47 protein-coding genes, 1 pseudogene and 1 riboswitch (1 of these 49 running past the window's edge) are annotated in these 57,671 nt (G+C 43.8%); of the genes and pseudogenes, 23 read left to right on the forward strand and 25 right to left on the reverse strand.

What is annotated here, in order from left to right:
* Positions 1-217: 217 nt before the first annotated feature.
* Positions 218-2,104 (reverse strand): ATP-dependent zinc metalloprotease FtsH2, encoded by a 1,887-nt coding sequence (gene ftsH2 / locus PY364_RS14345; RefSeq protein WP_275523454.1) that lies wholly within the window; start codon positions 2,102-2,104, stop codon positions 218-220.
* Between the two features lie 315 nt (positions 2,105-2,419).
* Between ftsH2 and PY364_RS14350 the strand changes: the two genes are divergently transcribed.
* Complete coding sequence (locus PY364_RS14350) at positions 2,420-3,517, forward strand: ParM/StbA family protein (protein WP_275523456.1); 1,098 nt, start codon at positions 2,420-2,422, stop codon at positions 3,515-3,517.
* 24 nt (positions 3,518-3,541) lie between these two features.
* The gene (locus PY364_RS14355; RefSeq protein WP_275523458.1) at positions 3,542-4,048 is read left to right on the forward strand and encodes a hypothetical protein; all 507 of its coding nucleotides are present in this window, start codon (positions 3,542-3,544) and stop codon (positions 4,046-4,048) included.
* 146 nt (positions 4,049-4,194) lie between these two features.
* Here PY364_RS14355 and PY364_RS14360 read toward each other — a convergent pair whose 3' ends face one another.
* Both PY364_RS14360 and PY364_RS14365 read right to left on the reverse strand, forming a co-directional pair.
* On the reverse strand, positions 4,195-4,431 hold the full coding sequence (locus PY364_RS14360; RefSeq protein ID WP_275523460.1) for a hypothetical protein: 237 nt from the start codon (positions 4,429-4,431) through the stop codon (positions 4,195-4,197).
* A 14-nt stretch (positions 4,432-4,445) separates the two neighbouring features.
* A complete protein-coding gene (locus PY364_RS14365) occupies positions 4,446-4,670 on the reverse strand; it encodes a DUF4926 domain-containing protein (RefSeq protein WP_275523461.1) in 225 nt (74 codons plus the stop codon).
* Positions 4,671-4,826: 156 nt separating this feature from the next.
* On the opposite strand from PY364_RS14365, the gene PY364_RS14370 reads away from it, so the two are divergent.
* Together PY364_RS14370 and PY364_RS14375 are read left to right on the forward strand one after the other, a co-directional pair.
* A complete protein-coding gene (locus tag PY364_RS14370; RefSeq protein ID WP_275523463.1) occupies positions 4,827-5,057 on the forward strand; it encodes a DUF433 domain-containing protein in 231 nt (76 codons plus the stop codon).
* Positions 5,054-5,386, forward strand: a complete 333-nt coding sequence (locus tag PY364_RS14375; protein ID WP_275523465.1) for a DUF5615 family PIN-like protein — start codon at positions 5,054-5,056, stop codon at positions 5,384-5,386. The genes PY364_RS14370 and PY364_RS14375 overlap by 4 nt, the downstream gene beginning before the upstream one ends.
* A 29-nt stretch (positions 5,387-5,415) precedes the next feature.
* Here PY364_RS14375 and PY364_RS14380 read toward each other — a convergent pair whose 3' ends face one another.
* Positions 5,416-8,916 (reverse strand): HEAT repeat domain-containing protein, encoded by a 3,501-nt coding sequence (locus PY364_RS14380; protein ID WP_275523467.1) that lies wholly within the window; start codon positions 8,914-8,916, stop codon positions 5,416-5,418.
* Between the two features lie 167 nt (positions 8,917-9,083).
* On the opposite strand from PY364_RS14380, the gene PY364_RS14385 reads away from it, so the two are divergent.
* Both PY364_RS14385 and PY364_RS14390 read left to right on the forward strand, forming a co-directional pair.
* Entirely contained in the window at positions 9,084-9,356 is a 273-nt protein-coding gene (locus PY364_RS14385) for a BrnT family toxin (RefSeq protein WP_275523469.1), read from the forward strand.
* Complete coding sequence (locus PY364_RS14390; RefSeq protein WP_275523471.1) at positions 9,343-9,636, forward strand: hypothetical protein; 294 nt, start codon at positions 9,343-9,345, stop codon at positions 9,634-9,636. The genes PY364_RS14385 and PY364_RS14390 overlap by 14 nt, the downstream gene beginning before the upstream one ends.
* 57 nt (positions 9,637-9,693) lie before the next feature.
* Here PY364_RS14390 and PY364_RS14395 read toward each other — a convergent pair whose 3' ends face one another.
* The 8 genes from PY364_RS14395 to PY364_RS14430 all read right to left on the reverse strand — a co-directional run bounded on the left by PY364_RS14395 (position 9,694) and on the right by PY364_RS14430 (position 19,968).
* A complete protein-coding gene (locus tag PY364_RS14395) occupies positions 9,694-10,362 on the reverse strand; it encodes a hypothetical protein (protein WP_275523473.1) in 669 nt (222 codons plus the stop codon).
* A gap of 153 nt (positions 10,363-10,515) precedes the next feature.
* The gene (mgtE, locus tag PY364_RS14400; RefSeq protein ID WP_275523474.1) at positions 10,516-11,913 is read right to left on the reverse strand and encodes a magnesium transporter; all 1,398 of its coding nucleotides are present in this window, start codon (positions 11,911-11,913) and stop codon (positions 10,516-10,518) included.
* A gap of 245 nt (positions 11,914-12,158) precedes the next feature.
* Complete coding sequence (locus PY364_RS14405) at positions 12,159-13,016, reverse strand: amino acid ABC transporter substrate-binding protein (RefSeq protein ID WP_275523476.1); 858 nt, start codon at positions 13,014-13,016, stop codon at positions 12,159-12,161.
* A 183-nt stretch (positions 13,017-13,199) separates the two neighbouring features.
* Positions 13,200-14,072 (reverse strand): hypothetical protein, encoded by an 873-nt coding sequence (locus tag PY364_RS14410; RefSeq protein WP_275523477.1) that lies wholly within the window; start codon positions 14,070-14,072, stop codon positions 13,200-13,202.
* A gap of 32 nt (positions 14,073-14,104) precedes the next feature.
* Entirely contained in the window at positions 14,105-15,460 is a 1,356-nt protein-coding gene (locus PY364_RS14415; RefSeq protein WP_275523479.1) for a DNA methyltransferase, read from the reverse strand.
* 91 nt (positions 15,461-15,551) lie between these two features.
* Entirely contained in the window at positions 15,552-17,288 is a 1,737-nt protein-coding gene (locus PY364_RS14420) for an ABC transporter permease subunit (protein ID WP_275523481.1), read from the reverse strand.
* 80 nt (positions 17,289-17,368) lie between these two features.
* Positions 17,369-18,718, reverse strand: coding sequence for a nitrate/sulfonate/bicarbonate ABC transporter ATP-binding protein (locus PY364_RS14425; protein WP_275523483.1), 1,350 nt, complete (start codon positions 18,716-18,718; stop codon positions 17,369-17,371).
* Between the two features lie 74 nt (positions 18,719-18,792).
* A complete protein-coding gene (locus PY364_RS14430) occupies positions 18,793-19,968 on the reverse strand; it encodes an MFS transporter (protein WP_275523485.1) in 1,176 nt (391 codons plus the stop codon).
* 26 nt (positions 19,969-19,994) lie between these two features.
* Positions 19,995-20,090, forward strand: a riboswitch (Fluoride riboswitch).
* Positions 20,091-20,187: 97 nt separating this feature from the next.
* Here PY364_RS14430 and PY364_RS14435 point away from each other — a divergent pair.
* The 3 genes from PY364_RS14435 (at position 20,188) to PY364_RS14445 (ending at position 22,108) form a co-directional block, all read left to right on the forward strand.
* On the forward strand, positions 20,188-20,424 hold the full coding sequence (locus PY364_RS14435; RefSeq protein WP_275523487.1) for a hypothetical protein: 237 nt from the start codon (positions 20,188-20,190) through the stop codon (positions 20,422-20,424).
* A gap of 28 nt (positions 20,425-20,452) precedes the next feature.
* Positions 20,453-20,686, forward strand: a complete 234-nt coding sequence (locus PY364_RS14440; RefSeq protein WP_275523556.1) for a universal stress protein — start codon at positions 20,453-20,455, stop codon at positions 20,684-20,686.
* A gap of 102 nt (positions 20,687-20,788) precedes the next feature.
* Positions 20,789-22,108 (forward strand): voltage-gated chloride channel family protein, encoded by a 1,320-nt coding sequence (locus PY364_RS14445; RefSeq protein ID WP_275523489.1) that lies wholly within the window; start codon positions 20,789-20,791, stop codon positions 22,106-22,108.
* A gap of 179 nt (positions 22,109-22,287) precedes the next feature.
* On the opposite strand, the gene PY364_RS14450 is transcribed toward PY364_RS14445, so the two are convergent.
* The 3 genes from PY364_RS14450 to PY364_RS14460 form a co-directional block, all read right to left on the reverse strand.
* Positions 22,288-24,648: a hypothetical protein gene (locus PY364_RS14450; protein WP_275523491.1), complete on the reverse strand. Its 2,361-nt coding sequence runs from the start codon at positions 24,646-24,648 to the stop codon at positions 22,288-22,290.
* A 218-nt stretch (positions 24,649-24,866) separates the two neighbouring features.
* Positions 24,867-26,471 (reverse strand): CAP domain-containing protein, encoded by a 1,605-nt coding sequence (locus tag PY364_RS14455; RefSeq protein WP_275523493.1) that lies wholly within the window; start codon positions 26,469-26,471, stop codon positions 24,867-24,869.
* A 95-nt stretch (positions 26,472-26,566) separates the two neighbouring features.
* A complete protein-coding gene (locus PY364_RS14460) occupies positions 26,567-26,758 on the reverse strand; it encodes a hypothetical protein (RefSeq protein WP_275523495.1) in 192 nt (63 codons plus the stop codon).
* A 301-nt stretch (positions 26,759-27,059) separates the two neighbouring features.
* On the opposite strand from PY364_RS14460, the gene PY364_RS14465 reads away from it, so the two are divergent.
* The gene (locus PY364_RS14465) at positions 27,060-29,531 is read left to right on the forward strand and encodes a tetratricopeptide repeat protein (protein WP_275523497.1); all 2,472 of its coding nucleotides are present in this window, start codon (positions 27,060-27,062) and stop codon (positions 29,529-29,531) included.
* Here the strand turns inward: PY364_RS14465 and PY364_RS14470 are convergent.
* Together PY364_RS14470 and PY364_RS14475 are read right to left on the reverse strand one after the other, a co-directional pair.
* A complete protein-coding gene (locus PY364_RS14470; protein ID WP_275523499.1) occupies positions 29,508-29,747 on the reverse strand; it encodes a hypothetical protein in 240 nt (79 codons plus the stop codon). The genes PY364_RS14465 and PY364_RS14470 overlap by 24 nt on opposite strands.
* Before the next feature lie 303 nt (positions 29,748-30,050).
* Positions 30,051-30,620, reverse strand: a complete 570-nt coding sequence (locus tag PY364_RS14475) for a glycine-rich domain-containing protein-like (RefSeq protein WP_275523501.1) — start codon at positions 30,618-30,620, stop codon at positions 30,051-30,053.
* Between the two features lie 379 nt (positions 30,621-30,999).
* On the opposite strand from PY364_RS14475, the gene PY364_RS14480 reads away from it, so the two are divergent.
* From PY364_RS14480 to aspS, 3 genes are all read left to right on the forward strand, one after another.
* Complete coding sequence (locus PY364_RS14480) at positions 31,000-31,848, forward strand: zinc metalloprotease HtpX (RefSeq protein WP_275523503.1); 849 nt, start codon at positions 31,000-31,002, stop codon at positions 31,846-31,848.
* Positions 31,849-32,055: 207 nt separating this feature from the next.
* On the forward strand, positions 32,056-32,670 hold the full coding sequence (locus PY364_RS14485) for a hypothetical protein (RefSeq protein ID WP_275523505.1): 615 nt from the start codon (positions 32,056-32,058) through the stop codon (positions 32,668-32,670).
* Between the two features lie 274 nt (positions 32,671-32,944).
* The gene (gene aspS, locus PY364_RS14490; protein WP_275523507.1) at positions 32,945-34,732 is read left to right on the forward strand and encodes an aspartate--tRNA ligase; all 1,788 of its coding nucleotides are present in this window, start codon (positions 32,945-32,947) and stop codon (positions 34,730-34,732) included.
* A gap of 240 nt (positions 34,733-34,972) precedes the next feature.
* Here the strand turns inward: aspS and PY364_RS14495 are convergent, their stop codons facing one another.
* A complete protein-coding gene (locus PY364_RS14495; protein WP_275523509.1) occupies positions 34,973-35,791 on the reverse strand; it encodes a cobyrinic acid a,c-diamide synthase in 819 nt (272 codons plus the stop codon).
* A gap of 386 nt (positions 35,792-36,177) precedes the next feature.
* Between PY364_RS14495 and PY364_RS14500 the strand changes: the two genes are divergently transcribed.
* The 4 genes and pseudogenes from PY364_RS14500 (at position 36,178) to PY364_RS14515 (ending at position 42,642) form a co-directional block, all read left to right on the forward strand.
* Positions 36,178-36,492, forward strand: a complete 315-nt coding sequence (locus PY364_RS14500; protein WP_343277576.1) for a Mo-dependent nitrogenase C-terminal domain-containing protein — start codon at positions 36,178-36,180, stop codon at positions 36,490-36,492.
* A gap of 40 nt (positions 36,493-36,532) precedes the next feature.
* Positions 36,533-36,706, forward strand: a pseudogene (locus PY364_RS14505) (metal-dependent phosphohydrolase); the annotation flags it as partial.
* A 306-nt stretch (positions 36,707-37,012) separates the two neighbouring features.
* A complete protein-coding gene (locus PY364_RS14510; protein WP_275523513.1) occupies positions 37,013-38,938 on the forward strand; it encodes an alpha-amylase family glycosyl hydrolase in 1,926 nt (641 codons plus the stop codon).
* A gap of 497 nt (positions 38,939-39,435) precedes the next feature.
* Positions 39,436-42,642, forward strand: coding sequence for a PAS domain S-box protein (locus PY364_RS14515; RefSeq protein ID WP_275523515.1), 3,207 nt, complete (start codon positions 39,436-39,438; stop codon positions 42,640-42,642).
* 30 nt (positions 42,643-42,672) lie between these two features.
* Here the strand turns inward: PY364_RS14515 and PY364_RS14520 are convergent, their stop codons facing one another.
* The 7 genes from PY364_RS14520 to grpE form a co-directional block, all read right to left on the reverse strand.
* Positions 42,673-43,320, reverse strand: a complete 648-nt coding sequence (locus PY364_RS14520) for a biopolymer transporter ExbD (protein ID WP_275523517.1) — start codon at positions 43,318-43,320, stop codon at positions 42,673-42,675.
* Between the two features lie 13 nt (positions 43,321-43,333).
* A complete protein-coding gene (locus tag PY364_RS14525; protein WP_275523519.1) occupies positions 43,334-44,119 on the reverse strand; it encodes a MotA/TolQ/ExbB proton channel family protein in 786 nt (261 codons plus the stop codon).
* A 202-nt stretch (positions 44,120-44,321) separates the two neighbouring features.
* Positions 44,322-45,596: a ribosome small subunit-dependent GTPase A gene (gene rsgA, locus PY364_RS14530; protein WP_275523521.1), complete on the reverse strand. Its 1,275-nt coding sequence runs from the start codon at positions 45,594-45,596 to the stop codon at positions 44,322-44,324.
* Between the two features lie 74 nt (positions 45,597-45,670).
* Positions 45,671-45,946 carry a sulfurtransferase TusA family protein gene (locus PY364_RS14535; protein ID WP_275523523.1) on the reverse strand — a complete coding sequence of 92 codons (276 nt, stop codon included), beginning with the start codon at positions 45,944-45,946 and terminating at the stop codon, positions 45,671-45,673.
* Positions 45,943-47,070, reverse strand: coding sequence for a molecular chaperone DnaJ (gene dnaJ / locus PY364_RS14540; RefSeq protein WP_275523525.1), 1,128 nt, complete (start codon positions 47,068-47,070; stop codon positions 45,943-45,945). The genes PY364_RS14535 and dnaJ overlap by 4 nt, the downstream gene beginning before the upstream one ends.
* Before the next feature lie 272 nt (positions 47,071-47,342).
* Positions 47,343-49,334 carry a molecular chaperone DnaK gene (gene dnaK, locus PY364_RS14545; protein WP_275523527.1) on the reverse strand — a complete coding sequence of 664 codons (1,992 nt, stop codon included), beginning with the start codon at positions 49,332-49,334 and terminating at the stop codon, positions 47,343-47,345.
* Between the two features lie 121 nt (positions 49,335-49,455).
* Positions 49,456-50,232, reverse strand: coding sequence for a nucleotide exchange factor GrpE (grpE, locus tag PY364_RS14550; protein WP_275523529.1), 777 nt, complete (start codon positions 50,230-50,232; stop codon positions 49,456-49,458).
* 536 nt (positions 50,233-50,768) lie between these two features.
* Here grpE and PY364_RS14555 point away from each other — a divergent pair.
* The 6 genes from PY364_RS14555 to PY364_RS14580 all read left to right on the forward strand — a co-directional run.
* A complete protein-coding gene (locus PY364_RS14555; RefSeq protein WP_275523531.1) occupies positions 50,769-52,775 on the forward strand; it encodes a GspE/PulE family protein in 2,007 nt (668 codons plus the stop codon).
* 178 nt (positions 52,776-52,953) lie between these two features.
* Positions 52,954-54,051 carry a type IV pilus twitching motility protein PilT gene (locus PY364_RS14560; protein WP_272031944.1) on the forward strand — a complete coding sequence of 366 codons (1,098 nt, stop codon included), beginning with the start codon at positions 52,954-52,956 and terminating at the stop codon, positions 54,049-54,051.
* A 94-nt stretch (positions 54,052-54,145) separates the two neighbouring features.
* On the forward strand, positions 54,146-55,273 hold the full coding sequence (locus tag PY364_RS14565; RefSeq protein ID WP_275523533.1) for a type II secretion system F family protein: 1,128 nt from the start codon (positions 54,146-54,148) through the stop codon (positions 55,271-55,273).
* A gap of 84 nt (positions 55,274-55,357) precedes the next feature.
* Entirely contained in the window at positions 55,358-55,954 is a 597-nt protein-coding gene (locus PY364_RS14570) for a hypothetical protein (protein WP_275523534.1), read from the forward strand.
* Positions 55,955-56,455: 501 nt separating this feature from the next.
* Positions 56,456-57,133 carry a hypothetical protein gene (locus PY364_RS14575; protein ID WP_275523536.1) on the forward strand — a complete coding sequence of 226 codons (678 nt, stop codon included), beginning with the start codon at positions 56,456-56,458 and terminating at the stop codon, positions 57,131-57,133.
* Positions 57,134-57,514: 381 nt separating this feature from the next.
* On the forward strand, positions 57,515-57,671 hold the 5' portion of the coding sequence (locus tag PY364_RS14580) for a DUF2997 domain-containing protein (protein WP_275523537.1). 53 nt of this gene lie beyond the right edge of the window; only the first 157 of its 210 coding nucleotides appear in the window; the start codon lies at positions 57,515-57,517; its stop codon lies off the right edge, out of view.

The raw sequence follows: 57,671 nt of genomic DNA on the forward strand, positions 1-57,671 counted from the left end.
TTTAGTGAATAATTTTCGTTTTGATTTGATCGTAGATTTAATTCAGGGGAATCAGTAGAAGCTAGAAGGAAGATATAGTAACGCTGCCCTCGCTGCGGCCAATTACCGCCCAGAGGGCGGCGTTACGTTTACTAATTTAGAGCGTAAGGGCTAGTTTTGTACACAACTTATCTGCAAATTATCATCTGCGAAACTCGCCCTTACAACTCAAAACATTCTACAACTGAGGTACATATTGCTCTTTTTCAGGAACAAAAGTGTACTCAGCAACTATTTGGCGGAACTCTTCACCGTCGATCGTTTCTTTCTCGATCAACAGGTCAACTAAACGGTCAATTACTGTGCGATTTTCGCGGATAATTCGGCGGGCTTCGTTATAGCAATGATCGACAATTGACCGGACTTGACCATCAATGCGAGAGGCGATTTCCTCAGAATACTCCGATCGCGCTGTGTAGTCACGACCCAAAAAGATTTCACTCTGTTGTGCTTCCAGAGACATCGGCCCTAAGTCAGACATCCCAAAGCGAGTTACCATTTGGCGGGCCATTCCCGTTACCTGCTGCAAATCGTTACCTGCACCAGTAGTAACTTCAGCATCCCCGAAAACGACTTCTTCGGCGGCGCGGCCACCTAAAGCGCCCATAATCCGGGCGAGAATTTGCGATCGCGAAATCAATCCTTGGTCTTCACTTGGCATAAACCAAGTCAAACCCCGTGCTTGTCCGCGAGGAACTAAAGTCACCTTCTGTACCGGATCATGAGCTTTAATAATCGTACCCACGATCGCATGGCCAATTTCGTGATAAGCGATCAATCGCTTACTCTTACTATCAACCAGAGGAGTACCTTCCATACCCGCCACAACGCGGTCTACAGCGTCGTCAACCTCCAACATCGTAATCGCTTCTTTGCGACGACGAGCGGTTAAAATCGCCGCTTCATTGAGCAAATTTGCCAAATCAGCACCAGTAAAACCAGGAGTACGACGGGCGATCGCATCCAGAGAAATATCCACACCCAATTTCTTATTACGAGCGTGAACCTCTAAGATTTCTAAGCGACCCTTAATATCCGGCGTATCCACCGAAACCTGGCGATCGAACCGACCCGGACGCAGCAAAGCGGAGTCAAGCACATCAGGGCGGTTAGTAGCCGCAATAATAATAATCCCAGTATTGCCCTCAAAACCGTCCATTTCCGTCAGCAATTGGTTGAGAGTCTGTTCGCGCTCATCGTTACCGCCGCCAATACCTGCACCCCGTTGACGACCTACAGCATCAATTTCATCAATAAAGATAATACAAGGGGCATTTTCCTTAGCCTTCTTAAACAAGTCCCGAACGCGGGAAGCACCAACACCGACAAACATCTCCACAAATTCCGAACCAGAGATACTGAAGAAAGGAACACCCGCTTCACCTGCGATCGCCTTTGCCAATAAAGTTTTACCAGTTCCGGGAGGGCCGACAAGCAACACACCTTTAGGAATCTTCGCGCCAATAGCAGTAAAGCGTTCCGGCTTTTTCAGAAATGTCACCACTTCTTCCAGTTCTTCTTTAGCTTCTTCAACTCCAGCCACATCACTGAAGACAACACCCGTTTTCGCCTCCATCTGAAAACGAGCCTTAGATTTGCCGAAATTCATCGCTTGACCAGGCCCACCAGGGACATTATTGCTGCGGCGGAAGAGAAAAAACAGGCCTGCGATCAACAGAATCGGGAAAACTAAATTTCCTACCAAGCTCCAAAGTGCGCTGTCGTTGCGCGTAGGGTGAGTATCAAAAGCAATATTAGAATTTCTGAGCTGAGAAATTAATTCAGGGGCACTTGCTGGCAAATCTACCCGCCACCGCTGTACGTGATTGTCTAGTTCGGGATCGATCGCCTCGACAATAGCCGTGCGGCCTCCTTCATAGAGGTCAACGCTAGTGACTCGACTGGCGTTAAGGTATTCCAAGAATCTGCCGTAGCTCATCCGGGTACTAGCAGTATTCTTGCTCATATCTGTGGGAGAAGCTGCAAAAGCCCCTTGCCACAGAAAAAACCCGATGACTAAAGCTGGTAAAGTCCAAAGTAGTGCAGTTTTCCACGTTATTTTCATAAATGCAATTAGCTCTAAGAGTGGATAAATCAGATAAAAGCGCAGCGCTGGGGAAGTGCAGCGGAACTTAACACTCAGAATCTTAACTAAATTTAACTTAACAATAGGTTTTAGAGCAAGCGGGGGAGTAGAGGAGCGGGGGGCGGGGGAGATATTGAGTGAGGGAACACAGGAGAATTGAAGATCCGATGCTCAATTGAAAGCCGATCTGGGTAAAGTTATAAGAATCGCCACAAAACTTGCTGCTTTTAACTCTGGCAGTGTCAAGGGATAAGGCATGATAATGGTGAGGCTCAGTGAGGTAACACATTTATAATGACAACAACTAGACAGCTTGTTCCTAATCCAGCTATGCTCGCCAGACAGGTAGCTGATTCGACTAAAAACATTCTCAGCGCTGACTTGGGCCGGACAGCCACTAAAGCTTGTGTGAGCCGCAATCCTAATGGCGTGGTTTTCATCCCGTCTAATGTTGCCAAGGAGTCAGTTGAGAAGGTGCGAGGCGGTAGTTTTGAGTCTAAAGCTACAGACCCTCTGTTGGATATGTGGCTAGAGTACCAAGGTAACGGGTACGCGATCGGTCAACTGGCTGCGGACTTTGGCGCTCATCTCGGCACCGCTGACCAATCTAAGGTAGTAGATGCACTGGTCAAGGTTTTTTCCTGTGTCGGATACTTTCAGATGAAGGGCGAGTTGGCTGTTGTGCTGGGTCTGCCTTTCTATTCCCAGGAGCAGTTTGAGAAAGAAAAGGAACAGATTATTAGCCAACTAAAGGCTCCCCATGTTCTGGTTTATCGAGGCAATCGCGTTGAGATTGACATTCGCCAGGTTTGGGTAATGCCGGAAGGGTTTGGTAGTTTAATCTGGTGCGAAGCTCAGGACAGCAAGGAATTTTCGCCGGAGTTGCCGGAGTTGTCGGTAGCTGTTGTGGATATTGGACACCAAACTACTGATTTTCTGATGGTAGACCGTTTCCGTTTTGCGCGGGCGGTTTCCAAGAGCGATTCTTTGGCGATGAACAAGTTCTACGAACAAGTTACTGAACAAGTGATTGCCAAGACTGGAGGTAAGGCAGATCCTCAATCTCTGTCGCTGCTGGAATCTGTTCACAAAGAAGAGGGTAAGCGCTTCTACAGGCCAAGAGGCTCGAATAAGCAGATTAATTTAGATGAAATTCTGCCTACGCTGCGTAAAAGTTTTGCTACTGAGCTTTCTGAGCGATTGATGGAATGGCTGCCAGAGCGGGTAACTGATGTTGTTTTCACTGGTGGCGGTGGTGAATTTTTCTGGGAAGTTCTTAAACCACTGGTGGAAGAGGCTAATCTTAAGGCTCACTTGGCTAAGCCGACGCGCGAAGCTAATGCTTTGGGACAGTATATCTATGCAGAGGCCCAGCTAGCTACATTGAAATAAGTAACGGAATAAGGCTTGAACGCTATGGCACTCTGGGCAAAAAATAAGGGGAATTTCTCGGTGGCGTTTACGGAGGATGCTGCGGATCAAACTTTGTTGGCGGCTATCGAAAAAGAGTTAGTCCTGACTCAGTATCAAACTTTCAGCAATCTCTGCAAGCAGGCTTTGTGGCAGTTTTTATCTGTTTCTGAGTCTGCTCAGCCTACTCCTAGTTTTCAACGGTTGGAACAGCGGATTGCTGAACTTCAGCTCAAGTTTGGTGAGTTTGAACTCAATGTTTCTGCTGAGGAAATGAGCCGTGTGGAGGGGTTGGAACGTCATTTGACTAAACTTAGCGAACAGCTAGAACAGTTGCAGGCAAGTGTCAATACTAAGTTTGCCCAAGTTGCAATGGCGGTAGAGTCTAAACGGGTGGAGCCTCAACCGCAGGAGCATTTTGCTGTAGAGCCGGATGCTGAGGTTGAGGCTTCGCGTCGGGAGCCTGACCCTTTGTTGGATCGCTTGAGTTCTTTGTTACCCCAAGATTTCTAGAAGGGAAATGGTGTTGGGTGCATTTGTTTTTTGGGTTGTTATTGGTTAGATTATGCTAGCTCTTTGCAACTGATATCTAGTAACTGATGTTGGCGATCGCTTTTTGGAAAAAAGGGGCGATCGCTTTTTATTTTGTCTAATTTTAGTTAGGAATCAGCATTTACAGCGGTTAAATCCTCAATTCTGACAATATTAATTAAGGAAATATGCTCAGTTCCATCGGGGATATCATTATCACCGCCAACGCCTACAATTAAGCGCGATCGCAACACAAATACTCGATCGGGGTGGTTAATTTCATAAGTCTTTCCACCAGTAATATGAATGCGATAGGGTTGAAAGGGTTGTCTTCTGTTAATTTCCCTGATATCTTCTGGCCTCATATTAATATTACAGATTAAGCTACTTGTAGTTCGATCGGTTCATCATATAATACCATTAGTTGTTCACTTTTCAGTGAAAGCATGGCATAAGTATGCCCCTGATTATCGCTAAATTCTACTAAAAAAACACCCTCAGCTAGTAACTCAACTATAGTTCCTACTTGACCGCGATATACTTTTTTGTCGGGTAAATCTTCGGTGAGGGCAACTACATCAAGTAATTTGATTTCTGTCTGCATAATTGCAACTCCTTTTTAACTTATATCTTACACCTGTTGCAACAACCGCCAGGGGTTGAAACCCCCAGCAGGTTAAAGAGAGCTATACTGGTGTTTCGTAAGTCTTTACTATCCGTGCTATATCTGCTATCCTATTTCTATAATCTATAAACTACCATGAACTATCGCGATATTATTACGATTGAACCAGATAAGCGAGGCGGTAAACCTTGTATTCGACGGATGCGAATAACTGTTTATGATGTTCTCGGTTGGTTGGCGGCGGGGATGTCTCATGGAGAGATTTTAGATGATTTTCCTGAATTAACAGAAGAGGATATTAGAGCTTGTTTGGAGTTTGCTGCTGACCGCGAACATCGTTTAGTTGCTTCGGTAGGTGCTGCTTGAAACTGCTTTTTGACCAAAATTTGAGCCGTAAGCTAGTGACTCAATTAGCAGATATTTTCCCAGATTCCAGTCATGTTCAGTTTCACGATATGGAAGAACAAAGTGATACGGCTATCTGGGAATTTGCTAAAATAAATGACTTTTGCATCGTTACTCAAGATGTGGATTTTGCGGAAAGAAGTAGGTTGTATGGTTCACCACCTAAAGTTATATGGCTACGCTGTGGGAATGCACCGACAAAGCAGGTTGGATCTCTACTTCGTTCTGGGGTAGAGGTGATTCATACATTTCTCAATAACTCAAGTTTGCATTGCTTAGAATTGTACTAATTTTAAAAAAACACTGCGTACTTCCTAGATTATTCCTCTATCCATTGGCAAATCTCTTTTTCTAAATTCGGATGACTCGGTGCAAAGGTTTTCACACACAAATCTACTTCATTACTAATGACGCAAATCTTACCTGCTAACCGACTTAATGCTGTGAGAAAAACTTTGCTAAAACCTTGGGGTAAGCGCGGCGCGGGGTCTTCATAAAAGATTAAAATGGGGGCGGTTTGATTCCGTTGCAATTGACTCCAGTAGAATCCGAATAGCTGCATAGTTTCCGGTAGTTTTTGGCTGCTTTCTGGATAGTTTGCCGCCAGCATTTGACCATAAATATCTAGGGCGGGGTTGTCTCTGTCGATGAATTTACTGCCATCAATTAACAGCCATTGATATTGGTTGAGGGGAGGATGGTTTTTTAATCTTTGGCCCAGGGGTAGGGTTGCCGGGTGGGGTTGCTGGTTCCAGAGTTGATAGAATTGGTGATAGGGGAGATTTTGGGCGCATTGCCAGAGGACGTGGTAACAATTGTCAAATAGCTCGAAGTTGTTTTGGTAAGTTTCATCGCTGAGATGGGGTTGCAATTGCGAGACAACATAGGCATATTGTTCGTTAGTTTCTATGATTTTACCCAAGCTATAGGCTGCTTCCATACGAATGTTTTTATTCTTAGTAGTTGCCAGTAAATCGACTAAATCTGCGATCGCCTTTTCGTTGCCGATGCCGATTTTACCCAAGCTATAGGCTGCTTCCCAACGGGTATCTTCATCCTCAGTAGTTGCCAGTAAATTGACTAAAGATGTGATCGCCTCTGGGTTGCCGGTGCCGATTTCACCCAAGCTATAGGCTGTTTGCCTACGGGTAAATTCATCGTTAGAATTTGCTAGTAAATTGACTAAATTTACGATCTCCTCTTGGTTGCTGGGGCCGATTTTACCTAAGCTATAGGTTGTTTGCCTACGGATATTTTCATCCTCAGTAGTTTCCAGTAAATTGACTAAAGCTGCGATTGCCTCTTGGTTGCCGGGATCGATTTTACCTAAGCTATAAGCTGCTTGCCTACGAGTATATTCATCGTCAGAATTTGCTAGTAAATTGACTAAAAGTTCGATTGCCCTTCCCCTATTCGTCTCTTTTAATACCTCTCTTGCTGAAGCAGTTAGAGGATCGAGATATGTCACCCATTTCTGTTTTTCTTCATTAAAATAACCAAAACCCCAACGCACAATTTGATTAACAATCTCCTCAGACTTACCAAACTTAAACTCAACAATCCCCGCCGCTGCTAAAAAATAGGCGCGATACTCATAAAAACCTTTATCCACCTCCTCTTGATGCCATTCCCCACACCCATCCTCAAACTCAATCAAAGCCTGAATCAACTCCTCTTTCTGCTCATCACTAACATTCTTACGCCCCGAATGACTAACATCCTTACGCCCCAACCACAGCAAAATTATCTGTTTCCATTCCCGATCAAAAATGCGATTCCCCTCAAAGAAACACCAACCATTTTTTACCCCCAAGGCCGCAAAATACTCCTGAAACGTAGCATGATAAAACCCATAAACCCACTGCTGCGGATTTTGCGGATCGACACCGACGCAATTCAACCAACCCAACCGACAGACTAACCAATTATTTACATCTTCGCCGCCCAATTTTTGCTTTAATTCTGGCGACAACTCACTAGGGCGAATTAAAAAACGCGAACTACTCCGAGTCATCGCCCACAGCGACAACTCAGCCAACACTTTATTTAACTCCCCTTGCTGATTTTTATCCGTCCGCAAATCCGGTTGATTTTTCGCATTATTCGCCAAGTAAAACTGCTCAACAAAAGCTTCATAAAGTGCGGCTTGCGTCTCCGGTAAACCGCCCTTTTCCTGATATGCCAAACCATTCAAACAAAACAGAGTTAACCGCAAAGGATTTCTAATCAAATCCGCAAGGCGTTGATGTTCCGGTTGCGCCAACTTTCCTAACAAAAATTCCCCTACCTGCGGGTGTTTCGCCTGTTCAAACCAATTCCTAATAAATGCCTGCACTTGTTCCGGCGCAAAATCCTGATTCCGAAATAGATCGTAATCGCTATTTCCGAAACTTCCGCCATCCCAAACATTCGTCCGACAACTAACAATTACCCGCGCCTTACTTACCCATCCCTGTAATTTCAGCAACTCCTGAGAATTAGCCATGGCAGTCATTTCATCTAAACCATCTAATAATAACCAAACTTGCCCCTGGTTAAATTGTGCAATTAAACCTTGCCAATGACTCTCAATTCCCGTCGCCTTAAATAACCAAGTTTCTTTTAAATATTGCTCAATTGATTTACCACCCAACTCCCGCAGATCGATCCAAATTGGCAAACCCAAATTTTCCTCAAAAATCCACTTAGCAATTTTTTGTAACCGCGTAGTTTTCCCCGCCCCCGGTTCCCCAATAATGGCAATTCTGCGCCCTTGACTTTTCGGGCTTTTCCCACTTCTCAAGAGATTAAAAAAGTCATCTTCACTAATTTTAGTTTCTATTTCCTGAGTTGGTTTTTCCCGATAGGCCGCCGATCCAGTTTCAGGAGTAATATTAGCTTCAGCTTGAGGTTTAACTTGCTTTTCTACTAAGGCAAGAGGTACATAAATATCATCAAAATTGGGAGTAAAACCAGCGATTTTATCAAAAAAGCTGGTTGTGGTTTTCTGTTCGCGTTCTGCAAACATTCGCCGACTAATTTCCCTCCATACTACCGGAGTAAAGTCCTCCGGTTTGAGGTAGCCCCGAACCTCAGCAAAGCGACTTTCAAGTAATTGAATAATTTGCTGATTAGTTTCTTCCTGTTGATTTAATTTCGCCTTAATATCTGTCAACAACGACAAAGTTAACCCAGCATAAGCCTTACCATTACGTTCAAAATCATCCTTTAATACTTCTCGCAATTTTTCAGGGAATTTGGTATATAATAAAGTAGCAATTTGTTGATGTACATCTGAATCTAACTGAAACCCACCGCCAGCTTTAGCCGCCATATTTAGCAAAGCAAAAATATCTTCCCATGTTTCTACCATTAAGGCAGTTTTTTTAGTTAAAGATTCACCTTCGGCGGTCAAAAATTCATCAAGTTGATTTTCCATCAACTCTTGATAACTATGCTTAGATATTTCCCGTCTTGCAATTTCTAACCAATTATTCTCAGCTTTAACTGCAATTTGAGTTAATTTATGGCTAATATCTCGATTGTAATCTTTAGCTGCTTCTTTAATTACAGCACCGATCGCCCTTCCTACCGCCTTCGTTAAATCCTCATTTTCCAATGATAAAGGATCGGGTTTTCCTCCTGTTAAAGCATCTACCGCATTCGCCACATTCCCCCCTGAAACACTGGCTAAAGCAGTAAAGATAGTTTTAATTGGATCGCTGGCGAGTGCCATTCCCCCTACCATTACTGTAGCTGGCAACATTCCGGGGATAAATGATGCACCTGCTAAAACCGTGCTAAAAATCGATAATCTTACCAACAATCGAGCTAGAGTCATAGGAAATTCTCACCCTGACTGTAAAAAGTATAAAATTAAAGCCTAATCATACTATAACTCAAGTTCAGGATTTAGACATGAGTAGCGCGATCGCTTTTTATTGTGTCTAATTTTACTATTGTTGAAATTAAGCATCTGACGGGTGACAACAGTGATACAATATCCTCATGCAGTTTGAGTGGAATGAAAACAAAGCCGCAAGCAATCTATCAAAGCATGGAGTCTCATTTGAGGAAGCAAAAACTGTTTTTGACGATCCTCTCTATGTGGATTTCTATGATCCCGATCACTCTAATGACGAAGAACGATATCTTATTGTTGGGGAGTCGAACCGAGGGCGATTATTGATTGTTTCGTATACCGAAAGATGTGATTCAATTCGCCTTATTAGTTCCAGAGAAGTGACACGAACCGAGCGAGAAACCTATGAAGAGGGATAAGTCAGAAATGGAAGATGATTTGCAGACAGAGTATAACTTGAAGAGCCTACAAGTCAGAAGGTTAGGCTCTGGAAGAAAAAGCTTTGGCAAAACAACTGTGCGCTTAGAACCTGATGTCGCGGAGATGTTTCCTAGTGCTGATGCGGTTAATGAGGCCTTACGATTTTTGATCAGAGTTACGCAAGATAACCAAGCTTTTGCTCCCATCACGCAGGGTAATACATCGTGTGAGCGGACGGACGAAAGCCCTGACGGGGTGACAACACCACTTAAACCCTGATCGCAAGAGCGTTGAGGTGGATTAAGCAAGGGAAAAAATGGCAGGGATTCTGGCGGCTCACTCCTGGTTAATTCCCTTCACCTGACGCTGCACAGCAACTTCAACTTGATTAGGAATATTCCCTATTTCTTCAGATAAATTTGCTAAAGCAGTATCTACTTTTTCCTGAAGCTCTATTAATTGCCGCTGCTGCAAAGTTCCCCACTGTGGTAATTGATTGATAAACTGTTGTAAGTCTAATATCACCGCAGTCAAACTTTCAACTTGCTCTAACTCTGGCCGCTGTTTAAATTGTTTGCTAGTTATCTCTAACTCAGCTTGCACCAGCTTAATAGTTTGTTCTAAAATATTTTCTCGTTGCCGTAGATGTTTAATCGCGGAAACTATAGATTGTAAATTTTCTACTGGTTCAGTATTTTGACCATCATGTTCTATTTGTGGGTTAGAGGCAGCTAATGAAGTGATTGTTACTTTAAATTGCTCTATCAATTGCTCTACTGAGGCTCTATGCTGGTTAATCCGATCGATGGTGGAAGCTGCTGTTGCTCTTGTTTGTCGCTCTAATTTGTTGCGGTTAATTAGGTTTAGCAAAAGTGACAAAACTATCGGTACTGCTGCATAAATATTCTGAGCGAAAGCCACAGCCGCAATTAATCCAAAGATTGAAGCAGCTATGGATACATATTCAGTGATTTCTAGGAAATTACGAGATGGATTATGGCGCATTGGTAATTGATGATTGATGATTATTAATTGTTAATTGCTAATTATCAATTGTTAATTGTTAATTGCCAATTGCTAAGAGATTTGGGTTATGCTTCGCTTCACTCAACTTACATTCTAACAACCAACAACTAACAACTAACAACTAACCATTTCCTAGATTTGCAAAATCATCCGCGCAGTACCGAAATAAATCAGAACGCCGAGGACATCTACGGCGGTGGTAATAAAAGGGGCGGACATTAAGGCGGGGTCTAATCCCAAGGAACGAAATAGGAAGGGGAGGGCGGAACCGGCAACAGAGGCTAAGATTGCGATCGCTAATAAACTAATACCCACCGCCATTGCTACGGGCAAATTCCCTTGAAGAACATAGGCCCAGAGCGTTGCTACTATGCCCAATATCGAGCCTAGTAGTGCGCCTGCCATGCCTTCGCGCAAAATTATCTGGAGGGGGCCCATTGCTCTAATTTCGTCGGTGTTTAAGCCGCGAATAACGACGGTTGAGGACTGGGCTCCGACGTTACCCCCTGTACCCGTGAGTAGGGGAATAAATGCAGCGAGCACTACTACTTGCTGCAAAATGTCTTCTTGCGATCGGATAATTGTGCCCGTGACGGTATTTGTCAGCAGTAATACAAATAGCCAAACAACTCGCTTGCGGGCAACGGTGAATAAATCTGTCTGAAAATAATTGTCGCCGCCGGATTGGAGGCCGCCTAAAGCATAAATATCTTCAGTGGTTTCTTCTTCTAAGATATCAATTACGTCGTCAACGGTGATGATGCCGACGAGACGCTGTTCGCTGTCTACCACCGGGACTGCAAGAAAGTCGTAACGCTGGATCAGTCTGGCTACTTCTTCTTGATCGGTGTCGGTTTGGACGCAAACTGTATCGCGGGTCATGATTTCGCCTACGGTTTGGTCTAGGGGTGATGTGACTAAATCTCGTAAGGTGAGAATACCGGTCAGTCTTCTGGCGGCATCGGTGACGTAGAGGTAATAGATGGTTTCGGTGGCGGGGGCTAAGGTGCGTATGCGGTCTAGGGTTTCGGTAATGGTGAAACTTTCTTTGAGGGAGATGTATTTTGGGGTCATGATCCGCCCTGCGGTGTCGGCTTCGTAACCTAAAAGTAGGGCGGTGGCTTGGCGTTCGGCTGGGCTGAGTTGGGCCAGGAGGCGGCGGACGACTGTTGCGGGCAGTTCGTCAAATAGTCGCGCTCGGTCATCGGGCGACATTTTATCTACGATGTCGATAACTTCTTGGCGTTTGAATTCTTCGCAGAGTGCCTGCTGTACGCTGGAGTCGAGGTGTTCGTAGACTTCGATGGCTTCGTCTTTGGAGAGTAGGCGGAAGGCGATTACTTGCATGGTTTCTGGCAAGCCTTCGATCGCTTCGGCTATGTCAGGAGGCTGGACGGGTACTAGAATGGCTTTAGCTCCTTTGAGGTCGCTTTGTTCTAGTAATGCCTGTAGCTGCGATCGCACTAATTCCCGCAGTTCGTTGCGCGAATAGATCGGTATGGTAGAGGATGAGGAATTATTCTCTGTCACTGCCGACCCTCCTGAACCTGGTTGAAATATTTTCCTGCATCCAGTCTAAGGGGTAATGGATGGGAGATTTTAGATTTTTTTAGGATTTGCTATTTTGGATGGCTGTTAGCGGCGGGTTTGGTCTTGTAGTTGAGGGCGCGATCGCGCTATAGCTGAGATTATGCCACTGTCGCTACCAGCAACAGCGGCATCATTCTTAGTAAGTATTAACGGTTAACAGTTAACGGTTAACAGTTAACTGTTATTCAGATACACTTATCTTGGTCTACAACACTCAGCGGGATCAGAGGAGAATTTGGCCCAAAGGTTCGTTCTAAAAGATTTTGCGCTGACTGATTCCGAATGAAGTTATTAACTGTTTCTTTCCATTCAGAATCATTTGCTGGAACGATCATTCCATAAGTAATACAAGTCAAAGGCTTTTCGGGAATTAGAGCATATTGATTTGAATTTAAACCCTGTCTTAATGCTTCTCCTACTAACAGGATACCATCGCTGGCAAAAGCATCTATTTTTCCTTGTACTGCATCTTTTACGGCTGTCTGTCTTCCCGACTGTCCTTGATAAATTTTCTGGTTTGCTTGTTGATAGCGTCCAGCTATAAATTGCTGGGTGAGAGAATCTCCCAACACGCCAATTGTTATATCTTGAAGGAAGCCAGAAGGATTGACTCTGAGCCTATTTTCTGGTTTTACCATTAAATAAGTACCGCTGTACAAAAATGGTAGAGAAAAAGCAGTCCCAGTCGGGGAATTTTTGTTGATGGTATTAGGGCCACATTCAAGATATATCCGTTTGCTGGTGATGCTGCGATAGCGGCCTTGAGGCGAAGATTCATCAAGGACTGTTTCCAGTTTTTCTAATCGAACGGAGCGATTTAATTGTTTTTCAAGGCTGGCTCTAAATAGTTCCATACCTTCAACGCAAATGCCTTTCCAGTTGTCGCCTTCCGTGTAGCCGAAAGGAGCAGCATCTTTCCTAATTCCTACTTTGAGAACGCCGTTTTGCCGAACATCTTGCAATGTTGACTGTGCTAAGGTAATTGTAGGAAATAACAGGGAAAAGATGATGCTGATGCCTGCGATTGTTAGCTTTTTGCTCATTAGTTTTGTCCAAATAACTATTTTACTGTAGAGCAACGATCCCCATTTATAGTTAGTGAGTGTTGCTGTAATTGCCCCTGTATTTGTGACCGTTTGGTTAAATTGTCTGCCTGATTTTTAAGTATAAGGGAAAAAATAGCAACTGTCAAGAAGGAGGAGTGGGGAAATTGATAGTTGATGTTCCTACTCATCAAGTTCGCTAAGTTCCTTGTCTTCATCAAGCTCAATAACTTCAGCCAATTCTAAGTTTGTTGGTAAAGGTGCTGAGGTGCTTAGTAGAACAGGAGAATTTGATGTATCCATATCTTTTTCTTGATCGTAGGAGGCTAAGAAAGTTACTGTTTCCTCCAAATTAGAAAAATTATAAGTGTAAGTTTCCCCTCGGTTGCTTGTAATTACAAGTCTTACTGAATTTACTGTACGGGGCAGACTTTCATCAAGTGCTATTTCCAAAGATTCGCGCAAATCATTTTTAACTACTGCTATTAATTCCTCAGCAATCACTTCCTTGTCTGTTTGTGACAACTGGGAAAAAGTTATCCAGCATTCTTGGGCTTGCTGTCTATTATTTTCTGCCCAATTGTAGGGAATATCATGGTATGCTAGAACATTACAAATCTCGTCAAATGATATATGAAACAACTCTACCTCAAAACTCTCAAGCAATCTTCTTGAGGGATAACTCCAGTTTCCCATCAATACAGCAATAGACTTGCGTATTGTTGTGTAGCGTTCGCGAAGTTTAGTATGAGCAGTACAAATCCAGCTTGCCTTGTCTCTATTATGTTTCTTGTAGCGGATATATTTAGACTCCAGAACTACCAAAGGCTGGAAACGATTATTAATAATCACTGAATCAATATTATAACCATTTCCAGAATTATCAGTCAGAATAAGTTTTGTTGTTCTACCTGTTCTTTGATTGACAGCTCCCGCTGTAACGTAAATACATCCTTTGTCTTCGGCTATTGGTTTCAATATTCGATGAATTTCACCTTCTAGCATTGAGCCAATTGCTTCCCCTAATGCACTTGCATGATTTGAAACTTCTCTCATTAGTTTATCCTCTAAATATTGCCGTAAATAATCTATTTTTTAAGAAACAATATTCCTTCTTTGAGCAGTAGATTATGACGATGAGTATTGTTTTTCCATTTTTCTCCACGATTTCGTAGATTCTGTACATGATAGCTGCGAAACCCTAATGTTAGTGCCAATCTTCCCAAGTATTCTTCAGTTGGAATATAAACTCCATAAGGAGCAGAATCACCTAAAACTAACGCAAAGGTCGCACCCGGCTTTAATACCTTATAAACTTGTTCAATAACTTTGATCATATCATTAAAATATCCTGCAACCATTAGGTCATAACTTTTCTTGCCTCCCTTTTGCAAACGTTCCTTTGAGAGGCTGAAAATTTTTTCTGATATCTCTCTATAAAGAAGCGGATCGAGTTCTAGAATCTCTTGACTAAGAGGTGTGTCATGAAAATCTTTTCTGCGAACCTGAGTTGTTGCTGCCATAATCAATTTATTGCGAACAATCTTAGTAATATCTCCCCAAGAATTGGCCAATCCAAAGAAATACATTTCTAAGCGAGTCCGATCTGCATAATCATAGTTATTCAAGTAAGGTGGAGATGTGATAGCTAGATCTACAATCTCTCTTTCTACGGGATAAGGTTGGCGAGTATCCCGAAAAAAGATGTTAGTTTCTGGTTGATTTTTAGCACAGTTAGCTTGGACAATTGTTAAATCTTTATACATTCCCCAGAGTGTTTCGCCAAATACTCTTAAAGCTGGTTGTTCATTCTTTTGGTGATATTTGCCAGGTGCAATATATGGCCAACCAGTACCAGCTTTTGATGCTGTTCGTAATGAATCAGTTAGAGCTATTTTCAAGAAATCTTTTTCTTCTTTCGTACAAACAAATGACTCTATAGAATCACGAATAAATTTGAGAACCCACAAGTTTTCATCAGAGTAACACTTACCCAAAAGTTCAGGAAAGTTTTTCAAAACATCCGAACCTGGGAAAGGTGGTGGGGACTGGAGGTAAGCAAGTAAATTGGTGATACTCTGGCGGAGTTTTTTCATGTCATATTCCCAGAAACACTTGGCTTGAGCTACCCAATATACAAAAGGATGCGCTTCAATTCCAATAGAGTTAATACCGTTTTGCTTAGCAGTCACCGCTGTAGTTCCACATCCAGCAAAAGGATCGATTACTAAGGATTTAGAGTTGAGGTTAAAGTCAGAAATAAGCTCCTCTACCAATTTATAACTAAAGCCAGCCGGATACTTAAACCAGCGGTGAATAGGAGCGCTCATACTATCTTGAAATGTTCCAAAACGTTCACTATTAGAAAATGTTGATTCAGAAGATACAGATTGATTAAATTCAAGTAGCAGCTCTAACTGTTTAAATTCTTCTGTGATTTCCATGTGAATATCATCCTTATCATTAGTTTGGAAAGGAGAACTGTTGGATTTTGCCAGCACTCAACTCCTAAAATTATACACCTAAAAATCTTAATTAAACAAGCAATTGATATTTTTCCTGAGCTAAACGATAAAGAGGTCGCCATAGCAAACGATTAGTCAACACCACTAAGAGCGACATTACAGAAGTAGCTGCTAAAAGCAGAGGAAAATTACCATTTGCCGTCGCCTGAGAAATTGTTTCCCCCAAACCGGGAGTAGTAATCACTTGTCCTTTAAACTGCACGTACTCGCTGACAATACTGGCATTCCAAGCACCTCCAACAGCGGTGACAATTCCTGTCATTAAATAGGGGAAAATTCCCGGCAAAATCAAACTCCGCCACCGCTGTACTAGCGAGAGTTTATAAACTTGTGCAGCTTCAAATAATTCTGATGGTATCGCTTGCGCTCCCGCAATTACATTAAATAGCAAATACCACATTGTCCCTAACATCATCAGCGCCACCGATCCAATCTGCAAACCGCCACCAGTCTGGATTAAACCTAGCAATAATATGGGAAATAAAGCCGTTGCGGGAACAGAAGCCGCAATCTGCACTAGCGGTTGTAAAATTTGAGCTAAGCGAGGGTTTCTACCAATTGCTACCCCGACGGGAACTGTCCACAATAGCGATAAAAATAGCGCACAAATTACTCGCATTGCTGTTAATACAGCACCACTAATTACTTTTTGCCAGTCTGCTAAACTCAACAACCGGAGTAGTAAAATAGCTTCCCAAGTTCCCCACAACACAATGACAGCAAATCCGCTAATAAATACCCAATTTACCCATCTTGAAATGCGGAAACTCCCTGTGGGAGTTGCAGCTAATGTTGCGGGTGCAAACATTCTGACTAAACTCCTATCAAAATTATCTTGAATTGGGGAAAATATCGATTTTAATACGCGCAGTGTTGGCGATCGCCTCAATAAATCTAACACAGTTGACTGGGGGGAATTGGCGGCTTCCATCATCTGAAACTTAAACTTTTCTACCCAAGCAATTAAAGGCTGCCAGACCAAAAAATCAATGGCGATAATGACACCAATTAGCACTGATAAGCCACAGGCAATTGCACCAAAATTTCCTTGATTTGCTGCTGTTGCCAAGTACGAACCTAATCCTGGCAATTGAAAGCTTTTCTCTCCTAAAGTAAAGGATTCAATAGCAATTAAAAAGAACCAACCGCCAGCTACAGACATAACGCTATTCCACACCAATCCGATCGCACCTGCTGGTAATTCTAATGTCCAAAATTGCTGCCAAGCATTGAGGCGATAGACTTTAGATGCTTCCTTAAGTTCTCGCGGGATACCACATAGTGATTGATAAAAACTAAACGTCATATTCCACGTCATCCCGGTAAAAATTAGCAAAATTGATGCTATTTCTACCCCAATTCGCTGTCCGGGAAATAATGTAATTAGTGCTAAAACAACACCGGGTAAAAAAGATAGCACCGGAATTGATTGTAAGATATCTAGGAGGGGAATTAAAATTTTTGCTGCCATCTCTGACCGATAAGCAGAATAAGCGTAAACTAGAGTAAATAGCAGCGATAAGAAATAAGCTGTTCCCATGCGTAAAAGAGTCTGGGCCGTATATCCCGGTAATACTGCTAAGGTTGTTTCAATTTTGAAACTAGGGTTATAGTCACCACTGAATTTAGCGGCTGTTTGGATAATTGCTAGAATTAGAGAAAAAGTTGCCAGAATTAACAAGCCATCTTGCCAAGTCCAAGCTGACCTTTCTAGGGTTTTATTTGCAGGAGTTAGAGGTCTAGTCATAAATGAAGGAAGAAGGGAGAAGGAAGAAGGAAGAAGGAAGAATTTAGCAATTAGCAATTAGCAATTAGCAGTTAACATTTTCAAGCATTAATTAACTCCTGAGTTTGGACTTCTGTTTCTAAGAAAATTTCGCCAGTAGGTTCATCGTAGCTATATATTTCTGCATAGCGCCCCCAGTCAATAGCTGTTTTCAATTGCCTCATTGCTTCTTGGGGGCTAAAGTGGGCTTCTAGAATATCTAGAATTAACTCTTCAGAAATGCGGCGATTTCGCTTGGCGTGAAGCATTCTATCAATTTGCTGTACGAGGCGAATATTGCTGAGAATTTGGTTGCGAACAATTTGTTTGCGTTCGTCAATATCTCCAGCAATGAAATTGTTTCCTACGGGAGTTAGCAGTAAGTCGCCTTCTTTAATTCCTAAAAAGTCCATTAATTTTGCACCTTCAACAATCGGCAAAATTTCATCTACTTCTAAAAGTAATTCTTGACCGAGGCGATATAAATCCTTTTCTTGACGGTCTTCTAAAAGTTCTAAAAAGCCCGCGATCGCGCCAATTCGTACCTGCGGTAACGATTGATATTTTGGACTTTGAACAGGTTGAGCTTGAGAGACAGTAGTAGCAGGCGGTGTTTCTGTTTCGCAACTCAAATCAGGATTGGTGAGAATCTTGTAAACTTGGTCTACAATCGCCTGGAATTGAGCGGTTTTGCGATCGCGGTAATGAGGTAAACTTACCGTTAACTCTGCTCTAATCCTACCCGGATTGCGACCCAGTACAATAATCCGATCTGCTAAAATTACGGCTTCCTCAATCCCGTGAGTTACAATTAAAACTGCTTTAGTAGGAATCCGCTTTTCTAACCACAAATCTAATAATTCAAACCGCAAGTTTTCCGCCGTCAATACGTCTAAGGCTGAAAATGGTTCATCCATGCAAAGCAGTTCTGGTTCTACTGCTAAAGCTCTAGCAAATCCTACCCGCTGTCGCATTCCGCCAGAAAGTTCTTTAGGATAAGCATTTTCAAATCCGTCTAAACCGATAATATCAATCATTCGCAAGGCTTTTTGCTTGCGCTGTTCTGGCAATTCTCCCTTAGCTTTTAATCCTAATTCTACATTCTCCATGACTGTTAGCCAGGGATAAAGGGCAAAGTTTTGGAACACAATGGCTATGCCGGGATTTAAGCCAACCAAGGGGCGATTGTGGTAAAGAACTTGACCGCTTGTAGGCGGAATTAAGCCAGCAATCATCCGCATTAAAGTAGATTTACCTGACCCAGAAGGGCCGAGCAAAGCTACAATTTCTCCTGTACGCAACTCCAGGTTAATTGGTTCTAAAATTGCGATTTGTTGACCGTTGGGCTGCTGATAAGCCTTACTGACTCCTTGCAGGGTAATGAGGCATTCTGTTGCTATTTTTACGACCACGACTCTACCTCTACATTTTTGTTAATTGATGCCAACCTGCGGAAAAAGTCAATGCCCAAACGGTTAAATCAAGGTTAAATCGGATGAGTTTGTCTTTTTACCAGCATTAAGATGGGAATAGCAGCGAGTTGGATGGCGACAGAAAACACAACTAGGGTTCCAACTGAGCGATCGTATAAAATTCCCATTAAAGCACTGCCCAAAAACCATGATAAGCCGTAGCCTGTATAAAATATCCCAAAAGCGGAACCCCTTTTATCCGCAGGTACCATTCCTGCGATCGCAGCTTTCATAATTGATTCTTGAGCTCCCATACCTATACCCCACAACGCCATCCCTAGCCAGGCCATTTGCTGATTTCCTAAAAATACTAAGGGGGCAAACAGTACCGACAAAAAAACTGCAATTATTAGAATAGAAATGCCTCGACGGTCAAATAAACGCCCAAATATCAGCGCCGCTATAGCGTCAATACCCATAGCTAGAGCATAAAGTAAAGGAATTGCGCTATCAGAAATTGAGTTTTTGTGGAAGTGGTAAGCAATGAGGGGAAAGTCGGTATAGCCAGCGCCAACTAAAGCAACTGCTGCCAAATAAATCCAGAATACACGGGGCAAACCTTCCCCTTTCATTTCGAGGGTGACAGTTTCAAAGTCGCGGGGACTAGGATAAAACCGCTGCAAAACTAATAGTACAATTAGCCCCAACAATGCTGGAACTACTAAGATTGCGAAGCCACCTTGATAGCCTTGCTGAAAATATAGCATTGCTGCTACTGCCAGCGGGCCAATGGTTGCACCAATTTGATCGAGGGCCTCGTGTATGCCAAAGCCAAAACCCGTGCCGACTTTTATCGCAGCATGGGAAAGCAATACATCGCGTGCGGGAGTGCGAATTGCTTTGCCGGTGCGTTCGGCGATCATCAAGCAAGCTGCAATTGGCCAAGTTCCTGCTAAGGCTAACAATGGCACAACTGCTGTATTTATGAAATACCCCAAGGTGGTCATTTTCCAGTATTGTCTGGTTTGGTCGCTGATATAACCTGTGATTAGGCGCAACCCGTAGCCAATTAGCTCACCTAAGCCTGCTACCAGCCCCACGACGGTAGCACTAGCTCCTAAAACCCCTAAATAAGACCCTGTGATGCTGCGAGCGCCTTCATAAGTCGCATCGGCACACAGACTAACTATTCCTAGTAGAATAACGAATTTTAGTGCAGCTTTTTGAGAAGTGCTTGTTTTCTCTGTCATGTTAGTCAATTTTGTGATGCTATAATAATCCCAACGGCGATGGAGCTCGCCAAAACCGCCTGCTAGTGATTCTTTCCTGACGTTAACTAAAACACTAAAAGGCTGATGGCTCCTACTTTTCTGGCTTGCTGCTGGAGAGTAGGGGCGTGAAAAATTATCACTAACCTCTCATACCTAGCAAGCCTTTGTCCATACCCAAAATCTGGAGAAAGGAATCTTATGTTAGCTAGTGCGCTATGGATTTTATTGATGGGCTTTTTTGCGGGTCAAATTGCCCGTCGCTTAGGTGCTCCGCCTCTGATTGGAATGATTTTGGTAGGGATAGTTTTAGGGCCACAAGTTAGCGATGTCCTGAGTCCTGAAGTGCTGAAATCGGCGGATAATCTACGAATTGTGGCAGCGATGATTATCCTGATGAAAGCGGGATTAGGATTAGATTGTATTACACATCATTAATATTGCAGAAAAAGAGGCTGTAGAACAACTGCGCGATCGCACTCAAAAATTACTGGCAGATATTCGCCATCAATTCATTACCATTACTGGCTCAGTTCCAGAGGAAATTATGCGCGTCGCAGAACAGTATCAAGTGACAGATATTGTGATGGGAAAACGGGGATACCAACCTTGGGAAAAGGTGTTAGTTGGTTCCGTATCGCAAGCAGTGATAGAAAATAGTTCTATTCCCGTAATTTTGGTAGAAGAGCGCAAAAATTAACTGTCAAGACAGTTAGGAAATATATCCGTATCGCCGCCCTCTGGGCGGTTAAAATACCGCCCAGAGGGCGGCGTTACGAGAGTTACAAATAGGAGTTTGATTATGAAAAGGTTTGAGAAATTTGAGCAATTTATTGCAATCCCCCAACTCAGCAAGTGGTTCATCATTGCTTGTATTGTTGGCATTCTTTCCGGCTTAGGTTCTGCGGCTCTTCTAGCATCTTTAGATTGGGCAACAAATTGGCGAGAATCTCATCTATGGATGATTGCCTTATTGCCATTGGCGGGATTCTTAAGTGGTTGGATTTATCATCGATATGGAAAGCAGGTAGAAGCCGGAAATAATCTTTTATTGGAAGAGATTCATAACCCCCAAAATATTATTCCCTTGCGAATGGCTCCAATGGTAATGTTAGGTACAGATATAACTCATTTATTTGGAGGTTCCGCAGGTCGTGAAGGAACAGCACTACAGATTGCTGCATCACTCGCCGATCAATTAACTAGAATCTTCCGCTTTAAACACGCTAATCGACGAATTTTATTAATGTCGGCTCTTAGTGGTGGATTTGCTTCCGTTTTCGGAACTCCCTTGGCTGGAACTATCTTTGGTTTAGAAGTTTTAGCAATAGGAAATATTCAACACGATGCTCTTTTTCCCTGTTTAGTTGCAGCGGTTGTGGGCGATCGCATTACCTTAGTTTTGGGATTGCATCATACAGCATATCGCCATGCTCCCCTGGTACCAACCGTCACCCCAATGGCTCTAATTTCTGCCATTGTCGCTGGTGCAATCTTTGGCATTGTGGCGATGATTTTTGCTAAATTAACTCACAAAATTAGCCACTTTTTCAAAGCAAAAATTTCCTATCCTCCTTTACGTCCTGCGATCGGTGGTACGATTGTTGTACTGAGTGTCTGGGCGATGGGATCGACTAAATATATCGGTTTGGGTATTCCTACCATTGTTGATGCGTTTTTTACTCAGTTACCGCCTTGGGATTTTGCGGCAAAAATAGCTTTAACAGCTTTGACTTTAGGGGCCGGATTTAAAGGAGGGGAAGTGACTCCTCTATTTTTTATTGGTGCAACATTAGGCAATTCTTTGTCCTTAATTTTGGCTTTGCCAGCACCTTTATTGGCGGGGATGGGATTTGTTGCTGTCTTTGGTGGTGCTGCGAATACACCGATCGCTTCAACTTTAATGGGAATTGAACTTTTTGGTCTGGAATCGGGGGTATTTATTGCGATCGCTTGTGTAATGAGCTATGTTTTTTCCGGTCATGCTGGTATTTATAGTTCGCAGCGGATAGGCTCTAGTAAATACTCTTTTATGCTGATGAAAGAAGAGATAAATTTGTCTGACGATAAGCGGGAAGATGCGACAGATGTAGAAAAGAATATCAAAGAAAACCATGAGTGATTATAAATCACGATTGCCAAGGGAGCGATCTTTTTTGAGACCTATTAACTCAGATGAGTGAGAAAGGGATGATGCTATTTTAACAGCTATCTTTTTTTTGAGAAGGTTTTAGGAGGGGCGATCGCACCTTGAAATGGAGATGCGATCGCCTAGAACGCAAATCTATCTAATGATTAGATTCAGATAATGGTAAAGTTTGCGGCTGTTAGGGGATTATCATCGTGAACGATCGTGATAATATTGCCCGAATTAGATCCGAGACTGATTTTAGAAAATCGTTTACCGGGAACAGGATTGCCATTGGCATCGGTTACTGTGCCATTGAAGAAGTTTCCGGGTGCGCTTAAAACAGCGGCTCCATCGCTAAAACCAAAGCTAGCAGCCAACTGTATTTTTTCATCAGCTACCGTAAAATCCTCTATCCAATCTTCACCGCTTGCCACCTCAAAAACAAAGGTATCGCTACCAGCGCCTCCTCTCAGGGTGTCCTTGCCATTACCTCCAATCAGGCTATCGTTGCCACCGCTACCATCAAGCGTATCGTTACCAGCACCTCCAATCAGGGTATCGTTGCCAGCTACACCGTTGATGGTGTCGTTACCCCCTAAACCGTTGAGAGTATCACCCAAATCTGTGCCAAGGACTTTATCATCTCCCTCGGTTGCAGTGGTTGGCGTTGAATCTTGAACGGTAAATCCCTCAAATTTGTAACCAACATCTGCAAGTAGTGCCAAATCAACTTTGGTGGGGATATAGGTTGCACCACCGCCGTCACCAAGAAGAGATGGCAAACCACCCTTGCTAACAATACTAGCTGGATGCCCCAAGTCGGCTCTCAGAGGAATAGGGTTGCCTGCATTAGCAGCTCTGGCATTGGAACCGTCAAAAAAGGCTCCAAATGTTCTTGCACGGAAAGCTGGTGAAAGACCAATCCCTAAAGCGTGTGCTATCTCATGGACAGCAGTAATAAACAAGCTGGCATCATTGCCTTGTTCGCTCGGAGTAGCACTCAAGTCGAAAATGTTTGGCTTGACGCTATACGAAAGGTTAGAACCAAATGACATGGTGCTTGCATAGGGTTCATAATTCACCCCATTGATCCGATCGGATAAAACATAGGAAAAACTTGTTGCATCTTGATAACCAGCACCCTCGCCTTGTGTTTCTCCAACAGAGCCACTTAAAGGTCGAGCGCCCACAAAGATCGCAAGATCGTCAATGTCCTGATTTAAAACAACCTTATCTCGTTGTCCAGTTTGAGGATTTTTAATCCAGAACTCGGTGCCAGCAGGAACATTGGGAAATTCATCTTGGATAACAGCTTCCCAGTAGTCTGCTGCTGCTTCTAAAGTAGCTTTGCGGTTAGGGCCATTGATGGGGTCACTGAAGAATCCATTTGTATCAAACCTATAGTCAAATGTGATGTTGAAAGTGCTTACCTGAGACGGAGCACTAGCACGACCTTCAGCTTGACCAACAGTTTGGTAGTGTTCCCAAGCACTTTTTACTTGGCCAGTCACAATCGCTTTGGCAGCGTCGTTATTATTGACCAGGTAGAACTTTTCATCGAACGACGCGGGTACTGGCGTTGGCGTGGGAGTTCCTGTAGGTAATGGCGTAGGCGCAGGTGTCGGCGCTGGAGTTCCCGTAGGCGCAGGAGTTGGCGCAGGTGTCGGCGCTGGAGTTCCCGTAGGCGCAGGAGTTGGCGCAGGTGTCGGCGCTGGAGTTCCCGTAGGCGCAGGAGTTGGCGCAGGTGTCGGTGCTGGAGTTGCCGTAGGTGCAGGCGTTGGCGCAGGTGTCGGCGCTGGCGTGACTGTAGGTAATGGTGTAGGCGCAGGTGTCGGTGCTGGAGTTCCTGTAGGTGGAACCGTCGGCGCAGGTGTCTCTGTAGGTAAAGGTGCAGGTGCAGGTGTCTCTGTAGGTGCAGGTGTCGGCGCAGGTGTTGGACTAGCTGCAAAAGTGCTACTGGCAACATTCAGCAAAACTGCGATCGCCCGATTGCTACTTTTCTCTATCATCACCGTATCGCCACTACCAGCACCATTAGCACCCGTACCCGCACTAAAAGTGAAGTTATCAAAGTTCAAAATACCGTTGTCGCTGGCAATGCGATCGCTGCCATTTTGATAATCGGTAATGTAATCAATACTCTCATCATCTAACAGTAGGAAAAATGTGTCATTGCCACTGCCGCCTGTGAGGGTATCGATACCGCGATCGCCGTACAAATTATCATTGCCGCTACCACCAACAATTGAATCATTTTCTTGACCTCCCCACAACCAATCATCCCCATCTCCGCCGATAATAGTATCTTCATCTTTGTCGCCGCGAAGGGAATCATTCCCACCTCCGCCATCAACTTCATCGTTTCCTTTGCCACCGTATACAACTTCACCGTCAGAGGAACCGCTAACAGTATCATTGCCTTTGCGAGTTGCCAATCCTCCAGGTAGATCCTGAAGTTGTCCGAATTCGAGTGCAACATTGTCGTCAGTATCTTCTCCGACTAAGTAAAACTCTTGTTGTTTAATTGCCATAATTTTCTACCTATTTGTTTGCAAAAAAAACTAATTGGAGAAATGGCGATCGCACTTATTGCTATTCATGCCATTTCTCATTGCGCTTAAGAACTGGGAGTGCCGAAAACTTGCACGAAACGGTGTTTTTGACCGTTAATGGAGAAAATTTTTGGGAGCGATCGCCTATTTTTTGGGAAAGGCGATCTCCTAAATCGCAAATCTATCTGATGACTAGATCAGACAATGATAAAGTTTGCTGCCGTCAACGAAACATCATGGACAATGGCAAAGTTGTTTCCTGGGCTGAGGGTGATTTCAGAAAATGAAAGCCCTCCCCCATTAGGAACAGAACCTTGCCTAGTAATTGCGGCTAAAACAGCCGCTCCATTGCTAAAACCAAGACCAGCAGCTACCTGAATCTTGTCATCAGTTACGACAAAATCACTGATCTGATCTTGACCACTTGACGCACCAAAGAAGAAGGTATCTTTGCCTGCACCACCTACTATAAAATCGTCCCCATTACCCCCATTCAGGAAATCATCCCCATCGCCACCATCAAAGAACTCATTGCCAGCACCACCCAGCAGGGTATCATTGCCAGCATTACCGTAGAGAACATCGTTCCCATCGCCACCGTCAAGGGAATCATTGCCATCCCCTCCTCTCAGGTAGTCGTTACCAGCTAAACCGCTAATAGTGTCACCAAGTTCTTGCCCGAAGAGACTGTCATTGCCGGCAGTACCAACAATACCAATAGTAGGTGTTTGCTGTCCCCCGATAATTTTCCGTGAAACGCTCCCAACATCGCCAGTAAAATTAGTCAACAATGCCAAGGCTTTATTACTACCATTAATGCTGGCATAAACTCCTAGACTATTGCTGTCATTACGAGCAACTAAAATGCGAGATCCCTTCAGATCACCTAACAGTTCAATGAAATCAGAAGCAACATCAAAGTCGGGGATAATAGCTAATCTATTGCTGTCAAAGGCAAAAGTATCGCTTCCTAAACCGCCTACCACCGTATCTATCCCACCGCCCCCGATTAAATAATCATCGCCCTTACCACCGTTCAGTAGGTCATTGCCGATGTTGCCGACCAGTAGGTCATTGCCGTTACCGCCATACAAAGTATAGATGCCGCTACCCCCCTGCAAGGTATCGCTACCAGCAGTTCCCAGAAGAGTATGATTACCGTCACTTCCTGTATCTGAAGGTGGTGCAATAGGAACGGGTGGAGGTGTTGGATTGGGTACAGGTGTTGTGGGTGGAGCAGATGCTTCTTTGTATGCGTCAGCAAAATCAATCACAGCCATTGTTCCGTACTGAGCGTGAGAACCAACGCTTACGCCGGCGAATCCGTAAGAAGGTTTAAGGATGTTTTCTCTGTGCCCGCGACTCGAAACGCCATCATCAACTAGGAGATGGATCGCAATTTCACGACCGGTACTGGCTCCATAATCGATATTTTCGCCTGCTCCACCTTGTCCGTAGCGCTCGACTCTTTGAGTTGGATTACTACCATCGCTACCTATGTGTCCCAAAATTCCTTTTGGTCCTGCATCATTGACGTGATCTTTGGCCCCCAGAGACAGTCCTTGGGATGGACTCAAAGCAGGTAAAGGAGAAGTCGAGCGCAAAACGCGGATCGCTTCATCAACTGCCGCTACACCTTCGTTAGTGCGGATGGTAATTTGTCCGGGAACTTGGAGCAAGTTGCCATTATAATACTGCCTTCTTTGCGTCAATATATCTGCATAGGCGTTGGGATTTGTCCGTGCCAGATTGATCTCATCAAGGACGCTTTGTTCTACCGAAGATAGATAATCTACTGCCATATTTAACCTCCAATTTTATCAATAAATCGATTTTTCCCAAACACAACGTAGTAGAATAGTCACCCGTATTCAGCCAGCACAAAAATTAGAAAAGCCTAAAAACAAAGGCCAAATCTGCAACCAAGACCTCTCATCCGATCAAAGGTTGTTGGTACGCCGTCGCTACTCATGCCACAAAAGAATGTGGTGCTTTGAGCGTAGCTGGGTTGATTGAAGGTGGCGGCTGTGCCGATCGCCGCGATCGCCCCCATTCCCACAACCGCCATCAGTGATTGCCATTTATTCATGTGGAGTTAACCTCTCTGACAAAATTAATTGAGTTCCAACTTTGAGTTATCTTGAGAAATAAGGGCGATCGCACCACTTCCACCAACAGTTTGGCTAACTCATCTGGTGGAAATCAGCCCGATGCCCAACATAGGCTATGCCAATAACTTTTCAACTCCTCACAGCAGCGATGCACCTGATAAATCTGGTCTAAAATTATTGGCCCTGAGCTTCTAATCCTTTTTACAATGCCGCTCTGAGATGCGTCACGATCATCTCAGATGGATTAGCACTGATCTTGACTTTTATCCCGAACTGTGTATGAGCCAGCCAACTCTCAGAGCCTCCGAGCAAGGACACCGACAAATTCAGGAAGCTAGGAACACCAATCAAAAGAAATGGGTAGCAAAAGAAGATAACCTCACCCCTTTAATCGAAGCGACTCAATGGCTCATTAACCAATATGCCGAGGAAAAAGGTTGGAATGTCAATGACCCAGGATGGGTGAGAAATTTCGAGCAGTTTTTGCGAGTCGAGAAACATCAAGACATCAATGAAATTAAGAAAAAAATCACACAGTCGCAGCAGGGTTCACTCTTTGAAAGACTTATTAAACTTATAGACGAAGGGACAGCCTTTGCTCACGGCATTTCTTATGGTACTTGGAGCAATTTTGCCTCTCCTACAAGATGCGTAGGGATTAACGAGCAAGCTTTTAAAGCTTATTGCCATATTTTAGGTTTAAATTGGCAAGAAATTGCTGAAAAACCGCCAAAAAAATCTACCAGTTTTTCAGATATATGCCAAAACTTACCCGGTAAAGATGGCAATTTTATCGGTAGAGAACAAGAAATTGAACGATTGCTAATGCTGCTCTCTTTTGATAGCAATCACAGCCGAATTAGCATTGAAGGTTGTGGTGGCGTAGGAAAAACATCTCTAGCATTAGAAGCTGCTTATCGCTGCCTAAATGCCAACCAGGAAAATGCTAAAGTTCCGAGTTTTGAAGCAATTATCTTTACCTCAGCGAAAGCACAACGTTTAACAGTAAAAGGTATTGTAAAACGCTCCCATCGCGAGAGCACACTAAGAGATATATTTCAAGCCATCGCTCATACTCTCAAATGTCATAACATTATTCGTGGAGACTTTGACGAACAACAAAAACTTATTTTTTATCGTTTAAGTCAACAGCAAACTCTGTTAATTATAGACAATCTGGAAACCCTTGACGAGCAACAAATTGTACTAGATTTTTTGCAGGATTTACCCATAACAGTAAAAGCGGTGATTACTACTCGCATTCAAGCTAATTTTCCTCGAATATTGCTTGACAGTTTACCTCTTGATGAAGGGTTACACCTCATTCAACAACAAGCTGAAGCGAAAGCTATAACTTTATCAGAAACAGCAGCTTCTAAAATTTGCCACAAAACAAGTGGTATCCCCGCAGCGATCGTTTATGTACTCGGTCAATTAGCAGCAAACTACAAGCTAGAAAATGTTTTAAATCGATTGCTTTCACCCACAGGTGAAGTCGCTAATTTTTGTTTTGAAGGTTCAATTCAGCCGCTCAGAGGAAAATTAGCTCACCAACTATTAATGACGGTGGCATTATTCCCTCATCCCGCTTTAGAAGAGGCAATTATACAAACTGCTATCCCGATTGATTACGATGGAGAAGCCATTGATGAAGCTCTAGCCAAATTACAGCAACTTTCTTTGATTAAATATCAGGAAGATCGCTATCAAATGATTTCCTTAACTCGCGAATACGTCTTAAATGAATTAAAAATAAACGCTGATTTTGAAGCAGCAGCGCGGGAACGCTGGGTTTCTTGGTATCTAAAATATTGCCAAAAACACGGGGGTCAAGATGGTAAAGAGTGGAACAATTACGATGAACTGAGTGCTGAATGGGAAAATATTCAAGTAGCGATTGATTGGTGTATTAATCAAGAAAAATACAGTGACTTCTTACAATTTTGGCAGCAGGTCAAAGGTTATTCTTACGCTCAGAGTTATAACCGCGATCGCCTAAATTATTGGAGTTACCGCTTAGATTGGACAGAATGGCTTATTGAAGCAGCGAAGAAGCGAAAAGATTTGACAACTGCTGCCGAAGCAATGTGCGATCGCGCTTGGACTCTCACGATCGTGGGACAGGCAAAACATTTAGAATTAGCAGAAAATTTACTCAAAGAAACGTGGCAACTTCGCCATTATCAAAGTCACACTTTTCAGATTGATTTAGCAATTAATATTGCTGTTCTCCGAATTGGCAAACAGCAATTTCAACAGGCACTTTTATGGCTAAAAAAAGCTTTACTTTTGGTGGAAATGAATCAGCCAAAAGACGAAAAATCAAAACTCCAGCATATTCATATTTCTTATTACCAAGGTAAGATATACTTCCTAAAAGAAGATTATGAACAAGCTAAAATACACTATCAACAAACACTCAAAAAATCCCAAGAGATAGGCTGGCAGCGTAGTATCGCCTTAGCCAAAAATTGGCTAGGAGATATTGCTGTCGAACAGGAAAACTTTGATGAAGCCAGACTGTTATTAGAGGAAAGTTTACAAATTGCCCAACGAAACCAAGATCGGAGTCGGGAAGCGTACTGCAAAGAATCGCTCGCTTTTCTAGCAAAAAAACAACAGGATTTAACAACAGCAACCTACTGGGCAAATTTAGCGATTGAAGACTTTACTACCTTGGGAATGCTGCCTGAAGTTGAAAGAATGACTACTTTTGTTCAAAGTTTATCACTCAGTAGAGATCCAATTTGAATTCCCGTCTTTAAGGGAATTGGTTTGCTTTTCGCAGGCGCTTAGCAGGACAACTAAAACAATTAAAACAAGGGCAATTAATAACCAGATACTTGTATTATATTCCTGTTCTACAAAGCGTTTCTTGCAAATTGTGCAGAATCTTTCTTGTGGTCGATCGGGGTGTTCTACAATGTAGCAAACAGGTTTTCCTAAGATATCGTGAGGGCAAGACATAATAACTCCGAAGTAAATGAATAAATCATGGGAAAAAAGCTGTTAAAATCTTGAACAAAATCTGTAGGGGCGGGTTCGCCAGGATATTTGACACCCATCGACAAATTATGTAAACCCGCCCCGATCCCACCGATAAATTAACAATTAATTGAATTTAAGGGTGATTCGGGGATGGTTGTTTGGGGATTATTCGTTGGGTGGGGGCGGGTTTATCGAGATTATTTGTGAGTGACAAATATCTTGGCAAACCCGCCCCTACAGAAATCATGTCTATTTAACTACACTTGATATCCGCGCTTATTCTTAACTCAAAGCTTCAGGAAAAATAGCCAAGACTTCGGTTTTAATATCCACTGTCGGGCGATTTTCCCCTTTCTTCTTGGATTCTGTCAGCCTTTCACAACGAGCACCTTCCTTTTTTTTCTCCTCAGCTTTCAGCCAGATTTTCGATCGATCTAGTTTGTCACTAGGAGAGATGCCAAAATGCTGCTTGAAAATAGTTTGAGTCTCAGCAAAAGCTGTCTTCCAATTTTGCTCATCTGCCTCACCCCGCAGACTAAAATAAGGGAAATGGTGAACATAGCGACCAAATAAAAGTTCGCAGTCTTGGTGATACTTGCTGGTATCCAAAATGTGATTGTGCCAAACTGCATCTATTTCCTGTGTGGGGACAAACGGCCGATCGGGATATAGGTAAATGAGTCCCAAAAATGCCATGTAACGCGCGATCGCCCTCACAGTTTTTGCTTTTGTCCAGCCACGACCTTTTTCTGGGTGCATTAGCTTATAGGCAATTGGGCCTAAATCTAATGCTCTTAGTTTGTTAAGAAAAACTTGAACTTCTGCACGCACAACTTTCTGCTCAACTGACATAAGTTGAACTCCTCTTCTTACTTTGAATGAAAGGTTGAAGAAGCTCGTTGGCCAACTGCTTCTATATATTTATCTGGATAAACTCAAAAAATTATTGCAAAGTTGCCCAAAATTTTATCGATAGGCATCCTACAAATAGCAAAATCCCCATATGAAAGGCTGCGGACTTAAATCGGCAGCGCTTTTCTGTTATTTTTAGCACTGTTGTATAACTTTGGAGAATTGGTATCAGGTACGCTAAACCGTACCTCTGGATTCGCGTTCTCCTCCATGCTCAGCCTGTAAAGTACCGATACAATGTCAATAAGTATAAAAAGCAATCAAATTGCTGACTTAGATAGATTACTAGAGAAGCGACTGCCGGAAGGAGAGGACGCAAATGAACCAAGTTAAAACTGTTGCATTGTTAGGTCTATTGAGCGGTCTTTTAGTTACCGTTAGCTATTGGGTAATCGGAGGCACTGGTGGTGCCTTGATTGGTGTTGCCTTGGCTGCTGTGATGAATTTGGGCTCTTGGTATTATTCCGATCGAATTGCTTTGGCAGCTTACGGAGCTCAGCCAGTAAGTTCGATTCAAGCACCGGGACTTTATAGCATGGTGGAAACTTTGTCACAGCGTGCGAGTTTGCCTATGCCGGCAGTTTACATTATTCCTAGTTCGGCGGCTAATGCTTTTGCTACTGGTCGTGACCCAGAACACGCTGCGGTTGCTGTCACTGAAGGCATTATGAATATGTTGCCGGATGATGAACTTGAAGCGGTGCTCGCGCACGAATTAAGCCACATTAATAATCGCGATACTCTTACCCAAGCTGTTGCTGCTACGGTGGCTGGTGCTATTTCTTTGTTAGCACAAATAGCAAGTTATAGTATGTGGTTTGGTGGTTCGCGAGATGATGATAATGGCCGCAATCCTTTGGGGTTGTTGTTGAGTATTATTTTGGCTCCTGTAGCAGCATCGGTGATTCAGTTGGCAATTTCACGCACGCGGGAATTTTCTGCTGATGCGGGTGCGGCTAAGTTAACTGGAAATCCCCGTGCTTTGGCTCGTGCTTTACAGCGTTTAGAAAGCAGCGCAAGGCAGATGCCGCTGGATGGTAATCCCGCTTTTGAACCGCTTTTGATTATCAATTCTTTCTCTGGAGATTGGTTGAAGAACCTATTTTCTACTCACCCTTCAACAGAAGCACGGATTGAGAATTTGTTGAAGCTAGAGCAACAATTGTAGATGGTTAACTGTTAACTGTTAACTGTTAACTGGTAATTGCAATAACTGGTAATTCCAATTAAACGTAGGGTGGGCACTCGCCGACAACCATCTACGGCTATGAGTTACAGCTTTTTGGCGGCGAGCGCCCACCTTACGAAAGTTACGAAAGTCTACAAAAGTCAAAATTCCCAGTCCTCAGTTCCGATTAATTTAGGAGAAACGATTATGACAGATGAAACTAATATCCCCCAAGAATCTTCAATTGTTCAGTCAGTCAGTGAAGAAACTACAGACTTAGTAAAAGCAGAGATGCCTAATGCTACTGAAGATGTAATTAAGGAAACTTCTGCACTGTTTGAAGCGATTAAAAAACGGGTACAAACAGAAATGCAAACGGCTACCGATCTCACGCGCGAAGCTTATCAAAAAGCGGTGACAAAAGCACAGCAAAGTGTTGAGCAAAATCAGACTACTGTTAAAGAACGGATGGAAGAAGCTGTGCGTTTGGTGCAACAGGAAGCTGAGAAAAATTGGCTGGTGGTGGATGCGATTAAAACGCGAGCACAGTCAGAGGTACAATCTGCTGGTGAGGTTAGCCGCGATACTTACCTGAAGGCGGTTAGGGAAGCGCGAACTGCGGTAGAAGAAAATAAATTGATTGAACGCGATCGCATTGAACAAGCTGTTGAACAAATTCAAAAGGAAGCTGAGAAAAATTGGCACGTTATTGTTAGCGAAATTGAGTCGATTGGTACTCGATTAGCGGAGGCTGCTAAGTCTGCGTGGAGCGCTCTAATGGCTTCTTTACCTAAGTCAGACAGTGATAAAACTGACTCGTAGATAGTTTCTAGCCTTGATATAAGCGATGCCTGCCTATGGTAGGCATCGCTTATTAGGTACGTAGTTGCGCTTCAGCGCTCTTTGGGCGGAAGTAAATTAGGTAGCTTGTTGCGCTTGAGCGCTTAAGAGGGCTAAAGCCCAACTACGTACCTGCATAAGAGGGCTAAAGCCCAACTACGTACCTAAAAATCAACCGCGATCTTGTGACACTTGCGAAAGTCCTATATACTGGTATGTCACCTGTAATCAAGCCTAGAGACCTGAATCAACTATCATGCGAACCCACTATTGCGGCGAACTCCTAAGCGAGCATATTGGAGAGACTGTTACCCTGTGCGGATGGGTAGACCGTCGCCGCGATCACGGTGGCGTTATTTTTCTGGATTTGCGCGATCGCACTGGACTTGTGCAAATTGTCAGCGATCCCCAACGCACGCCAACTTCCTATGAAGCGGCTGACCATTTACGCAGCGAATATGTGGTGAGAATTACGGGGAAAGTGACGCGACGGCCTGAAGATTCCCTCAATCCTAAGTTAGCGACGGGAGAGGTAGAAGTTTATGCGGCGGAGATTGAGTTATTGAATGCTGTTCGCAAACAGTTACCGTTTCAGGTTTCGACGGCGGAAACTGAAAGCGTGCGCGAAGAATTGCGGTTGAAGTATCGATATTTGGATTTGCGGCGCGATCGCATGAGTCGTAATTTACAACTCCGCCACCAAGTAGTTAAAGCTATCCGCCGCCATCTCGAAGATGCGGAAAACTTCATCGAAGTAGAAACGCCAATTTTAACTCGTTCTACTCCTGAAGGTGCGAGAGATTATCTAGTTCCCAGCCGCGTAAATTCGGGGGAATGGTACGCTTTACCGCAGTCACCGCAGCTATTTAAGCAATTGTTAATGGTCTCTGGTTTTGATAGATATTATCAGATTGCCCGATGTTTTCGCGATGAAGATTTGCGGGCAGACAGACAGCCAGAATTTACTCAATTAGACATGGAAATGAGCTTCATGTCTCTGGAAGAAATTCTAGAATTAAATGAAGGTTTAACCTGTCACATATTCAAAACTGTTAAAGGGATTGATTTACCTTGTCCTTTCCCACGTTTGACCTATGCTGAAGCGATGGGACGCTACGGAAGTGATAAACCAGATACTCGCTTTGGCTTGGAATTAGTCGATGTTTCCGACTTGATGAAAGATTCCGGGTTTAAGGTATTTTCTGGTGCTGTAGCCTCTGGTGGGATTGTGAAAGTATTGCCAATTCCCGGCGGGAATGATGCCATCTCAAATGTGCGGATTAAACCAGGCGGTGACTTATTTAAAGAAGCCAGCGAAGCAGGTGCAAAGGGTTTAGCTTATATTCGCGTCCGGGATAACGGCGAAATAGATACGATTGGCGCGATTAAAGATAACCTGAAAGAGGAACAAAAGCAAGAATTACTCGTTCGCACGGGTGCAAAACCAGGTCATTTACTATTATTTGGTGCTGGTGATGCGCCAACTGTAAATAAGACTTTAGATAGATTGCGTTTAGCCGTTGGTCAAGAGCTAGGATTGATTGATAAGGATAAAATGAATCTCTTGTGGGTGACTGATTTTCCAATGTTTGAATGGAATGCTGATGAGAAGCGTTTAGAAGCACTGCATCACCCATTCACTGCACCGCATCCTGATGATATTAACGATCTGAAGACGGCGCGAGCCCAAGCTTACGATTTAGTCTTAAATGGCACTGAAGTCGGCGGCGGTTCTCGCAGAATTTATCAGCGGGAAATTCAGGAAAAAGTATTTGAGGCGATTGGATTATCGACAGAGGAAGCTTACAATAAGTTTGGCTTTTTGTTAGATGCCTTTGAGTACGGTACGCCGCCTCACGGGGGAATTGCTTACGGTTTGGATCGGTTGGTGATGCTATTAGCTGGTGAGGAGTCAATTCGCGATGTAATTGCCTTTCCGAAGACGCAGCAGGCGCGGTGTTTGTTAACGAATGCACCGTCTGGGGTTGATGATAAACAGTTGAAAGAGTTGCACGTTCAATCGACTGCTAAGCCGAAGGTTTAGTGAGGGGAAATGCGAGGCGATCGCGTTTCTGTTGCGCTTTTTCACAGGTTAGGAAATGAGGCGCGATCGCGGATCGGAAAAACTAGGTAAGTAGAAGGAAGAAGGAAGAAGGAAGAAGGAAGAAGGAAGAAGGAAGAATGTTTATACAGTCAGCTTTTTAGCCATCCCGATCTTATGTTTAATTAGGTGGATTTACTTAATTGGTAATTGGTAATTGGTAATTGATAATTGGTAATTGGTTTAATTAGGGATGGATTCAAATTCTGGGGGAAAGATATCGTCTGGCGCAGAATTAAAAATATATTCGTAGTCAAAACGGAAAGAGTTTACATGGCGCATGATCGCAAATCCACAATTACTGACTTTATCTGTCGTGAAAGTTGCCATGACTAGCTCGATTAACTTTCTATAGCTAATCTCAGGAACTTTGATATAATAAGTACGGCGGGCAAAAAATATTTTTTCATCTTTTGGCACAACTAAGTTGTTAATTCTGTGAGCGTGTTGAATCGGTTTGATGTAATCATTAATAAATATTTCCTGATTTTTCTGGAGTCTTGATAACCTTTCCTGTTGCAACCAGCTCATTTTAAACATAATTTTAATGAACTCAATGCCTAAAATATAAGAGAAAACATTATTGCGTTCTTCTGTACTCAAAACTAAACGCAATGCTGATTCCAAATACTGATCTGGCTGCCGATGTGTATCTTGAGCAGAATGGATATAAAATTGTCGAATATAACCTCTGAGCACAGATTCATTCAGTTCAGTTTCAATGCGAAAACCGATGAGATGTTGTTTAACTCTGTTAAGAGTATCTACATCTTCTAGCATTTTTGAAACCAAGCCATCTGCTGTGTAATCATCCAAAAACTCTGCTTGCATCTGAGGAGAAGATGCACAAAGTATGTAAGACAGCGACAAAACGTAACGCCGCTGGTTCCAAGGTAAGCTTTCAGCCCATTTTTTGACTTCGACAGGGAGTTTATCTAAAATAGTATTTGCCCGATTGTATTTTTGAGGAAAATCGGCGTATTGATGTTGTTGGTTAGCCATCCTGTGAAACTGAGATCGGTAAGTTGAAAGAATAATTAAGTTGCAATTCTTAGCTGAATAGGAATAGAGTTTAGGAGCAGGATAGTTATAAGTTATGAGTTATGAATTATTGCAGATTGCCTGATTATTAATAGAGCGAGAAAACTTTTAATTAAGCATTAAAACTCAAAACTCAAAACTTATAACTTCTCGATCTTCCACCTGCCGCGATCCAGGTCACACTCTCAACCTGCTTAAAATCACAAAAATAGCTTATTGACCTCACATCCCACTACTGTGAAAGTCACAGAGAAGACTTATTTGTATCACAGAGGCAACAGTGGATTTAGCTGATGATTGAGACAGGTTCCAATAGCCTCGATCTAGAACAATTTGTGAAGTTAGTCATGGAAATTACTACAACTATTTTCCCAGAAAGCGACCACTTGCACCCAAGTCTTAAAGATAAACTCCTGCACCCCTTGCGTCAATGGTTGGATAGTATTGATGTGCGTGACCCCCAACTGGCCCGGCGGCTGTGCTTGCTCATTCCAGCTCAATGTCCCTTTGAGAGAGACATCTGCCTATGGGGTCATCAACTTTTCCATATCCCACCTCTTTGCAAGCTTAACCCAGTATATGACGAACTGGTATGGTTGCGTTTCCGAGCTCTATCGTTCTTAGCTGATGTCTGTGGGGAAGATGTTACCCCTTACTGCTGATCCAAGGAAGCGATCAAAAATTTGTGTGATGATATTGTGACACTCCTATTTAGTGACATTGGCGGGACAGGCAATTTTGCGGGGTAAACACATTCGTGAGGGTGGTGTTTCCTGTGAAGATTGGCTGCACTTTCACATATCTCTGGTTTGTCATGATATTGGATATGTTAAAGGTGTCTGCCGCGAAGATCGATGCGATTTGGGAATATATGCAGTAATAACGCTTTAAGTAGTCGGACGGAATTGATTATATCAGGACTTAGGTAAAAGTATCCGTAACGCCGCCATCTTGGCGGTGACTTGACCGCCAAGATGGCGGCGTTACGTAGGTAAACTGATGATAGATTGACGGCTGTGACATTTCTCCTCAACCATGAGTCCGCCATCCGTCTAAAGGAAGATTGCACGCAGAAAAACATTCCGTATGATGCTGTATAAAGACGGTCTTAACGGTGAGCAAATACAGCCTTGCTCTCCGTTGAGCAAATTTTGCTATTACACTATATCTGAAACTAATTTTATGACACCCGTTACCCCAACTCAAACTTCAGAACAATATCATGTAACTAATCCCCAAGCAGAAGTTGAAGCTCTCGTAGAAGAAGTTAAACAAGAAAACGAGATTGATTTAGAATTTCTTTACACCAGAGATATAGAATTTCGCCAAGAAACCATTTATTTCATCGTAGTTGACCGCTTCTTTGACGGCGATGCAGAAAATAGCGAAGGCCCAAACCCCGAACTTTACGATCCAGAAGCAAAAGACTGGGGAAAATATTGGGGTGGTGACTTACAAGGAGTTATTGACAAACTCGACTACTTAAAAAACCTGGGAATAACAGCAATCTGGCTAACTCCTTTGTTTGAGCAGGTTGAAGCCTTATTTATCGAACAAGCCGCTATTCACGGTTACTGGATTAAAGATTTTAAGCGGCTCAATCCTCGTTTTATTGCCAAAGGTGAAAACCCTTCTCTTAACGAAACCCAGGAAACAAAAACTACAACATTTGACCGCTTAATTGCTGAACTGCACAAACGGAATATGAAATTTATTCTGGATATTGTCTGCAATCACAGCAACCCAGATTTTAGCGGCAAAAAGGGCGAACTCTACGACGACGGAGTGAAAATAGCTGATTTCAACGACGACAAAAATAACTGGTATCACCACTACGGCGAAGTTCAAAACTGGGAAGATGAATGGCAGGTACAAAACTGCGAGCTTAGTGGTTTAGCCACTTTCAATGAAAACAATATCGAATACCGAAACTACATCAAATCAGCTATTAAACAGTGGTTAGACCGAGGCGTTGATGCTTTGCGAGTGGATACAGTTAAGCATATGCCAATCTGGTTTTGGCAAGAATTTAACGCTGACATTTTAACTCACCGACCTGATGTTTTCATCTTTGGAGAGTGGATTTATAGCGATCCTAGAAGTGACCCCTCAGTGGAATTTGCCAATGAGTCTGGGATGACAATTTTGGACTTTGGTTTGTGCGTGGCAATTCGAGGAGCTTTGGCGCAGGGTGCGGAAGAGGGATTTAATTTAATTCAGGATGTTCTGAATCTAGATCACCGTTATTACGGGGCAACGGAGTTGATTACATTTGTTGACAATCACGATATGCCCAGGTTTCAATCATTAAATCCTGACCCAGAAATGCTGCGGCTGGCGATTGATTTAATTATGACAACTCGCGGTATTCCCTGTATTTATTATGGCACGGAACAGTATCTCCATGATGATACAGATGGCGGTAATGACCCTTACAATCGCCCGATGATGGAAGCGTGGGAAACCGACACGCCGATTTACCGAGATTTGCGATTACTCTCTGGTCTGCGGCGGCTAAATCCAGCTATTTCAATGGGTAGCCACTGGCAAAAGTATTTAACTCCTGATGTCTATTGTTACGTGCGGAGATATCGGGATTCAGTGGTATTTGTAGCGATGAATCGCGGCAATTCTGTGACAATTGAATCGGTTGATACTGAGTTGCCAGATGGAGAACATACGGATGTTTTATCACGCCGCAAGTTTGAAGTAAAAGACAGGATATTGCATAATTTAGAACTCGATTCGCGGGAAGTAATTATTTTCAGCCACGTCGGGGAGCGAGTTAAAGGGCAAGTAATTGTGCGGGTTCAGCTCAATAGCGTTCAAACTCAGCCTGGTGAGAGGATTGTGGTAATTGGAGATTGTCCAGAGTTAGGCAACTGGGATATTAGCAACGCTTACCCACTGGAATACATTAATACTAATACTTGGTTTGGGGAGATTCCTTTTAATGAAAGTGCTGGTAAGCTAATTGCTTACAAGTACGTTTTATTACGGGAGGGACAGTCACCCCTGCGAGAAAATCTCGTTTGCCGCCGCTGGGTTTTAGCTCATGAAGGAACAGTTAAATGGCGTGATAAATGGTCATCTGGCCGTGAGTCTTAAAATCCCATTAGTTTTGCTCTCCAAATGTAGATAATAATCCTCACGGGATAATTGCAGGAGCAAATTGGTAAACGCCTTTGGCGATAAGGTCAGTAATATTTCGATAGAAGTGCCTGACGGGGCAAAAACCCTGTCAGGTTTTTTACTTATATTGACACTCTCAGGGCTAAAGCCGCTGAGTTTCCCACTTACCGAACTATTTTTATGAGTTGTAATCCGCCTTTATTGTTCAGTTCGCTTAAATCGAGAATATTCTTCAAAAGGTGATATAGTAAACTTACCACAGGTTGATTTTTACTGCATATCCTATCTGGGGCAAGCTAAGTTCTTCACAAAAACTTCACATTTAACCATCCATAATTTTAGAATCTATATTTTTCATCAATTCAATTAATAGAAATACGTAGTGCCAGCGATAAATCTATTAATTTATACTTTTAGTTCTTCTGAAAACAGCAAATAGAACACTCTTTTAAATCAGAAAAATGGTATAGCATATGGTTTCTAATCAACAATTCAGTCAACTTAATGATATAGCAGATGTTAATTTTTATCTCGCACAGCGATCGCAGGTACAAGAGCCACAGACCCAGAGAAAACCTCCGCTAGCTAGTGACATCTACCAAAATGTTGTAGAACTGCAAACAGAGCTAGTTTCTCGGTTTTTAGGTGATGGTACTCTCACATTTGTTAATAGAGCCTATTGCCGCTATTTTGGTAAAACACGCCGCGAATTAATCGGCACAAATTTTTTACTATTAATTCCAGAAGTAGAACGGGAAGAAGTAAAACAGCAATTCCTATCCCTAAGTCCAAGTAACCCTGTTAAAACTTACGAAGGCACTACTGCTGATGCTAATGGAGAAATTAACTGGCAACAATGGACTATTCAAGCAATCTTCGATCCTTTGATGCGTTCGGTAGAATTTCAATCTGTTGCTCGACACATTTCAGAACAACAATTGATAGAGCGTAGAGCAGAGTTAAAGCACCTCTCGGAAGATATAGAAAAGAAATCTTCTGAACTCAAACAGATAAAAGAGGAACTGCAAAATATTTATAGCGTTTTAGCTGTTATTGCTCAAGACATTACAGAACGCAAACAAATAGAGCAAAGTCTACAAGAAAAGACTCAACAATTGCAGGCAATTATTGAAATGACTGGAGAAGGAATCACTCTGAGCGATGCAGCAGGTTGCTTTGAAATTTTTAATACAACGATGCAAAAAATTACCGGCTATACTATTGCTGAGGCTAATAATAGTAGTGATTTTATCAGATTGCTGCATCCTGAAGAACAAGAATTTAGGGAAGCACAGGAACGACTTGAGCAAGTAAGAGAAAAAGGTAAAATATCAGACATTAAAACCACTATTTTCACCAAAAATAAAATTAGAAAAAGCCTGCTAATATCTACGTCAGTTGTGCGTTGTAAAAACAGAGATATGTTTTTAAGTGCCTATCGAGAACTCAGTGAAAATCAGCAAATTGAGTCGGCTCTTTGCTCAAATGAAGAGTATTTTCGCCACTTCTTAGAAAATTCTCCTATTGGCATGATTATTTGCGATCGTAAATCTCGCATTATCAGTGTCAATACAATAGTATGTAAGATGCTCGGTTATACCGAATCTGAAATGTTGTCTTTGAATATTGCCGATATTAACAAGCCAGAAATCCTAGAAAAAAATCGGATTTTAAATGAGCAAAATTTGCTGAAAAAATTACCGATTTATCAAGTAGAAAAATGTTTTATCAAGAAAAATAAAGAATCTGTTTGGGTGAACGTAGTCGTTAAGTTAATTCGCGACCAAAAAGGAGAAACCCTTTATGGTTTTGGCATTGTTGAAGACATTACAGATCGCAAGCTGTTAGAAGCAATTATTCAAGAGAGCGAAGACAGATTTTGTGCTATTTTTGAGCAATCTGCTGTCGGTATGAGTGCCCTGACACTGGATGATAAATTTTTCCGAATCAATCAAAAACTTTGTGATATATTAGGTTACACCCACGCAGAAATGCTAAGCTTAAATTTTCAAGATATCACTCATCCAGATGATATCGCTACTGATATTATTTACAAACAACGCCTCTTGTGCGGTGAAATTTCAAATTACTCAATAGAGAAGCGCTGCATCACTAAACAAGGAGTTCTTGTTTGGGGAAAAATGAGTTTATCCGCAGTTTGCAATCGCACCGGACAACCGCATTATTTAATCGTCGCTGTTGAAGATATTAGCGATCGCAAACAAGCCGAAGTAGCTCTTCAAGAATCCGAGGCAAAATACCGAGCATTAATGAACGATGCTGGCGACGCAATTATGCTAGTAGATATGCAAGGAAATATCCTAGAAGCCAATACAAATGCAGAAGAATTATTGGGGTATCAAAAAGGGGAATTAGTGAAAATGCACGCCAGTCAAATTCACCCACTCCCAGAGCGAAAAAGAGTAATGACAGAATTTATGAAAAGTATCAAAAAAGGAGTAGCCTGGTTGCCAAATACTCTGGTACTTCAAAAAGGAGGTCAAACAGTTTGGGTAGATATTAACTCTAGAGTAGTTGAATGGGGAGGTGGCGACAAAGTTATGCAGACAATTTTTCGGGATATCACCTACCGAGTGCAATTAGAAAACACACTTAAACAACAAGCTGAAAGAGAACGGTTAGTAAGAGGTATCGCTCAAAATATTCGCGAGTCTTTAAACCTCGAAGAAATTTTAAATACGACAGTTAATAAAGTTAGAGAATTTCTCCAAACTGAGCGTGTCATTATTCACCGATTCAATGCTAGTGGCAGCGGACAGATAGTTGCAGAATCTATAGCTCCTGGTTGGGGTTCAACCTTAGATTGGGCAATCAGCAACCCCTGGATTACAAACAATCAACTTTTAGATTCGCATCAATTACGTCAAATTTGTGCCATCGAAGATATCTACAAATCTGGTTTAGAGCAGTGCCACATTCAGTTACTAGAAACCTCCGAGATCAGAGCTGTGTTAGTCATGCCGATTCTGACTGGAGAATATCCTTCTCTCCTGTGGGGACTACTAATAGCTCACCAGTGTAGCGGGGTGCGTAAATGGCAACAATTAGAGATTAATTTATTGCAAGAATTGGCAATGCAATTAGCTCTAGGCATTCAACAATCACAACTTTACCAACAGCTTAAAGAAGCGAATGTCGAACTGCACCAGCTTGCAACAGTAGACTGTTTAACTCAAATCGCAAACCGCCGCCGCTTTGATGAATATTTACATCAAGAGTGGTGGCGATTAACCCATGAGCAAAAACCTTTATCTTTAATCCTGTGCGATATCGACTTTTTCAAGCTCTATAACGATGCTTGCGGACATCAAGCAGGAGATAGATGCCTCAAACAAGTTGCTGATGCAATTCGCCCTGTACTGAAGCATTCAGCAGATTTAGTGGCTCGCTATGGCGGTGAAGAATTTGCCATAATTCTGCCCAATACTGACGCTACTATCGCTATTGATATCGCCCAAACTATCCGTTCTGCGGTCAAGGATTTGCGGATTGTTCACAAAGGTTTAGCACCAGATCGGTACGTCACTCTCAGTTTAGGAACTGCCACTGTAATTCCAGGTACACAATTTTCTCCTGAGAGGCTGATTGCTGCTGCCGATCGCGCTCTGTACTGCGCTAAAGAACAAGGTCGCGATCGAGTTTGGAGTAACGAATGTTAAGTAGAAGGCAGGAGAATTTACCGATCGTAGTTATTGGCTTTTAGATGGTGGGGACTGTTGAGGAACAGTAGTTCCCGGAGTGGGGACAGTCGGTACAGGACTAGCCCCAGGAGCACTCGGATTGAGATTAATACCACTTGGCTGCTGGTTCGGCGTAACTGGGGCAGATTGAAACTGGTTTTGGAGCGGTTGCTGTCCCGGATTGGTAGAAGGTAACTGATACTGTTGGTTAGGATTGAAGGGAAAAGAAGGACTTGGAGAAGGTGAAGAGGAGGAACTGGGTAGAGTAGCCAAGGCCACGCGATCGCCTCCCACCTCTCGCAGGCGATCCAACACCTCCACCACACGAGCATACTTCGCATCCTTCGGAGCGTACAACACCATTAACCCGTTAGGATTTTGTTTACGGTAATCTTGTAAAACGCGATCGAGTTGATTCTCATTCATCGGTATTTGATCGATATAAGTTTGACCAAAATCATCAATGCTAACGATCATCATGTCTCGCATCTGCGACTGTCCTGTACGAGCCTTGGGCAAATCTACATTAATCGCCTGCTGACGAGTTAGTTGTAAAGCCGCCAGCAAAAAAAATGTCAGAATGCAAAAAATGACATCAATTAAAGGAACGAGTTCAATTCGAGTCTCTTCCGCAGGAGTATCCAAATGAATCTTCATGGTTAGTTAGCTATTAATTGTTAAAATTTGAATCTTCAACGGAGTCAGAACCACTGGTAGGTTTTGGTTCTTTCTGATGCTCTATACTTTCTTGAGCATTAAGTGAATGTTTCGGATAACCTTCCTTAGCAAAAGAGGAATTGCTATTTTCTGAACCGGGATAACGATTACTGCTAGCTTGAGACCAGTATTGGCGATATAACAACTCCAATTCATTCCCAGCCTTGCGAAACACTTTTACTTGATTGAATAAAAAAGCTTGAAAAATGCGGTAGAAAGTCAAGCTGATAATCGCCACAACCATTCCCGTAGCCGTAGAGATTAGGGCTTCGCTAATCCCCAAAGTCACTCCAGCGGTGGCAGAAGTACCAATATCACCAAGGCGAATTGTACTCAGGGAGTTAATCAAGCCTAAAACTGTTCCCAATAGTCCTAATAAAGGTGCTAGAGCAATCACAGCTTCTAATATTTTGTCACCGCGCCGCATAGAAGCTAATTCTTCATCGGCGGCGGCTTCTAGTCCCAGTCGAAAAACTTCTGGTTCTGGATTGTAGAGTCGCAGAGGGGCATAGAGAAATCTCCCAATAGGTTGCTGGTGTGCTTGTTTAGCAATCTCATTAGCCGCCGCCCAATCGCGACGTGCAGCTTCGAGGACTCGGTTGACTATCTGCTTTTCCTTGCTGATGAGGTTGGCCCAGAACCATAGACGCTCGATAATTGTACTGACAGAGAGGATGGATAAAACCAGCAGAGGGTACATGGCGGGGCCGCCCTTTGCAATGATTTCTTGAATATTCACGGTGTTTTCGCTCCTCCATAACTTAGTGAACTACCTACACTGACTTGGTGAGAGTCATAGTGGCATTATTACTTCTACTGGTGTTACAAAACCTTACTTGCTAGTTTCCGAGCATAGGTTTTTCGATATTACAATCCGTTATATTAGCAATTAGCCATCAGCAATTAGCAATTAGCAATTAGTATTTGCCAGCTCCGATCGCTTAATATTCATCATGATCTTGAGACATATTTTGCTGTAGTGTTTGGTGTTCAAATCTGCGGTTCAGGCGGCGGTATTTTTTAGATTCCAGCTTGGGTTCGTACTTTTGCTTACCATCCGACTTGCTTTTCAACTTAAAGCTGGATTCAGCATCGCCTAATTGCTGCAAAGCGTGCGATCGCACGCTTGCTTCTCCCAAAAAATCTAGATAATGCTGATAACGCTCCCAATCACCTCGCACAACGCAATTAGGTTCATCTCGGTGCGAACAATCGCTAAACTGGCAACTACCCTTAGCCAACCGCTGTTTTATTTCTGGGAAATATTGAGCTAACTCCTGTGGTTCACACTCCAGAGTTGGTTGATTAAAACCAGGGGTATCTGCTAACAGTCCCCCTCCCGGTAGTTCAAATAGTTCTACATGGCGAGTGGTGTGCCTTCCCCTACCTAGTTTCCCAGAAACAGCTCCTACTCGCAGATTGAGGTTAGGGATCAAGAGGTTAATCAAACTGGATTTACCCACGCCCGAAGGCCCGGAAATAACTGTAATCTTACCCCTTAGTTGGCTGTATAGAGAGGGGGAGGTGGGAAGCGGGGGAGCGGGGGAGCTGGGGGGCGGGGGAGCTGGGGAGCGGGGGGGCTGGGAAGATGAGGGAGATAAATCGAACCCAGTCTCCCATTCTCCCAGTCTCCCATTCTTCCAGTCTTCCTCCAGTGCCAATCCTGCACCTGTGTGGACGCTGATAAAGGTGGGTTCGTAGCCCCAATCAGAGAGGCGATCGCGCCACTGTTGCTGTTGTTGTGGCGTTACTAAATCGCATTTATTCAAACACAAAGAAACCTCTAAACCTGTAGATTCGGCCTTGACTAAAAACCGACTTAATGCTATAGGTTCTAAATCGGGTTCCACCAAGGCAAAAACTAGAAGAATTTGATCGGCATTGGCAATAGGAGGGCGATTGAGTTCAGTTTGACGAGAAAATACTTCTGCGATCGCGCCGCGTCCCCCCGCCCAGTCTGGTTCTTCAACTACCACGCGATCGCCAACCATCACCTGCTGACCGATTTTTTTTAGTCGCGATCTGCGGGTACAAAGAAGTAGAAGAGGAAAAGTGTTAGGTTTGGGATTAAATTCTTCACCTGAACTTTCACAGCTATAACCTGAGACTGCATCTATCTTGTCAGCATTTACCAGTTCGGGATCTAACCGTACTTGGTAAAAATTAGCCTGAACAGCCAATACAGTACCCACAAGTAAGGACGAATTAACACTCATCCTTCTTCCTTCTGATTTCTTCCTTCTTCCCTCAGCTTAAAACTCATCATTTCATCCTTACTAACTAATTTTATTCATCCTTCTTCCTTCACAAGAGGACGCTGCACTTTCAGAGCAAAATAGTTTCGATCCTCAGCACTAACAAACTGGGTATCTAGAATCTGATAGCCTTCCATTGTCAGACTATCTGGTACTTGCTCAATCGGTTCGCCGGGATCTAGCCAAACTTCCAAAACTTCCCCAGGGGACATTTGCTCCAAACGGAGTTTAGTCCGCACAAAATTAATCGGACAGGGAGTCCCCCGTAGATCCATCTGGAAACTTGGCATCGAAGTTGCACTCTCGCTCATTTCTGAAATAAATTCCCTAAAAACCCTTCAATCCCGCCTTTTCCCGTGCGATCGCCTTTCAGTTTAGCCAATTGCACCAACAGATCCCGTTCCTCCGTTGTGACACGGGTAGGAATATCAATAGATACCGTAATCAAATGATCCCCACGACTAACTGGGTTTCCCAACCGAGGAACGCCTTTTTTATCTAAAGTCAGAACTGTATTCGGCTGAGTTCCCGTCGGAATCAACAACTCCGTCGGCCCATCTACCGTATCGACCTCCAAGCGACAGCCCAAAATTGCTTGCAGATAACTGATTTTAACTTCCGAGTGAATGTTGATGCCCTCTCGCCTAAATACGGGGTCTTCATCCACCGACAAAAATACGTACAAATCCCCTGGGGGGCCGCCCATTTTCCCAGCATCCCCTTCATTCGATACCCGCAAGCGAGTACCGTTATCAACTCCTGCGGGGACAGTAATTTTCAGTTTTTTTGTAACTTCCTTTTGACCTCTGCCACCACAGGTTTCGCACTTGTCCTCTATAACCTGTCCACTGCCGTTGCAAGTTGGACAAACTGAAACTTGAGTAAAACTACCGAAAGGAGTGCGGGTAGCACGGCGAACTTGACCCGTACCGGTGCAAGTTTGGCAGGTTTGGGGTCTAGTTCCTGGTTTTGCCCCCGTTCCGCTGCAAGTTTCGCAGGTTTCTAAATGTTTAATACGGAGTTCTTTGTCTCCTCCAAATACTGCTTCTTGGAACTCTAGCTTCAAGTCAAGCCGTAAATCATCGCCACGCACGGGCCCTGTACGGCGACGACCTTGTTGAGTGGCCGCACCGCCAGCAAAACCGCTGAAGAAGCTTTCAAAAATATCAGCGAAGCTATCCCCGAAGTCTTGACTAAAGCCGCCTGCTCCTGCACCGGAAACGCCTGCTTCGCCAAAGCGATTGTAGCGCTCCCGCGTTTCTGGCTCTGAGAGAACCTCGTAGGCGCGGTTGATCTCTTTGAAGCGCTCTTCTGCGCCTGCTTCGTTGTTGACATCGGGGTGATACTTGCGAGCTAGGCGGCGGTAGGCACGCTTAATTTCTTCTTTATCTGCATCGCGAGAAACACCGAGTATTTCATAGTAGTCGCCGGCCATATAGCTACTTGCCTGAAGTAAATAATAGTGTGCAAAAAACAGAGGGGCAGGGGGCAGGGGAGCGAGGGAGCGGGGGGCAGGGGAGCGAGGGAGCGGAGGAGCGGGGGAGCGAGGGAGCGGAGGAGCGAGGGAGAATTTCCTAACTCTTAAAACTCACAACTGCTTTGACTCACAACTGCCTTGACTCACAACTGCTTTGACTCACAACTCAAAACTCCCCTAAGTCTTCTAACTTAAAACTCAAAAATTCAAACTCCCCAAACCCTGCGTTGCTAGGAAGTTGTGGAATCAATCGCAAAGGGATTCATTTCATCAACTTCGGGAGCTGCTGGCTGTTTACTTGGAGCTACTGCGATCGCCTCTTGGGAGGAGAAACTATCAGTAGTAGCAGCGTCGTCTGAGTCTACCATCTGTGGACTTTCATCCTCAGCAACGGAATTGTTAGACTCACTGCCGACTTGCTCGTAAACGGCAGAGCCAAGGGAATAAAGCACTTGCTGGAAGGATTCAATCTGTTGCTTCATTTCCTCGTAGGGGATGTCAGGAGTGGCGATCGCTTCGCGCAGAGCTGAGGCTGCTGTGCGGGCTTCGTCCTTAAGCTCGTCGCCGATGAATTTTGAATTAGCTTTTAAGCTTGCTTCATAATTATAGAACAGCGTATCGGCTTGATTTTTGAGTTCGACGAGTTCTTTGCGTTTGATGTCTTCTTCGGCAAACAGTTCTGCCTCTTGGCGCATCCGCTCGACTTCTGTTTCACTCAAGCCGCCGGTGTTGGTAATTTGGATGCTTTGTTCTCTGCCGGTGCCTTTATCTTGAGCTGAGACTTTGAGGATACCGTTGGCATCAATTTCAAAGGCAACCTCGATTTGAGGTACGCCGCGAGGGGCGGGGGGTATTCCCTTGAGCAGGAATTTACCCAGACTTTTATTATCTTTAATCAAGGCGCGTTCGCCTTGGAGGACGTGAATTTCTACTGAAGTTTGACCATCAGCAGCCGTTGAGTACATCTGGGAGCGACTGGTAGGGATAGTGGTGTTGCGCTCGATGACTTTGGTGAATACGCCGCCTAATGTTTCCAAACCGAGGGATAGAGGCGTGATATCCAGCAGTAGTAAATCTTTGACTTCACCACCTAAGACACCTGCTTGAATTGCGGCTCCCAAGGCTACTGCTTCGTCTGGATTAACGGAGCGATCGGGTGCGACACCGCCGAAATATTTGCTAATTGCTTCTTGGACTGCTGGCGTGCGGGTTGACCCCCCGACTAAAATAATTTTGTCAATATCTTTCGGTGTCAAATTTGCGTCTTTGAGAGCTTGAGTCACCGGATCGATCGTGCTCTGAATCAGATGTGCCACCAATTTTTCAAATTGACTGCGAGATAGTTCCATCTCTAAGTGCTTGGGCCCCTTTTCGTCAGCGGTGATGAAGGGTAAGTTGATGGCGGTAGTATCTCTACCGGAGAGTTCAATTTTGGCTTTTTCAGCCGCTTCCCGGAGACGCTGCAAGGCCATTTTGTCTTTTGAGAGGTCAGTGCCTTCTCTAGTACGGAAGGTTTCTACCATCCACTGTACTAGGCAGTTGTCGAAGTCGTCGCCGCCCAGATGGTTATTGCCAGCGGTGGCATTGACTTCAAAAATCCCGTCTCCTAGTTGGAGGATGGAAACGTCAAAGGTACCACCCCCCAAGTCAAAGACCAAGATTTTTTGATCTTGGTCTTGCTTGTCCAACCCGTAGGAAAGGGCGGCGGCTGTGGGTTCGTTGACGATCCGCAAGACTTCTAAGCCCGCGATCGTGCCGGCATCTTTTGTTGCTTGCCGCTGAGCGTCTGTAAAGTAGGCTGGGACTGTAATTACAGCTTGAGTAACGGTTTCTCCCAAGTAAGTTTCAGCATCTTGCTTGAGCTTCAGGAGTACCATTGCCGAAATTTCTTGGGGCGTGTAATTTTTGCCGCGAATTTGGACATCAACGGTATTATCTTTGCCGTTGATGCAGGTGTAGGGAACGCGGGAGCGTTCTTCTTCGGTGTCTTCCCAGCGACGGCCGATGAATCGCTTGATGCTGTAGACGGTATTGGCGGCATTGGTGACAGCTTGGCGTTTGGCGAGTTGCCCAACTAAGCGATCGCCACCTTTGCCAAATCCTAAAATGCTCGGAGTTGTGCGCCCGCCCTCTGAGTTTGAGATCACGACGGGCTGCCCCCCCTCTAAAACCGCTACGCAACTGTTGGTCGTACCCAGGTCAATGCCAATTACTTTTCCCATAGCGCTCCTTGAGAGAATTAAAAATGTAAAATTAAAAATTAAAGGAAAAGATATTTTTAATTTTTAACTTTACATTTTTAATTTTTAACTTGGGTCGGAGTTATTTTCCGATACTTTTTTGTTATTGTGGCTCAACTTCTTCAGAGGCGGGTTCGGGAGCTGCTGCCACTTTCACCATTGCATGGCGCAGGACACGCTCGCCGAGCATATAGCCCCGCACCAGTTCCTCTGCCACAGTCCCCTCCTCATACTGGTCGGTAGGTTCTCGCATTACCGCTTCGTGGAGATTGGGGTCAAAGGGCTGACCTTCAGGGCGCATCGGGGAAACTCCCACCCGTTTGAGGCAGTCTACCATTTGCTTATAAACGCTTTGGTAGCTTTTGTGTATCCCCATCTCGCCGTCAGTTTGGGGCTTAATATGGGATCTAGCCCGCTCGAAATTGTCGATTACTGGCAACAATTCCATGATTGTGGCACACTTCACTTGCAAATCCAACTCTTCCTTTTCCTTAGCAGTGCGCCTGCGGAAGTTCTCAAAATCTGCGGCCAGCCGGAGATTTTGATTTTTCAGATCGTCTACCTGAGCGGAACTTGCTTGTGTCTGAGCTCTTAATGACTCATTTTCCTTAGTTGCGCTTGCCAATTCCTCCTTCAAAAACTCCAGAGCCTCAGCTAGCCCTGGATCGGCGAAATTGCCCTGCCCTGACGTGGATGGTGCGTTTCCTGCCGGTTGTGAGGCCTCTGAACTCTGATATGCTTGAGCAATTTGAAGCTCCCAGTCGAGCGGTTCGTTCAAATTTCCGTCTGCTGGCGGCGTTTCGTCTACCGCTTGCACCCCTTCTGGAGCAGTTGCTGCTGAGTTGGGATCGTGGTATTGCTGGTTTTCCTCGTCAATCATAAATTTCTGTGCGACACAACCCACACAATTCTAGCAGTGGGAAGAGCCGCGCCCTCCCTTGTTAATTGCCAATAAAAAAATGGAATCGAGTAAAAATTCACTGTGCGGCGCGAAAGCCTGCATTCTGCCCTGGCAGTTAGCCGGAGTGCACAATATTAATTAAAATATATATCAAAACCCTGCATAACAGGTTTGCACAGAGTATTATGGATATTCTGCAAAACGGAAGCCAATTGCCTCTACAACGCGGATAACTGCCAAGAATACAAATTCTTCTGAAATCTGGTTAAGCCTGGATTGTAAAGAACTCAAGAGGGAAATTGCGTTAACGTAGACTTGAATGGGGCTGCTAATATTTTAATTAAATCAAGGAAAGCTATTCCGGCTCTCCGCAGGCTCAGCCTCCAGACCTGAGTTTTGTTCAAAAGCTTATGAATTTGGCAGGTTTCTCTAAAATTGCAGCGGATTGGGGCTTCAGGGTCGCGATCGCTGACGTTAGCTGTAGGAAAAATTAAGGAGATCTACGGAATTAACTTATGACTAACACATTCGAGCGGCGACCCTCCACCTCCCTAGTTGTCCAGAGCAATTTCTCTCCGGCTCTCAACAAAATGATTCAGGCTGGTTATGTCAATACTGACCAGCTCAAACAAGCCCAAATTGAATGCCGCAAGTCAGGTAAGCGCTTGACAGAGGTACTCGAAGCGATCACCGGCCAACCTCTACCCCCAGAATTGCTGCGCCATTACAAGAAGCAGCAGATGTTTGAACTCAAGCTGGTGTATGGTGTTGAAGCATTTGACCCGGAGTTAACTCCGATTTCTACTGAGCAACTTGGTGGCATCCTCGATTTGTTAAAAATATCGATCGACACTTGCACTCAAGGGCGGTTTTTGCCTGTACAGAAGACCGAAACTGAGCCGCCATCAATTGTAGTGGCAATGGCAGATCCCGATAACCTTAACTCTCAAGAAGATTTACGCCGGATTTTGCAGCCTCATGGATTGAGCTTTGTACGGCGGGTAATTACCAAAGATGACTTTGACGAGATCGTTTCTGCCTACCGAGAGGATGACGCGAAGAAAGCAGCGGTAAAGGCGGCTAAGGAGAAGGAAGAAAAGCTACAGTTTGGGGGTGACAACTTTGAGGTCGAACTCGAAGAAATCAGCGGCGATGTAGAGGACATTGCTGTTTCCATAGATGATGCTGAAGCAGCTCCCGTGATTAAAGCTGTTAACGTCATTTTGGCTAAAGCTTTGTCAGAAAAAGTTTCTGATATCCACGTAGAGCCCCAAGAAGAACATCTGCGAATTCGGATGCGGAAAGATGGAGTGCTGCAAGAATATTTTCGCTTTCCAAAGCAGGTAGTACCCGCAATTACTTCCCGTTTCAAAATTCTTTCTAATATGGATATTGCCGAACGTAGGCAAGCTCAAGATGGACGGATTAGAAGGCGGTTTGAAGGGCGGACAGTAGACTTCCGGGTTAATAGTTTGCCCTCCCGCTATGGTGAGAAAATTGTGCTGCGGATTTTGGATAGTTCCAGCACGCAATTAGGTTTAGGTTTGTTAATTTCTGACCAAGAAACTCTGGCTTTGGTTCGAGAAACTGCGAGTCGGCCTTTTGGATTGATTTTGGTGACGGGGCCGACGGGTTCGGGTAAGTCAACTTCTCTGTATTCAATTCTGGCAGAAAAGAACGATCCGGGAATTAATATTAGTACGGCGGAAGACCCAATTGAGTATGCTTTGCCTGGGCTGACTCAGTGTCAGGTGATTCGCGAAAAAGACTTGACTTTTTCTAACATTTTGCGGGCATTCTTAAGGCAAGATCCAGATGTGTTGCTGGTGGGGGAAACGCGGGATAAAGAAACGGCAAAGACGGCGCTGGAAGCGGCATTGACGGGTCACTTAGTGTTAACAACTTTACACACGAATGATGCGGCGGGTGCGATCGCGCGTTTGGACGAAATGGGCGTGGAACCCTTCATGGTATCGGCGGCACTTTTGGGTGTACTAGCTCAGCGGCTAATGCGGCGGGTTTGTAGCGATTGTCGTCTTCCCTACACCCCTGCTCCTGAAGAACTCGGTCGCTACGGCTTGTCAACTTCTCAAGAAGTAGATATCACTTTCTACAAAGCCAACATAGTACCTTCAGATGACAGGAAAGCTCTGTCAGAAAGGGGAGAATTGTGCAAAAAATGTGGCGGTGGAGGTTACAAAGGGCGGGTTGGTGTCTATGAATTTCTGAAAGTTACAGAGCGACTGCAAACCCTAATTACCCAAGGTGCTCCGACAGAACAAATTAAGGAAGCAGCGGTAGAAGAAGGGATGAAAACCTTGCTGGCTTACAGTTTACAATTAGTGCGTGAAGGTGCGACAACTTTTGAAGAAGTAGAACGAGTAACGTTTACTGATACTGGTTTGGAGGCTGAATTGAAAGCTAAACGCAAGCAGGGGCTCACCTGTAAAACTTGCCGAGCTGAATTAAAGCCGGAAATGTTAGATTGTCCCTACTGCTTGACACCACGCTTTGTAGATTAATTAGGCATTATAGCTTACGTAACGCCGCCCTCTGGGCGGTGACTTTACCGCCGAGACGGCGGCGTTACAAACAGTTAGCAATTAGCTATTAACAATTAGCTATTAGCAAAGCTCCGCCCAACTAAGAATATGAGTTACATTGGTCTGTAAGTATCAATCTGATTCGGGAGACGTATCTATGGGTTTGATGATTGAGGACGTATTGGAGTCCCTTGTAGAGCAAGGCGGTTCGGACATTCACATCCAAGCTGGCGCACCGATCTTCTTCCGCGTCAGCGGGAAACTTACCCCTCAGCCTCAATTTGGGGAAATTTTAGCTGCTGAGGAAGTCCAAACGCTGATCTTCCAGATGCTCAACAATATGCAGCGCAAGCACTTGGAGATGGAGTGGGAGTTAGACTGCGCTTATGGGGTGAAGGGATTGGCCCGTTTCCGGGTGAATGTTTACCGGGAGCGGGGTTGCTGGGCTGCTTGCTTGCGGGCCTTGGCTTCCAAGATTCCTAACGCAGATGCACTGGGAGTACCGCAGGTGTTGCGGGATATGACGGAAAGGCCAAGGGGTTTAGTCTTGGTGACTGGCCAAACTGGTTCTGGTAAGACTACGACGATGGCGGCTTTGCTGGATTTGGTGAATCGGACGCGATCGGAGCACATTTTGACGGTTGAAGACCCGATTGAATACGTTTTTCCTAATATTAAGAGCTTATTTCACCAGCGGCAAAAGGGTGAAGATACTAAGAGCTTTGCGAATGCACTGAGGGCTGCTTTGCGGGAAGATCCCGACTGTATTTTGGTGGGAGAAATGCGGGACTTGGAAACTATTGGTTTGGCAATTTCGGCCGCAGAAACGGGTCACTTAGTATTCGGAACGCTGCACACTAACTCCGCTGCGGCAACTGTAGACCGGATGCTGGACGTTTTTCCTCCGATTCAACAGCCACAAATTCGAGCGCAAATGTCTGGTTCTCTAGTGGGAATTGCATCTCAAAACTTGGTACCGAAACTTGGTGGTGGTCGTTGCTGCGCGATGGAAATAATGATGAATACACCCGCTATGGCTAACTTGATCCGCGAAGGAAAAACTGCTCAAATTTACTCCCAAATCCAAATGGGGGCTAAATTGGGGATGAGGACGATGGAAATGGCTTTAGCTGAACTTTTTAAAGCGGGCAAGATTAGCTGGGAAGCGGGGATGAGCAAAAGTGGTAAACCAGACGAGCTCGAACGCTTGATCGGGCCGGCACCCGCAGGGGCAAAGGCGGGAGCGCACCATTAATTTCAGTAGGGTTTGGGATGGGAATTTAAGCTGAAATTCACCATCCTAAATCTAATATCTAATATCTAAAATCTAAAATTTTCAGAGGTAAGAAATGGCTACCAATGTTCTCCGCGATAAGCCGAAAGCTGGTTTTGATTTGAATACAATCGGTCAGAAAATCGAGCTGGCAATGTCCACTGTTACGATTAAGGATTTGGCTATTTTTGCTCGTCAGTTTGCGGCGATGTTCAACGCAGGTGTGGCGATGGTGAGATGCCTTGCGGTGTTAAATGAACAGTGTTCTAATCCTAAGTTAAAGAATGCGCTTACGAGCATTAGTGCAGATGTGGAACAAGGGAGCGAACTTTCGACGGCGATGCGAAAATTTCCTGATGTTTTCGATCAGCTTTTCCTAAGTATGGTGGGTGCAGGAGAGGTAGGCGGTGTGCTCGATGAAGTGCTGGAACGCTTAGCAGTTTTGATGGAGAAAAATCATAAGACGCAGAGTGAAATTAAGTCGGCTATGTCTTATCCGAAGACTGTGTTATTCATAGCAATCGTTATTTTTTTCGCGATGACAATTTTTCTGCTGCCAACCTTTGCTAAGATTTTTAAAGATATTGGTGCAGATTTGCCAGCATTCACCCTAATGATGCTAAGTATCAGTTCATTCTGTACGACTTGGCCTCCGATCCCGCAGGTGACAGTAATTGCGAGTCTAATTGGTCTTTCTTTTGCCTATAAGATGTACTACAAAACTCCGGTTGGTCGTCTGCAAATCGATAAAATTATGTTAAAAATGCCTGTGCTTGGGGATCTGCTGGAAAAATCGGCGGTGGCGAGGTTTTGCATCATTTTTGGGACGCTGACGCGATCGGGAGTTCCGATTCTAAACTCCTTGGAAATTGTGAGAGATGTGGCCGGAAATCAAGCGATCTCGAATGCGATTGAATATGCAAGGAATCAAATTATGGGTGGGGGGATGATTAGTATTGCTTTGCAAGAACAGGCTGTTTTCCCGGCCTTGGCAATTCAGATGATGGCAATTGGTGAGGAGACGGGGGAATTAGATAAAATGTTGATGAAAGTGGGTGTTTTTTATGAAACGGAAGTGGAAGAAGCGGTTAAAGGATTAACGAGTATGATGGAACCTCTGATGATTGTTGTGATTGGGGGTATTGTGGCTTCGATTCTGCTGTCTATGTATCTGCCGATGTTCGCAGTGTTTCAGAAGATGTAGAAAATAGTTAACGGTTAACGGTTAACTGTTAACTGTTAACTGTTAACGGTTAACTGTTAACAAATTAGCAATTACTATTTGAAGATGCCTATTAAACAATCACATTACGAAGCTTTGCTGGCGGAGTACAGTGAATCAACTGCGGCGATCGCACTGCTAAAACGCTATCGGCTTTATCTGGAAATGATTCCGAGTATGCGCCGAGCTCACGAGAGTGTAATTACTATTCCACTGCCAGTTGTGCGCTTACGGGATGGTGTTTCGCATTCAGGGATTAGCGGTGTCAGCATAGCACCCGGACAGGCTATTTGCTTGCCTTGTGATGTGGCGATTTTGATGTGCGATCCTGAGTGGAAGGTGAAAACAGGGGTAGAAATTTTGATTTTTATCCATCGCTATCAGGAGGATTATTCAGAATTGCTGGGCCGCTGGCGGCAGGCTCAAGTTTGGCTGGATAAGGGTTATGAGTGGGTGATGTCACACAGTTATAGGCATATTTACAGTGAGGAAGCTGAGGAGATTCATCCGCTGTTTGTGTTGTTTGAAGATACGCCGGAACGAATTCAGCGGGGGTTGAAAGGTGCGGGTTTGCCGTTTGTAATAGAAAGTTTTGAGGCGGCTATTGAGGATGAGGAATCTGAGTCTTTTTCTGCTGATAGTCCACCGATAACTAGCGATTAGTTGGTGGTAAATGGTTGTGGGTAGCGCCGATTTTAGGGCTAACTATGCCCTCCAATTCTTAATTATTTATAAATATATTATTAATTGCGAAGAAGAGCTTGTGATTTTATGTAAGACAACAGAATGCTACATTTTTAGAGTTGTATAATTTGTGTTTATTTTAAGCAAAAGTAGATTAACTTACCATCGCGATCGCACCTCACCCCCGAATCGCCATCCCTAACCATCTAGACAAATTACAACGGGAACTGGTATAATTGTGAATATATGAGGAATAGTTCTATGAGTATTACTTCTCAAAATGAAGTAGAAAGTAGTGGTTTAATAATTAAGAGTTAGGGGGAATGATTTACTGGTCACAGATGTAGAGTCCCATCGTCGCTCGCTTATTGGTACATTTGATGTTGCTTTATGTCCGCAATTGTTGCTGCATGGCATAATATCGGGTAGTGAGTGTGTTTACGTTAGAATACGTCAAGCAGAAGCACTGGAGAATTATCTATGAACACTAAATTTATACACGATACAGATACATTAGTGTCTAAAATTGCTGAGAAGTACCGAAAAGAAGGATATACAGTATTTGTTGAGCCTAAATCTGAAGACATCCCTTTCGATTTAGGCACATATCGCCCTGATTTGATGGTAAAAAGGAACGAAAATGATGGTTATATAATTGAGTTCAAAGTTAATACTAGGAAAACATCTATAGAAAGATTTATAGAAATTGCCGATATAGTTTCTCAACATACAGGCTGGCGTTTCTTGTTGATTACTGGAGAAGATGCTTTACTAAAAGATAATGCAAAGGAAGAAAAGTTATTATCTTGGGAGCAAATTATTCGTATAAAATCGCAGGGTGAACGCCTGATTTCATTAGGAGAAACTGAAGGTGCGTTTTTATCCCTTTGGGTGATAATTGAAGCACTCCTCCGTCGGCGTGCTGAGCAAGTTAATATCCCAATTGAACGATTTCCACCTTTATCTCTAATTAAGCAGATGTATTCGCAAGGAGAAATTTCTATGGAAAATTACGATCGAGCGATGCTTCTTCAAAATGTAAGAAACCGATTGGTTCATGGATTTCAAACGCCAGAACTTAATGAGTCTGTATCTCTATTGCTGATGCTGTTAAATGAATTAATCAGTTTATGGGCACCACAGTTATCCCAGTCCTGAGAGGTTCAACAATCAGTATTTAGACCGGATGATTTTATCTAAGTAGTCGGTAAGCGCGATCGCACCTCACCCCCGATCGCCTTCCGAATCCCTATCCCCCCACCATCAGATCGCTCCCAAATATATCTTGCCAAAATTCACGACTTATGTATGACTTGACTAACGCCACGAACTACGCGAAACTTAACAGACAACTGACGTACTGCTTCCCGATATTAATAACTTTTGTTAAGTTATGACTCGCAACCTCTCAATTAGTCACAATTAATCTAAAGGTTTGCGAGTCAGCCAATCTGATTGAAGCGACTTCAGCAGGCATCGCCGCTAGCTTACTGGTGCCGGTGTCTACTCCCACAACTACCTAGCAACTAGCCAGGATTTATGGAAACACTAGAGTTTGTGATTTATCCAGATGGTCGCGTGCAGGAAAAAGTCACTGGCATAGTTGGTGCATCTTGCGCTGAGGTAACGGCTGCGATCGAAGCCCAGCTTGGCTTAGTCCTCAATCAGGAGTCAACCTCTGAATATTTCGCAGCCC

The organism is Kamptonema sp. UHCC 0994 (assembly GCF_029167235.1).
Lineage (GTDB): Bacteria > Cyanobacteriota > Cyanobacteriia > Cyanobacteriales > Microcoleaceae > Kamptonema.

What these genes read in the sequence shown, in the direction of transcription:
- PY364_RS14495 (WP_275523509.1), bottom strand. Translation starts at nt 35,791, where the DNA reads ATGGCTAACCAACAACATCAATACGCCGATTTTCCTCAAAAATACAAT.
- grpE (WP_275523529.1), bottom strand. Translation starts at nt 50,232, where the DNA reads ATGATTGACGAGGAAAACCAGCAATACCACGATCCCAACTCAGCAGCA.
- PY364_RS14450 (WP_275523491.1), bottom strand. Translation starts at nt 24,648, where the DNA reads ATGGCAATTAAACAACAAGAGTTTTACTTAGTCGGAGAAGATACTGAC.
- PY364_RS14520 (WP_275523517.1), bottom strand. Translation starts at nt 43,320, where the DNA reads ATGAAGATTCATTTGGATACTCCTGCGGAAGAGACTCGAATTGAACTC.
- aspS (WP_275523507.1), top strand. Translation starts at nt 32,945, where the DNA reads ATGCGAACCCACTATTGCGGCGAACTCCTAAGCGAGCATATTGGAGAG.
- PY364_RS14535 (WP_275523523.1), bottom strand. Translation starts at nt 45,946, where the DNA reads ATGAGCGAGAGTGCAACTTCGATGCCAAGTTTCCAGATGGATCTACGG.
- PY364_RS14475 (WP_275523501.1), bottom strand. Translation starts at nt 30,620, where the DNA reads ATGTCAGTTGAGCAGAAAGTTGTGCGTGCAGAAGTTCAAGTTTTTCTT.
- PY364_RS14470 (WP_275523499.1), bottom strand. Translation starts at nt 29,747, where the DNA reads ATGTCTTGCCCTCACGATATCTTAGGAAAACCTGTTTGCTACATTGTA.
- PY364_RS14515 (WP_275523515.1), top strand. Translation starts at nt 39,436, where the DNA reads ATGGTTTCTAATCAACAATTCAGTCAACTTAATGATATAGCAGATGTT.
- PY364_RS14410 (WP_275523477.1), bottom strand. Translation starts at nt 14,072, where the DNA reads ATGAGAGAAGTTTCAAATCATGCAAGTGCATTAGGGGAAGCAATTGGC.
- PY364_RS14555 (WP_275523531.1), top strand. Translation starts at nt 50,769, where the DNA reads ATGACTAACACATTCGAGCGGCGACCCTCCACCTCCCTAGTTGTCCAG.
- PY364_RS14560 (WP_272031944.1), top strand. Translation starts at nt 52,954, where the DNA reads ATGGGTTTGATGATTGAGGACGTATTGGAGTCCCTTGTAGAGCAAGGC.
- PY364_RS14455 (WP_275523493.1), bottom strand. Translation starts at nt 26,471, where the DNA reads ATGGCAGTAGATTATCTATCTTCGGTAGAACAAAGCGTCCTTGATGAG.
- PY364_RS14350 (WP_275523456.1), top strand. Translation starts at nt 2,420, where the DNA reads ATGACAACAACTAGACAGCTTGTTCCTAATCCAGCTATGCTCGCCAGA.
- PY364_RS14445 (WP_275523489.1), top strand. Translation starts at nt 20,789, where the DNA reads ATGAAAAGGTTTGAGAAATTTGAGCAATTTATTGCAATCCCCCAACTC.
- PY364_RS14360 (WP_275523460.1), bottom strand. Translation starts at nt 4,431, where the DNA reads ATGAGGCCAGAAGATATCAGGGAAATTAACAGAAGACAACCCTTTCAA.
- PY364_RS14570 (WP_275523534.1), top strand. Translation starts at nt 55,358, where the DNA reads ATGCCTATTAAACAATCACATTACGAAGCTTTGCTGGCGGAGTACAGT.
- PY364_RS14480 (WP_275523503.1), top strand. Translation starts at nt 31,000, where the DNA reads ATGAACCAAGTTAAAACTGTTGCATTGTTAGGTCTATTGAGCGGTCTT.
- PY364_RS14575 (WP_275523536.1), top strand. Translation starts at nt 56,456, where the DNA reads ATGAACACTAAATTTATACACGATACAGATACATTAGTGTCTAAAATT.
- PY364_RS14365 (WP_275523461.1), bottom strand. Translation starts at nt 4,670, where the DNA reads ATGCAGACAGAAATCAAATTACTTGATGTAGTTGCCCTCACCGAAGAT.
- PY364_RS14370 (WP_275523463.1), top strand. Translation starts at nt 4,827, where the DNA reads ATGAACTATCGCGATATTATTACGATTGAACCAGATAAGCGAGGCGGT.
- PY364_RS14355 (WP_275523458.1), top strand. Translation starts at nt 3,542, where the DNA reads ATGGCACTCTGGGCAAAAAATAAGGGGAATTTCTCGGTGGCGTTTACG.
- dnaJ (WP_275523525.1), bottom strand. Translation starts at nt 47,070, where the DNA reads ATGGCCGGCGACTACTATGAAATACTCGGTGTTTCTCGCGATGCAGAT.
- PY364_RS14380 (WP_275523467.1), bottom strand. Translation starts at nt 8,916, where the DNA reads ATGACTCTAGCTCGATTGTTGGTAAGATTATCGATTTTTAGCACGGTT.
- PY364_RS14390 (WP_275523471.1), top strand. Translation starts at nt 9,343, where the DNA reads ATGAAGAGGGATAAGTCAGAAATGGAAGATGATTTGCAGACAGAGTAT.
- PY364_RS14565 (WP_275523533.1), top strand. Translation starts at nt 54,146, where the DNA reads ATGGCTACCAATGTTCTCCGCGATAAGCCGAAAGCTGGTTTTGATTTG.
- PY364_RS14405 (WP_275523476.1), bottom strand. Translation starts at nt 13,016, where the DNA reads ATGAGCAAAAAGCTAACAATCGCAGGCATCAGCATCATCTTTTCCCTG.
- dnaK (WP_275523527.1), bottom strand. Translation starts at nt 49,334, where the DNA reads ATGGGAAAAGTAATTGGCATTGACCTGGGTACGACCAACAGTTGCGTA.
- ftsH2 (WP_275523454.1), bottom strand. Translation starts at nt 2,104, where the DNA reads ATGAAAATAACGTGGAAAACTGCACTACTTTGGACTTTACCAGCTTTA.
- PY364_RS14420 (WP_275523481.1), bottom strand. Translation starts at nt 17,288, where the DNA reads ATGACTAGACCTCTAACTCCTGCAAATAAAACCCTAGAAAGGTCAGCT.
- PY364_RS14500 (WP_343277576.1), top strand. Translation starts at nt 36,178, where the DNA reads ATGGAAATTACTACAACTATTTTCCCAGAAAGCGACCACTTGCACCCA.
- PY364_RS14415 (WP_275523479.1), bottom strand. Translation starts at nt 15,460, where the DNA reads ATGGAAATCACAGAAGAATTTAAACAGTTAGAGCTGCTACTTGAATTT.
- PY364_RS14395 (WP_275523473.1), bottom strand. Translation starts at nt 10,362, where the DNA reads ATGCGCCATAATCCATCTCGTAATTTCCTAGAAATCACTGAATATGTA.
- PY364_RS14465 (WP_275523497.1), top strand. Translation starts at nt 27,060, where the DNA reads ATGAGCCAGCCAACTCTCAGAGCCTCCGAGCAAGGACACCGACAAATT.
- PY364_RS14510 (WP_275523513.1), top strand. Translation starts at nt 37,013, where the DNA reads ATGACACCCGTTACCCCAACTCAAACTTCAGAACAATATCATGTAACT.
- PY364_RS14430 (WP_275523485.1), bottom strand. Translation starts at nt 19,968, where the DNA reads ATGACAGAGAAAACAAGCACTTCTCAAAAAGCTGCACTAAAATTCGTT.
- PY364_RS14435 (WP_275523487.1), top strand. Translation starts at nt 20,188, where the DNA reads ATGTTAGCTAGTGCGCTATGGATTTTATTGATGGGCTTTTTTGCGGGT.
- PY364_RS14460 (WP_275523495.1), bottom strand. Translation starts at nt 26,758, where the DNA reads ATGAATAAATGGCAATCACTGATGGCGGTTGTGGGAATGGGGGCGATC.
- PY364_RS14485 (WP_275523505.1), top strand. Translation starts at nt 32,056, where the DNA reads ATGACAGATGAAACTAATATCCCCCAAGAATCTTCAATTGTTCAGTCA.
- PY364_RS14385 (WP_275523469.1), top strand. Translation starts at nt 9,084, where the DNA reads ATGCAGTTTGAGTGGAATGAAAACAAAGCCGCAAGCAATCTATCAAAG.
- rsgA (WP_275523521.1), bottom strand. Translation starts at nt 45,596, where the DNA reads ATGAGTGTTAATTCGTCCTTACTTGTGGGTACTGTATTGGCTGTTCAG.